The organism is Bradyrhizobium sp. Kon37 (assembly GCF_055807535.1).
The window spans coordinates 55,070-112,740 of the sequence record NZ_JBVVOY010000005.1; the positions used below are offsets into that span (position 1 = coordinate 55,070).

50 protein-coding genes (2 of these 50 running past the window's edge) are annotated in these 57,671 nt (G+C 64.2%); 24 read left to right on the top strand and 26 right to left on the bottom strand.

The genetic code is table 11. From position 1 onward, the window contains the following. The 6 genes from AC0L3J_RS13810 to AC0L3J_RS13835 form a co-directional block, all read right to left on the bottom strand. Positions 1-834, bottom strand: the 5' portion of a protein-coding gene (locus tag AC0L3J_RS13810) for an ABC transporter substrate-binding protein (protein ID WP_473347358.1). 402 nt of this gene lie to the left of the window's left edge; only the first 834 of its 1,236 coding nucleotides appear in the window; it begins with the start codon at positions 832-834; its stop codon lies beyond the left edge, outside the window. A 31-nt stretch (positions 835-865) separates the two neighbouring features. Beyond that, positions 866-1,882 carry a branched-chain amino acid ABC transporter permease gene (locus AC0L3J_RS13815; protein WP_456766354.1) on the bottom strand — a complete coding sequence of 339 codons (1,017 nt, stop codon included), beginning with the start codon at positions 1,880-1,882 and terminating at the stop codon, positions 866-868. A 2-nt stretch (positions 1,883-1,884) separates the two neighbouring features. Beyond that, positions 1,885-2,763 (bottom strand): branched-chain amino acid ABC transporter permease, encoded by an 879-nt coding sequence (locus tag AC0L3J_RS13820; protein WP_007599708.1) that lies wholly within the window; start codon positions 2,761-2,763, stop codon positions 1,885-1,887. 12 nt (positions 2,764-2,775) lie between these two features. After that, a complete protein-coding gene (locus tag AC0L3J_RS13825; protein WP_007599709.1) occupies positions 2,776-3,489 on the bottom strand; it encodes an ABC transporter ATP-binding protein in 714 nt (237 codons plus the stop codon). Beyond that, positions 3,486-4,283 carry an ABC transporter ATP-binding protein gene (locus AC0L3J_RS13830; RefSeq protein WP_007599710.1) on the bottom strand — a complete coding sequence of 266 codons (798 nt, stop codon included), beginning with the start codon at positions 4,281-4,283 and terminating at the stop codon, positions 3,486-3,488. Before AC0L3J_RS13830 ends, AC0L3J_RS13825 begins: the two co-directional genes overlap by 4 nt. A 66-nt stretch (positions 4,284-4,349) precedes the next feature. Next, positions 4,350-5,216: an IclR family transcriptional regulator gene (locus AC0L3J_RS13835; protein WP_007599713.1), complete on the bottom strand. Its 867-nt coding sequence runs from the start codon at positions 5,214-5,216 to the stop codon at positions 4,350-4,352. 128 nt (positions 5,217-5,344) lie between these two features. Here AC0L3J_RS13835 and AC0L3J_RS13840 point away from each other — a divergent pair, with 128 nt between their 5' ends. The 9 genes from AC0L3J_RS13840 (at position 5,345) to AC0L3J_RS13880 (ending at position 19,079) form a co-directional block, all read left to right on the top strand. Next, entirely contained in the window at positions 5,345-7,441 is a 2,097-nt protein-coding gene (locus AC0L3J_RS13840; RefSeq protein ID WP_473347359.1) for a 3-hydroxyacyl-CoA dehydrogenase NAD-binding domain-containing protein, read from the top strand. Between the two features lie 123 nt (positions 7,442-7,564). Then, the gene (pimA, locus tag AC0L3J_RS13845) at positions 7,565-9,259 is read left to right on the top strand and encodes a dicarboxylate--CoA ligase PimA (RefSeq protein WP_456766352.1); all 1,695 of its coding nucleotides are present in this window, start codon (positions 7,565-7,567) and stop codon (positions 9,257-9,259) included. Next, positions 9,256-10,443, top strand: a complete 1,188-nt coding sequence (locus tag AC0L3J_RS13850) for an acetyl-CoA C-acyltransferase (RefSeq protein ID WP_473347360.1) — start codon at positions 9,256-9,258, stop codon at positions 10,441-10,443. The genes pimA and AC0L3J_RS13850 overlap by 4 nt, the downstream gene beginning before the upstream one ends. A 143-nt stretch (positions 10,444-10,586) precedes the next feature. After that, positions 10,587-11,777: a pimeloyl-CoA dehydrogenase large subunit gene (gene pimC, locus AC0L3J_RS13855; RefSeq protein ID WP_473347361.1), complete on the top strand. Its 1,191-nt coding sequence runs from the start codon at positions 10,587-10,589 to the stop codon at positions 11,775-11,777. A 132-nt stretch (positions 11,778-11,909) separates the two neighbouring features. Further along, a complete protein-coding gene (pimD, locus tag AC0L3J_RS13860) occupies positions 11,910-13,052 on the top strand; it encodes a pimeloyl-CoA dehydrogenase small subunit (protein WP_473347362.1) in 1,143 nt (380 codons plus the stop codon). Positions 13,053-13,179: 127 nt separating this feature from the next. Continuing rightward, positions 13,180-13,953: an SDR family NAD(P)-dependent oxidoreductase gene (locus AC0L3J_RS13865; protein ID WP_473347363.1), complete on the top strand. Its 774-nt coding sequence runs from the start codon at positions 13,180-13,182 to the stop codon at positions 13,951-13,953. A gap of 270 nt (positions 13,954-14,223) precedes the next feature. Further along, positions 14,224-15,729 (top strand): glycerol kinase GlpK, encoded by a 1,506-nt coding sequence (gene glpK / locus AC0L3J_RS13870; RefSeq protein WP_473290322.1) that lies wholly within the window; start codon positions 14,224-14,226, stop codon positions 15,727-15,729. 117 nt (positions 15,730-15,846) lie between these two features. Beyond that, entirely contained in the window at positions 15,847-18,294 is a 2,448-nt protein-coding gene (locus tag AC0L3J_RS13875) for a penicillin acylase family protein (protein WP_473347364.1), read from the top strand. A gap of 191 nt (positions 18,295-18,485) precedes the next feature. Further along, positions 18,486-19,079: a GNAT family N-acetyltransferase gene (locus tag AC0L3J_RS13880; protein WP_473347365.1), complete on the top strand. Its 594-nt coding sequence runs from the start codon at positions 18,486-18,488 to the stop codon at positions 19,077-19,079. Positions 19,080-19,339: 260 nt separating this feature from the next. Here the strand turns inward: AC0L3J_RS13880 and AC0L3J_RS13885 are convergent, their stop codons facing one another. Both AC0L3J_RS13885 and AC0L3J_RS13890 read right to left on the bottom strand, forming a co-directional pair. Then, complete coding sequence (locus AC0L3J_RS13885) at positions 19,340-19,750, bottom strand: DUF6636 domain-containing protein (protein WP_473347366.1); 411 nt, start codon at positions 19,748-19,750, stop codon at positions 19,340-19,342. A 34-nt stretch (positions 19,751-19,784) separates the two neighbouring features. Then, complete coding sequence (locus tag AC0L3J_RS13890) at positions 19,785-20,732, bottom strand: threonine/serine dehydratase (protein WP_456766345.1); 948 nt, start codon at positions 20,730-20,732, stop codon at positions 19,785-19,787. 157 nt (positions 20,733-20,889) lie between these two features. Between AC0L3J_RS13890 and AC0L3J_RS13895 the strand changes: the two genes are divergently transcribed. Further along, positions 20,890-21,519 carry a glutathione S-transferase family protein gene (locus AC0L3J_RS13895; RefSeq protein WP_456766344.1) on the top strand — a complete coding sequence of 210 codons (630 nt, stop codon included), beginning with the start codon at positions 20,890-20,892 and terminating at the stop codon, positions 21,517-21,519. Between the two features lie 281 nt (positions 21,520-21,800). On the opposite strand, the gene AC0L3J_RS13900 is transcribed toward AC0L3J_RS13895, so the two are convergent. The 3 genes from AC0L3J_RS13900 to metF form a co-directional block, all read right to left on the bottom strand. Then, on the bottom strand, positions 21,801-22,808 hold the full coding sequence (locus AC0L3J_RS13900; protein ID WP_473347367.1) for a DUF3592 domain-containing protein: 1,008 nt from the start codon (positions 22,806-22,808) through the stop codon (positions 21,801-21,803). A gap of 407 nt (positions 22,809-23,215) precedes the next feature. Then, entirely contained in the window at positions 23,216-27,079 is a 3,864-nt protein-coding gene (metH, locus tag AC0L3J_RS13905; RefSeq protein WP_473347368.1) for a methionine synthase, read from the bottom strand. Positions 27,080-27,085: 6 nt separating this feature from the next. Beyond that, positions 27,086-28,006, bottom strand: coding sequence for a methylenetetrahydrofolate reductase [NAD(P)H] (metF, locus tag AC0L3J_RS13910; protein WP_473347369.1), 921 nt, complete (start codon positions 28,004-28,006; stop codon positions 27,086-27,088). 397 nt (positions 28,007-28,403) lie between these two features. Between metF and AC0L3J_RS13915 the strand changes: the two genes are divergently transcribed. Further along, positions 28,404-29,417 carry an LLM class flavin-dependent oxidoreductase gene (locus AC0L3J_RS13915; RefSeq protein ID WP_473347370.1) on the top strand — a complete coding sequence of 338 codons (1,014 nt, stop codon included), beginning with the start codon at positions 28,404-28,406 and terminating at the stop codon, positions 29,415-29,417. A gap of 69 nt (positions 29,418-29,486) precedes the next feature. Here the strand turns inward: AC0L3J_RS13915 and AC0L3J_RS13920 are convergent, their stop codons facing one another. Continuing rightward, positions 29,487-30,332: a prephenate dehydratase gene (locus AC0L3J_RS13920; RefSeq protein ID WP_247406242.1), complete on the bottom strand. Its 846-nt coding sequence runs from the start codon at positions 30,330-30,332 to the stop codon at positions 29,487-29,489. Positions 30,333-30,353: 21 nt separating this feature from the next. Next, the gene (locus AC0L3J_RS13925) at positions 30,354-31,094 is read right to left on the bottom strand and encodes a 3-deoxy-manno-octulosonate cytidylyltransferase (RefSeq protein ID WP_473347371.1); all 741 of its coding nucleotides are present in this window, start codon (positions 31,092-31,094) and stop codon (positions 30,354-30,356) included. A gap of 218 nt (positions 31,095-31,312) precedes the next feature. Here AC0L3J_RS13925 and AC0L3J_RS13930 point away from each other — a divergent pair, with 218 nt between their 5' ends. The 6 genes from AC0L3J_RS13930 to AC0L3J_RS13955 all read left to right on the top strand — a co-directional run bounded on the left by AC0L3J_RS13930 (position 31,313) and on the right by AC0L3J_RS13955 (position 39,802). Then, positions 31,313-31,867 (top strand): c-type cytochrome, encoded by a 555-nt coding sequence (locus tag AC0L3J_RS13930; protein ID WP_027570186.1) that lies wholly within the window; start codon positions 31,313-31,315, stop codon positions 31,865-31,867. 209 nt (positions 31,868-32,076) lie between these two features. Beyond that, the gene (locus AC0L3J_RS13935; protein WP_473347372.1) at positions 32,077-33,978 is read left to right on the top strand and encodes an extracellular solute-binding protein; all 1,902 of its coding nucleotides are present in this window, start codon (positions 32,077-32,079) and stop codon (positions 33,976-33,978) included. 14 nt (positions 33,979-33,992) lie between these two features. Beyond that, positions 33,993-35,873, top strand: coding sequence for an extracellular solute-binding protein (locus AC0L3J_RS13940; protein ID WP_473347373.1), 1,881 nt, complete (start codon positions 33,993-33,995; stop codon positions 35,871-35,873). Next, entirely contained in the window at positions 35,870-36,979 is a 1,110-nt protein-coding gene (locus AC0L3J_RS13945) for a microcin C ABC transporter permease YejB (RefSeq protein ID WP_007605353.1), read from the top strand. Before AC0L3J_RS13940 ends, AC0L3J_RS13945 begins: the two co-directional genes overlap by 4 nt. Continuing rightward, entirely contained in the window at positions 36,979-38,160 is a 1,182-nt protein-coding gene (locus AC0L3J_RS13950; protein ID WP_027570189.1) for an ABC transporter permease, read from the top strand. The genes AC0L3J_RS13945 and AC0L3J_RS13950 overlap by 1 nt, the downstream gene beginning before the upstream one ends. A gap of 4 nt (positions 38,161-38,164) precedes the next feature. Continuing rightward, positions 38,165-39,802, top strand: a complete 1,638-nt coding sequence (locus AC0L3J_RS13955; RefSeq protein WP_473347374.1) for an ABC transporter ATP-binding protein — start codon at positions 38,165-38,167, stop codon at positions 39,800-39,802. 4 nt (positions 39,803-39,806) lie between these two features. Here the strand turns inward: AC0L3J_RS13955 and AC0L3J_RS13960 are convergent, their stop codons facing one another. Continuing rightward, entirely contained in the window at positions 39,807-40,685 is an 879-nt protein-coding gene (locus AC0L3J_RS13960; RefSeq protein WP_473347375.1) for a C40 family peptidase, read from the bottom strand. Beyond that, positions 40,678-42,051 (bottom strand): leucyl aminopeptidase family protein, encoded by a 1,374-nt coding sequence (locus AC0L3J_RS13965; RefSeq protein WP_473347376.1) that lies wholly within the window; start codon positions 42,049-42,051, stop codon positions 40,678-40,680. Before AC0L3J_RS13965 ends, AC0L3J_RS13960 begins: the two co-directional genes overlap by 8 nt. Positions 42,052-42,253: 202 nt before the next feature. On the opposite strand from AC0L3J_RS13965, the gene AC0L3J_RS13970 reads away from it, so the two are divergent. The 3 genes from AC0L3J_RS13970 to AC0L3J_RS13980 all read left to right on the top strand — a co-directional run bounded on the left by AC0L3J_RS13970 (position 42,254) and on the right by AC0L3J_RS13980 (position 45,208). Beyond that, positions 42,254-42,457, top strand: coding sequence for a hypothetical protein (locus AC0L3J_RS13970; protein ID WP_018454690.1), 204 nt, complete (start codon positions 42,254-42,256; stop codon positions 42,455-42,457). 284 nt (positions 42,458-42,741) lie between these two features. Continuing rightward, entirely contained in the window at positions 42,742-44,256 is a 1,515-nt protein-coding gene (locus AC0L3J_RS13975; protein ID WP_473347377.1) for a metallophosphoesterase family protein, read from the top strand. A 202-nt stretch (positions 44,257-44,458) separates the two neighbouring features. Then, positions 44,459-45,208 carry a tetratricopeptide repeat protein gene (locus AC0L3J_RS13980; RefSeq protein WP_473347473.1) on the top strand — a complete coding sequence of 250 codons (750 nt, stop codon included), beginning with the start codon at positions 44,459-44,461 and terminating at the stop codon, positions 45,206-45,208. 60 nt (positions 45,209-45,268) lie between these two features. Here the strand turns inward: AC0L3J_RS13980 and AC0L3J_RS13985 are convergent, their stop codons facing one another. From AC0L3J_RS13985 to AC0L3J_RS14030, 10 genes are all read right to left on the bottom strand, one after another. Next, entirely contained in the window at positions 45,269-46,243 is a 975-nt protein-coding gene (locus AC0L3J_RS13985; protein ID WP_456766331.1) for a type II secretion system F family protein, read from the bottom strand. A 9-nt stretch (positions 46,244-46,252) separates the two neighbouring features. Next, on the bottom strand, positions 46,253-47,230 hold the full coding sequence (locus AC0L3J_RS13990; protein WP_473290377.1) for a type II secretion system F family protein: 978 nt from the start codon (positions 47,228-47,230) through the stop codon (positions 46,253-46,255). A 16-nt stretch (positions 47,231-47,246) separates the two neighbouring features. Beyond that, on the bottom strand, positions 47,247-48,710 hold the full coding sequence (locus AC0L3J_RS13995) for a CpaF family protein (protein WP_473347378.1): 1,464 nt from the start codon (positions 48,708-48,710) through the stop codon (positions 47,247-47,249). Between the two features lie 21 nt (positions 48,711-48,731). After that, on the bottom strand, positions 48,732-50,000 hold the full coding sequence (locus AC0L3J_RS14000; RefSeq protein WP_027570198.1) for a CpaE/TadZ family protein: 1,269 nt from the start codon (positions 49,998-50,000) through the stop codon (positions 48,732-48,734). Continuing rightward, the gene (locus tag AC0L3J_RS14005; protein WP_456766328.1) at positions 49,997-50,734 is read right to left on the bottom strand and encodes a CpaD family pilus assembly protein; all 738 of its coding nucleotides are present in this window, start codon (positions 50,732-50,734) and stop codon (positions 49,997-49,999) included. Before AC0L3J_RS14005 ends, AC0L3J_RS14000 begins: the two co-directional genes overlap by 4 nt. Positions 50,735-50,751: 17 nt before the next feature. Then, the gene (locus AC0L3J_RS14010) at positions 50,752-52,227 is read right to left on the bottom strand and encodes a type II and III secretion system protein family protein (RefSeq protein ID WP_473347379.1); all 1,476 of its coding nucleotides are present in this window, start codon (positions 52,225-52,227) and stop codon (positions 50,752-50,754) included. 11 nt (positions 52,228-52,238) lie between these two features. Further along, on the bottom strand, positions 52,239-53,036 hold the full coding sequence (gene cpaB, locus AC0L3J_RS14015; RefSeq protein ID WP_027570201.1) for a Flp pilus assembly protein CpaB: 798 nt from the start codon (positions 53,034-53,036) through the stop codon (positions 52,239-52,241). A gap of 127 nt (positions 53,037-53,163) precedes the next feature. Then, the gene (locus tag AC0L3J_RS14020; protein WP_027570202.1) at positions 53,164-53,688 is read right to left on the bottom strand and encodes an A24 family peptidase; all 525 of its coding nucleotides are present in this window, start codon (positions 53,686-53,688) and stop codon (positions 53,164-53,166) included. A 121-nt stretch (positions 53,689-53,809) separates the two neighbouring features. After that, positions 53,810-53,950 (bottom strand): hypothetical protein, encoded by a 141-nt coding sequence (locus AC0L3J_RS14025; RefSeq protein WP_197031224.1) that lies wholly within the window; start codon positions 53,948-53,950, stop codon positions 53,810-53,812. A 73-nt stretch (positions 53,951-54,023) separates the two neighbouring features. After that, complete coding sequence (locus AC0L3J_RS14030) at positions 54,024-54,188, bottom strand: Flp family type IVb pilin (protein ID WP_456766327.1); 165 nt, start codon at positions 54,186-54,188, stop codon at positions 54,024-54,026. Positions 54,189-54,447: 259 nt separating this feature from the next. Here AC0L3J_RS14030 and AC0L3J_RS14035 point away from each other — a divergent pair, with 259 nt between their 5' ends. From AC0L3J_RS14035 to AC0L3J_RS14050, 4 genes are all read left to right on the top strand, one after another. After that, positions 54,448-55,275, top strand: coding sequence for a sterol desaturase family protein (locus AC0L3J_RS14035; protein WP_473347380.1), 828 nt, complete (start codon positions 54,448-54,450; stop codon positions 55,273-55,275). 152 nt (positions 55,276-55,427) lie between these two features. Beyond that, on the top strand, positions 55,428-55,925 hold the full coding sequence (locus AC0L3J_RS14040) for a pilus assembly protein N-terminal domain-containing protein (RefSeq protein ID WP_027570204.1): 498 nt from the start codon (positions 55,428-55,430) through the stop codon (positions 55,923-55,925). A 258-nt stretch (positions 55,926-56,183) separates the two neighbouring features. Next, positions 56,184-56,756, top strand: a complete 573-nt coding sequence (locus tag AC0L3J_RS14045; protein ID WP_473347381.1) for a TadE/TadG family type IV pilus assembly protein — start codon at positions 56,184-56,186, stop codon at positions 56,754-56,756. A 5-nt stretch (positions 56,757-56,761) separates the two neighbouring features. Further along, complete coding sequence (locus tag AC0L3J_RS14050) at positions 56,762-57,412, top strand: TadE/TadG family type IV pilus assembly protein (protein ID WP_473347382.1); 651 nt, start codon at positions 56,762-56,764, stop codon at positions 57,410-57,412. Positions 57,413-57,489: 77 nt separating this feature from the next. Here AC0L3J_RS14050 and AC0L3J_RS14055 read toward each other — a convergent pair whose 3' ends face one another. Next, positions 57,490-57,671 carry the 3' portion of a cold-shock protein gene (locus tag AC0L3J_RS14055; protein ID WP_007599788.1) on the bottom strand. The gene runs 31 nt beyond the window's last position, so 182 of the gene's 213 nt are visible here — the last part of the coding sequence; its start codon lies beyond the right edge, outside the window; the stop codon is at positions 57,490-57,492.

The following is a 57,671-nucleotide window of genomic DNA, read 5'->3' on the forward strand; positions in this document are numbered from 1 at the left end:
GGCCGGCTTCATCACGCTGCCGACCGAGATCGACACGTTGGTGAGGATCTGCAGCGGCTTCCAGCTCAGCTCGGCGGTCTTCTTGATGGTCTGGGCCGCGAACTTCGGCGTCGCGTAGATCAGCAGGACGTCGGGATTGGCCGCCTTGATCTTGACGATGTGACCGTCGATCGAGGGCTCGGACACCTCGTAGCTTTCTTCCATGATGATCATGGACGCGCCCTTGGCGCCCAGGCCGTCCTTGGTGCCCTTGAGGTAGTCTTTGCCGAAATCGTCGTTCTGATAGAGGATCGCGATCTTGGCGTCCGGCTTCTCCTTCAACAGCCATTTGGCGTAGATCTGCGCTTCGCTCTGATAGGAGGGCTGCCAGCCCATGGTCCAGGGGAAGTTCTTCGGGTCGTTCCACTTGGTGGCGCCGGTGGCGACGAATAACTGCGGGATCTTCTTGGCGTTCAAATACTTCTGGATCGCGCTGTTCGAGGGCGTGCCGAGCGGGTTGAACACGACGATCACTTCGTCGCTCTCGACCAGCTTGCGGACCTGCTCGACGGCCTTCGGCGGCGAATAGCCGTCGTCATAGGTGACGAAGTTGATCTTGCGGCCGTTGATGCCGCCCTTGTCGTTGATCATCTTGAAATAGGCTTCTTCGGTCTTGCCGATGATGCCATAGGCCGACGCCGGACCGCTATACGGCATGATGTTGCCGATCTTGATCTCGGTATCGGACGCACCGGTGTCGTATTTTTTCTGGGCGAATGCGGCGCCGGAAGTGAGAGTGATGACCGCCGTTGCCGTCACCAGCGCAGCGGTTCGCAGTGTTCTTTCAAAAAACAATTCGGGTCTCCTTGGCTTAATCAACGGATTGTCAGTTCTTTCTGAGCCGGCCGACGAGTTGCTGGCCCATGATAGCGATCTGCCTCGCGCCGTGTGGCACGAGGTAGATGACGGCGAACAGGAGTACGCCGAATACGGCGCCGGAGAGGCCCTTGGAGATGCCCTCCGCCATGTTTGGCACGAAGATGATGAAGGCTGCGCCGACGAACGAGCCGGGCAGCCAGCCGACGCCACCGACGACCATGCCGAGGAACAGCGAGATCGCCAGCGTGATCGTGTAGCTGTCGGGCGCGACGAACTGCACGGCGATGGCGCCAAGCGAGCCGGCAACGCCGGTGATGCCGGCGGACACGCCGAAGGCCAGCGTCTTGTACAGTGCGACGTTGACGCCCATCGAGGAGGCCGCGATCTCGTTGTCGCGGATCGCCATGAAGGCGCGGCCCGAGCGGGAGCGCAGCAGGTTGACCGAGAAGATGTAGATCGCGAGCACGACGGCGAGCGAGAAGTAGTAGAGCCAGGTGTCCTGCGACATCGGCAGCCCGAACGGTGCGTCGGGCTTGGTGACGACGAGGCCCTGCACGCCGCCCGTCCAGTGCTCGAGGAAGTTCAGCTTCAAGAGCTGCGGCATCGCGGTGGCAAGCGCAAAGGTCGCCAGCGCGAGATAGACGCCCGACAGCCGCAGCGCCGGCTTGCCGAACAGGTAGCCGAATCCGAAGCAGACCGTGGCGGAAATCGGAATGGTCAGCGCATAGTTGACGTTGAAGTACTCCATCAGCACCGCCGACGTATAAGCGCCTACGGCGTAGAAGGCGCTCTGGCCGAGCGAAAACTGGCCGGAGCCGCCCGTCAGGATGTTCAAGGCCAGCACCGCGAGTCCGTAGATCAGGAGCATCGTCATCTGGAAGATGATGAAGTTCTTGACGAACACCGGCACGACCAACAGCACCGCCAGCACCAACAGGGAGGTGCCCGTGCCTAGCGTCATCGCCCGCTTCGGAACCGCCTCGACGGCCGGGGCTTCCGTGACGACGTCTTCTGCAGCGCTCATGATCAAACTCGCTTGACGATTTGCCGGCCGAACAGGCCAGCGGGTTTGACGACCAGGACGGAAATGATCAGCGCGAGCGCGATCGGAAGCTTCAACTCGTTGCCGACGCCGGGAATGTAGGTGCCGGCGAGGTTTTCGAAGACACCGACCAGGAAGCCGCCGACCACGGCACCGAACGGGCTGGTCAGTCCGCCGAGCACCGCTGCGGCGAAGCCGTAGATCAGCACGCCGCCCATCATGTTGGGCTCGAGGAACACGACCGGTGCGATCAGCATGCCGGCGATCGCACCGATCGCGGACGCCATGCCCCAGCCGAGCGCAATCATCCAGCTCGTGTTGATGCCGACCAGCCGTGCCGATTCAGGCACGGAGGCGGCCGCGCGCATGGCGAGACCGATCTTGGTGTACTGGAAGAAGAAGTAGAGGCCGAGCAGCAGCAGCACCGTCACGCCGATCATGCCGGCCTGGTGGGTCGAGATCAGCTGGCTGCCGAGGAACGGCGAGGAGCCGAAGGGAGTCGGATACTGCTTGATGGTGAAGTCCCAGATCAGGCCGGCGGAGGAGTTGATGATCGCGAACAGCGCGATGAAGCCGGCGACGTTGGTCAGCACCGGCGCCTTGGCGAGCGGCTTGAACAGGATGCGCTCGATCGCGATGCCGCCGACGAAGGATAATGCCAGCGTGATCACGAAGGCGGCCCAATAGGGAATGCCCCATTGCATCAGCTGCCAGGAGATGAAGGTCGAGAACATCGCCATCTCGCCCTGCGCGAAGTTGAGATGGTCGATCGCCTGGTAGATCATGACAACGGCGAGCGCCATGCAGGCGTAGATCGCGCCCGTGGCGATGCCGGCCAGCACTTGGTTGGTGAACAGCTCCATCGTGCCGGCTCCTCAGTAACCCAGGTAGGATTTGCGGATTTCTTCGTTGTTCGCGATGTCCTTGGCGTTGCCCGACATCACGATGCGCCCGGTCTCGATCACATAGGCCTGGTCGGCGAGCTCGAGCGCGAGCTGGGCGTTCTGCTCGACCACCAGGATCGACACCTTGTCCTCGCGATTGATCTTGCCGAGGATGCCGAACAGGTCGCGCACCACCAGCGGCGCCAGGCCGAACGAAGGCTCGTCCAGCAGCATCAGCCGCGGCCGCAGCATCAGGGCGCGGGCGACCGCGAGCATCTGCTGCTCGCCGCCCGAGAGCGTGCCGGCCTGCTGGGTATGCCGCTGCTTGAGAACCGGGAAATGCGCATACATGCGCTCGATGTCGGAGACGATGCCGGCGCTGTCCTTGCGGGTGATGGCGCCGAGCTGGAGGTTTTCCTCCACCGTCATGGTGGTGAAGGTGCCGCGGCCCTGCGGCACATGGGCGATGCCGAACCGCACGATGCTTTCGGTGGAGCGGTTGTTCAACGGCTTGCCGTCGAACTCGATGCCGCCGGTCGAGCGCACCATGTTGCAGATCGCGCGCAGCGTGGTGGTCTTGCCGGCGCCGTTGGCCCCGAGCAGCGTGGTCAGCGATCCCTCGCTGAGCGAGAAGGACAGGCCGTGGAGCGCCTGGACCTGGCCGTAATAGGCGCGCAGGTCCTTGACGTTGAGCAGCGTCGTCATTGGTCCTTGCTCCCGAGATAGGCCTTGATGACGTCGGGATCCGCCTGCACCTGGGCCGGCGTGCCTTCCGCGAGCTTCTTGCCGAAATTCAGCGCGACGACGTGGTCGGCGATCGACATCACGAGGCCCATGTGATGCTCGACCAGCAGCACGGTCATGTGGCGTTCGTCGCGGATGCGGCGGATGAGGTCGCCGAGCACGTAGACTTCCTCGTGATTGAGGCCGCCGGCGGGCTCGTCGAGCAGCAGGATCTTCGGATCGGCAGCGAGCGCGCGCGCCAGCTCGACGCGCTTCTGCGTGCCGAACGGCAGGCCCGACACGACGGTGTGGGCGACGTCCTCGAGATCGAGATAGGCGAGGATCTCATGCACCTTCTTGTTGACGTCGCTCTCGCTGCGGCGAACCCAGGCCAGCCGTAGCGAGTCGCTGATGATGTCGCTGGAGGTGCGGGCATGGGTGCCGACGCGGACATTGTCCATTACCGACAAATTCGGAAACAGCGCCACGTTCTGGAAGGTGCGGCCGATGCCGATCTCCGCGATCCGGTGCGGCGGGCGCGTCAGGATGCTCGCGCCCTCCATCAGGATGTCGCCGGACGACGGCTGGTACAGCCGCGAGAGGCAGTTGAAGAGCGTGGTCTTGCCGGCGCCGTTAGGGCCGATCAAGCCGAGGATCTGGCCCTTGTGCATGTCAAAGGACACGCCGTTGAGCGCGACGATGCCGCCGAACACGACGCTGACGTCGCGAACCGCGAGCAGGGGCGATGTCCCCTGCGCGAGCTGTGCCTGCGTCATCTCGTCTCGCCCACTCTGTTGGGTGAGCGAAGGAGCGATGTGAACCGCTCTCGATGACAACAAAGGCTATCTGATCCCCTCGGCCACACGCGCAACTTTCCCTCCTGATTTCAGCTTTTTGCTGACGTCTTTTTTGGAATGCGGCATCAGACCCCCAAGTGCCGCTTCGATGTTCCTTACCATCGCAAGCAGACGCGGTCCAATGTCGTTGATCAAACGCTCTTCCGTGAAGCGGAATGCCGGCGCGCCGCAATTGAATGCGTAAGGACCGGTTCCGTCGTTGAGCCTGAGCGCGACGCCGGCGGCGCCGATGTCGTCGTGCCAATCGCCGACCGAAATCGCAAATCCGTATTTCGCGACCGTCTCGCCGGAGCGTTCCAGCCCGTCGCGCATCTTGGGCCAGCGGCTGCCGTAATGTTCGCGCAAGACACGAGACAGTTCCGCCCGATCGTTCTCCTCGAGCGCCCAGAAATAGGCGCGGCCCATCGCGCTGGTTGCAATCGGCACGCGGGAGCCGACGTCAAGTTGAACGCCGACCGTCTCGCTGCCGCGGCTTTGCCCGAAATAGATCATGCTGTGACGGTCGCGGCCGCCGACGGCAACGGCTCCGCCGGTCGCGCGCATCATTTCCTCGCGGAACGGTTCGGACAAATGCCGAACGCCGAGATTGGATAACGCGGCGTAGCCGAGCGCCATCGCGGCCGGCGCAAGCTGATATTTCTCGAAGCGGGGAACCGGCGTCAGATAACCGAGCTTGGTCAAGGTATAGGTCAGCCGCGAAACCGTCGGCTTGGGCAGATTGGTGCGGGCTGCGATTTCCTGATTGCCAAGAAGTCCGTCGCTGGGCTGGAATGCGCGCAATACGTCTAGTCCGCGGGAAAGCGCGACGACGAAATTCCGATCGGTCGCTGTCTTCTTTCCTGTACGCTTCATCCCTGATCTGCTTCTTGCGCGGAGTCGTTGACAAGCCACGTGCTTCAAAATAACCCTGCCGTCAAGATGCGGAATTAAATTCCGCAGTGCGAAATTGAACAAAAGTTACCCCACCAAGGAGGGACACCGTGAGCGAAGTGGTCAAGCTTGAGCGTCATGACGAAGTCGGGATCGTCACGGTCGACAGCCCTCCGGTCAACGCGCTGAGCGCCGCGGTTCGCGGCGGAATTCTGGAATGCATCAAGGCCGCAATCGCCGATCCCGCCATCAAGGGCATCGTGCTGACCTGTGCCGGTCGCACCTTCATCGCAGGCGCCGACATCACTGAATTCGGCAAGCCGCCGAAGGCGCCCGCCCTTAACGACGTGCTTTCCGAGATCGAGAATTCACCAAAGCCGGTCGTGGCCGCGATCCACGGCACCGCGCTCGGCGGCGGCCTCGAGGTCGCGCTCGCCTGTCATTTCCGCGTCGCGGTGAAGGAAGCCAAGCTCGGCCTGCCCGAGGTGAAGCTCGGCCTGCTGCCGGGCGCTGGCGGCACCCAGCGCCTGCCGCGCGCGGTCGGACCGGAGCTCGCGGTCAAGATGATCGTCGGCGGTGATCCGATCGGTGCGGCGGAAGCGCTGAAGAACGGCCTGATCGAGGAGATCGTCGAGGGCCCGGCCGCCGGAGGAGAAGCCTTCGTACGAAAGTTGCTGGCTGAAAAGCGTCCGCTGCGCCGCCTGCGTGACGACGACTCCAAGATCGCGGCGGCCAAGGCCGATCGCTCGATCTTCACCAACGCGGTCGCCGCCATGACCAAGAAGGCGCGCGGCCTGGAAGCGCCGTTCGCGGCGGCCGACGCCGTCGGCTACGCCATCGACCTGCCGTTCGACGAGGGCCTCAAGAAGGAGCGCGAGGGCTTCCTGAAGCTCGTCGCCAGCGATCAGTCCAAGGCGCAGCGTTATGCCTTCTTCGCCGAGCGCGAGGCCAGCAAGATCGCCGGCGTTCCTGAGGGGACCAAGCCGCGGCCCGTGAACCGCGTCGCCATCCTCGGCGCCGGCACGATGGGCGGCGGCATCGCGATGTCCTTTGCCAATGCCGGCGTTCCCGTCACCCTGATCGAGACCGGGGAGGAGCAGCTCAAGCGCGGCATGGGCATCATGCAGAAGAACTGGGAAGCGACCGCGGCGCGTGGTGGCATCCCGGCGGACGCGCCCGCCAAGCGCATGGCGCTGATCAACGGCGTCGTCGGCATCGAGAACGTCGGCGACGCCGACCTCGTCATCGAAGCCGTGTTCGAGACCATGGCGGTGAAGAAGGAAGTGTTCGGCAAGCTCGACCAGTACGTCAAGCCTGGCGCCGTGCTCGCCTCCAACACCTCGTACCTGAACATCGACGAGATCGCGAAGTCGACCAAGCGTCCGCAGGACGTGCTCGGCATGCACTTCTTCTCGCCCGCCAACGTCATGAAATTGTGCGAGATCGTGCGCGCCGACAAGACCGCGCCGGATGCCCTTGTGACCGCGGTCTCGATCGCGCGCAAAATCGCAAAGGTGCCGGCCGTGGTCGGCGTCTGCGACGGCTTTGTCGGCAACCGCATGCTGGCCCAGCGCGGCAAGCAGTCGGAGAAGCTGCTGTTCGAAGGCGCGCTGCCGCAGCAGGTCGACGCCGTCGTGACGAAGTTCGGCATGCCGATGGGGCCGTTCGCAATGGGTGACCTCGCCGGCCTCGACATCGGCTGGCGCTCGCGCAAGGACCGCGGCATCAAGTCGGAGATCGCGGATGCGCTCTGCGAAGCCGGTCGCTTCGGCCAGAAGACCGGCAAGGGCTATTACAAATACGAAGCCGGCTCCCGTTCGGCGCTGCCGGATCCGGAAGTCGAGAAGCTGATCGACGAGACGCTGCTTCGTTTGGGCCGCAAGAAGCGCGTCGTCAGCGACGACGAAATCCTCGAACGCATGATGTATCCGATGATCAACGAGGGCGCAAAGATCCTGGAAGAAGGCATCGCCGCGCGCCCGTCCGATATCGACGTGGTCTGGCTCTATGGCTATGGCTGGCCGATCTACCGCGGCGGCCCGATGTTCTGGGCCGACACCGTCGGGCTCAAGCACATCGCCGATCGTCTCTCTTTCTACGCGAAGGAGACCAACGACCCCAGCCTCGAGCCCGCGCCGCTGCTGAAGAAGCTCGCGGCCGAAGGCAAGACGTTTGCGTCATTGGCCGCGACATCAAAGGCGGCTTGATGGAGCCTTGCGCTTCAATTCTCAGTCATTCCGGGGCGCCCCCAGGGCGAACCCGGAATCTCGAGTTTCCGGGTTCGATGCTTCGCATCGCCCCGGAATGACTGTCTGTGGTTTAAGGAAGCTATGACCCATCCCGGCGAACAGTTTTATCCCGAGGGCGTGCGCTGGGACGACACCATCGTCCAGGGCACGCTCCCCGACCTGCTGGCAAAAGCCGCGGCCGAGTACGGACCGCGCACCGCGCTGGAATTCCGGGATCGTCCGATCAGCTACACCGAGCTCGCCGCGATGGCCGAGCGCGCAGCCGCCGCCTTCCTGCGCGCCGGCTACGGCAAGAACAGTTCGGTCGCGCTGTTCCTCGGCAATACGCCGGACCATCCCGTCAATTTTTTCGGCGCGCTGAAGGCCGGCGCCCGCGTCGCGCATCTCTCACCACTCGACGGCGAGATCGCGCTGACGCACAAGGTCTCCGATTCCGGTTCGCGCCTGCTCGTCACCACCAACCTCGCGGCGCTGCTGCCGACCGCGCTGAAATTCCTGGAAAAGGGCCTGATCGACCGCCTGGTCGTCTGCGAGGAGGACAGTTGGGGCAAGGTCGGCACGCCGCAGGCACCGATCCCCGATGATCCCCGCATCGTCACCTTCAGGGCCTTCGTCGAGGGCGCGACTGCGCCGGCGCAGTGGCCATCCGTGACGACCGACGACGTCGCGCTGCTGCAATATACCGGCGGCACCACCGGCCTGCCCAAAGGCGCCATGCTGACGCACGGCAACCTCACCTCGGCGGTGTCGATCTTCGACATCTGGGGCAAGCCGTCCCGAGCTGCGCGTGGCGACGTGGTCGAGCGCGTGATCGGCGTGCTGCCGCTGTTCCATATCTATGCGCTGAGCCTCGTGCTGCTGTGCTCGCTCCGCCGCGGCTATCTGATCTCGCTGCATCAGCGCTTCGATGTCGAAGCCGTGATGCGCGACATCGAGGTCAAGCGCGCAACCTATTTCCCGGGCGTGCCGACGATGTGGATCGCGATTGCAGCGCTCCCGGATCTCGAGAAGCGCGACTTCTCCTCGCTCAGCACCATTGGCTCCGGCGGCGCGCCGCTGCCGGTGGAGATCGCGAGTTTCTTCGAGCGCAAGGTCGGCAAGAAGCTCAAGAGCGGCTGGGGCATGACCGAGACCTGCTCGCCGGGCACCGGCCACCCGCCGGTTGGTCCCGACAAGCCGGGCTCGATCGGCCTGATGCTGCCCGGCATCGAGCTCGACGTCGTCGCGCTGGACGATCCGACGCGCGTATTGCCGCCGGGCGAAGTCGGCGAGATCCGCATCAAGGGCCCGAACGTCATCAGGGGCTATTGGAACAAGCCCGAGGGATCCGCCGAGGCCTTCGTCGACGGCCGCTTCGTCACGGGCGACATCGGCTATGTCGATAGCGACGGTTATTTCTTCCTGGTCGACCGCAAGAAGGACATGATCATCTCCGGCGGCTTCAACGTTTATCCGCAAATGATCGAGCAGGCGATCTATACCATACCAGGCGTGCACGAGGTGATCGTGCTCGGCATTCCCGACTCGTATCGCGGCGAGGCCGCAAAAGCCTTCATCAAGCTCAGGCCCGGCGCAAAGCCGTTCTCGCTCGACGAACTGCGCGCGCAGCTCGCCGGCAAGCTCGGCAAGCACGAAATGCCGGCGGAGGTCGAATTCGTCGACGATCTGCCGCGCACGCCGGTCGGAAAGCTGTCGCGCCATGAGTTGCGCCAGCAGCAGAAACCATCACAATCCGCCCAACTTGCCACCCGACTTGCATCAGGAGATCGCTCTTGACCGACGCCGTCATCGTTTCCACCGCCCGTACCCCGATCGGCAAGGCCTATCGCGGCGCGCTCAACGCCACCGAGGGCGCAACCCTGCTCGGCCACGCCATCGGCGAAGCCGTCGCGCGCGCCAAGATCGATCCCAAGGAGGTCGAGGACGTCGTGATGGGGGCGGCGCTCCAGCAGGGCGCGACCGGCGGCAACATCGCGCGCAAGGCGCTGCTCCGTGCCGGTCTCCCCGTCACCGTCGCCGGCACCACCATCGACCGGCAATGCGCCTCGGGCCTGCAGGCGATCGCGCTCGCCGCACGTTCGGTGATTTTTGATGGTGTGGAGATCGCGGTCGGCGGCGGCGGCGAGTCCATCTCGCTGGTGCAGAACGAAAAGATGAACGGCTTCCATGCGCAGGACCCGGCGCTGCTCGAGATCAAGGGCGAGGTCTACATGCCCATGATCGACACCGCCGAAATCGTCGCCAAGCGCTACGGCATCTCGCGCGAGAAGCAGGACGAATATTCGCTGGAGAGCCAGCGCCGCACCGCCGCGGCCCAGCAGGGCGGCAAATTCAAGGACGAGCTCGCGCCGATCACCACCAAAATGGCGGTGACCGACAAGGCGACGGGTGCAGTCTCGTTCAAGGACGTCACGCTCTCGCAGGACGAGGGCCCGCGCCCCGAGACGACCGCTGAAGGCCTCGCCGGCCTCAAGGCCGTGCGGGGCGAGGGTTTCAGCGTCACCGCCGGCAATGCCAGCCAGCTTTCGGACGGCGCCAGCGCGAGCGTGATCATGAGCGACAAGGAAGCCGCGAAGCGCGGGCTGAACCCGCTCGGCATCTTCCGCGGCTTCGTCTCCGCCGGCTGCGAGCCGGACGAGATGGGCATCGGCCCGGTGTTCGCGGTGCCGCGCCTGCTCAAGCGTCAGGGCCTCACCGTCGACGACATCGGCTTGTGGGAGCTCAACGAAGCCTTCGCGGTGCAGGTGCTGTATTGCCGCGACAAGCTCGGCATCGATCCCGACAAGATCAACGTCGACGGCGGCGCGATCGCGGTGGGCCATCCCTACGGCATGTCGGGCGCGCGTCTCACTGGCCACGCTCTGATCGAAGGCCGCCGCCGCAAGGCGAAGTATGCGGTCGTCACCATGTGCGTCGGCGGCGGCATGGGCGCGGCGGGGCTTTTTGAGGTGTTGCAGTAATTGCGTCGTCCCGGCGAAAGCCGGGACCCATACTCCGCAGCAGGAGTTTGGTGCACGAACAACAATGGCCTTCGCAAACCAACGAAGGCCGGTGGTTATGGATCCTGGCTTTCGCCAGGACGACACATTCACAGGAGGATCCGATGGATCTCGCATTCACGAAAGAAGAGCAGGCGTTTCGCGAAGAAGTGCGGTCATTCTTCCGCGACAACGTGCCGCCGGATACGCGGCGCAAGCTGGTCGAGGGCCGCCACCTCTCGAAGGACGAGATGGTGACGTGGTGGCGCATCCTCAACAAGAAGGGCTGGGGCGTCAGCCACTGGCCCAAGCAATATGGCGGCACCGGCTGGACCTCCGTGCAGCACTACATCTTCAACGAAGAGCTGCAGTCCTATCCGGCGCCGCAGCCGCTCGCCTTCGGCGTCAGCATGGTCGGTCCCGTGATCTACACCTTCGGCAATGAGGAGCAGAAGAAGCAGTATCTGCCCCGCATCGCCAATGTCGACGATTGGTGGTGCCAGGGCTTCTCCGAGCCCGGCTCCGGCTCCGACCTCGCCTCGCTCAAGACCAAGGCCGAGCGCAAGGGCGACAAGTGGATCATCAACGGCCAGAAGACCTGGACGACGCTCGCCCAGCACGCCGACATGATCTTCTGCCTCTGCCGCACCGACCCGTCCGCCAAGAAGCAGATGGGCATCTCCTTCATCGTGTTCTCGATGAAGTCAAAGGGCGTCACCGTGCGTCCGATCCAGACCATCGACGGCGGCGTCGAGGTCAACGAGGTGTTCTTCGACGACGTCGAAGTGCCCATCGAGAACCTGATCGGCGAGGAGAACAAGGGCTGGGATTACGCGAAATTCCTGCTCGGCAATGAGCGCACCGGCATCGCCCGGGTCGGCGTCTCCAAGGAGCGGCTCCGCCGCATCCGCGATCTCGCCGGTAAGGTCGAATCCGGCGGCAAGCCGATCATCCAGGACGCGGCCTTCCGCGACAAGCTCGCGGCCTGCGAGATCGAGCTCAAGGCGCTCGAGCTGACGCAGCTCCGCGTCGTCGCCGACGAAGGCAAGCACGGCAAGGGCAAGCCCAATCCGGCGTCCTCCGTGCTGAAGATCAAGGGCTCCGAGATCCAGCAGACCACCACCGAGCTGCTGATGGAAGTGATCGGCCCGTTCGCCGCGCCCTACGACGTGCACGGCGACGACGGCTCGAACGAAGCCATGGACTGGACCGCCCAGATCGCGCCGAGCTACTTCAACAACCGCAAGGTCTCGATCTACGGCGGCTCCAACGAGATCCAGCGCAACATCATCGCCAAGGCGGTGCTGGGGCTGTGATCGTACACTATCAACACGCACTCACCGTCATGGCCGGGCTTGACCCGGCCATCCACGCCTAGCGCTACGAAAGAACGTGGATGCCCGGCACAAGACTGGGCATGACGACATCGATACCGGAGAGCAAAGAACATGGATTTTGATCTGAACGAGGAGCAACGGCTTCTCAAGGAAAGCATCGACGGCCTCTTGACCGATTCCTACGATTTCGAGAGCCGCAAGAAGTACATGAAGGAGAAGGGCGGCTGGAGCAAAGCGGTCTGGGGCAAGCTCGCAGAGCAGGGCCTGCTTGGTCTGCCGTTCGCGGAGGCCGATGGCGGCTTCGGCGGCGGCGGCGTCGAGACCATGATCGTGATGGAAGCGCTCGGCAAGGCGCTGGTGCTCGAGCCTTATCTCGCCACCGTCGTGATCGGCGGCGGCTTCCTGCGCCATGCGGGCCGCGACGCGCAGAAGGCCGCGCATGTGCCCGGCATCGTTGACGGCAGCAAGACGCTCGCCTTTGCCCAGCTCGAGAAGAACTCGCGCTACGATCTCTTCGACGTCACCACGACGGCGAAGAAGAAGGGCGACGGTTGGGTCATCGACGGCGAGAAGTTCGTCGTGCTCAACGGCGAGAACGCAGACACCCTCATCGTGACCGCCCGCACCAAAGGCGAGCGGCGCGACAAGAGCGGCATCGGCGCGTTCCTGGTGCCGGCCGACGCCAAGGGCGTCGCCAAGAAATCGTACCCGACCCAGGACGGCCTGCACGCTGCCGACATCACCTTCACCGGCGTCGAAATCGGTGCCGATGCCGTGCTCGGCAATCCCGACGATTCGCTTGCGCTGATCGAGCGTGTGGTCGACGAAGCCCGCATCGCGCTCTGCGCCGAAGCGGTCGGCCTGATGGACGAGTCTCTGAAGACAACGGTCGAGTACATCAAGACGCGCAAGCAGTTCGGCGTGCCGATCGGCTCGTTCCAGTCGCTGCAGCACCGCGCCTCCGACATGTTCGTCGCCACCGAGCAGGCGCGATCGATGTCGATGTTCGCGACCATGGCTGCTGATTTCGAGGACGCCAAGGAGCGCAGCAACGCCGCTGCCGCGGCCAAGGTGCAGATCGGCAAGTCGCTGAAGTTCGTCGGACAGCAGGCGATCCAGCTCCACGGCGGCATCGGCATGACCATGGAGGCGAAGATCGGCCACTACTTCAAGCGCCTGACCATGATCGAGAACAGCTTTGGTGACACCGACTACCACCAGCGCCGCGTGGCGGATGGTGGCGGGTTGATCTAAGCGCCGCCACCGTCATTGCGAGGAGCGCAGCGACGAAGCAATCCAGATTTTCTCGGCCGAAAGATCCTGGATTGCTTCGCTTCGCTCGCAATGACGCAGTCAACGGAATCAACGGAGCCCAACAACAATGAAAAACACCCCGTTCGATCTCACCGGCAAGGTTGCCGTGGTCACCGGCTCCAGCCGCGGCATCGGCCGCTCCTCCGCCGAGCTGCTCGCAAAGCTCGGCGCCAAAGTGGTTGTTTCCTCGCGCAAGGCCGATGCCTGCAAGGCAGTCGCCGACGGCATCAAGACGGCTGGCGGCGACGCCACCGTCATCCCCTGCAACATCGCGCGCAAGCAAGAGGTCGAGGCGCTGATCGCGGGTGCGACCAAGCATTACGGCAAGATCGACATCCTCGTCTGCAATGCCGCGGTCAACCCGTATTACGGCCCGCTGCTCGACATCACCGACGAGGCCTTCGACAAGATCATGGGCAGCAACGTCAAGAGCAACATCTGGCTCTCCGCGCTGGCGATCCCGCAGATGGCGGAGCGTGGCAACGGCTCCGTCGTCATCATCTCCTCGATCGGCGGCCTGCGCGGCTCGACCGTAATCGGCGCCTACGGCATCTCCAAGGCCGCCGACTTCGCGCTGTGTCGTTCGCTCGCCGGCGAATGGGGCCCGAAAGGCGTCCGCGTCAACTGCATCGCGCCCGGCCTCGTCAAGACCGACTTCGCCCGCGCGCTGTGGGAAGACGAAGCAAATCTAAAGCGCCGCACCGCCACCACGCCTCTTCGCCGCATCGGCGAACCCGACGAAATCGCAGGCGCAGTCGCCTACCTCGCCTCCGACGCGTCGAGCTTCATGACCGGACAGACCATCGTCATCGACGGCGGCGTGACCACGGCGGCGGCGTAGGTCTCTCAGCTCGTCGTCCCGGCCTAGTGCGCAATTGCGCACGGGGGCCGGGACCCATAACCACAGGGAGTGGTTTGGCGAAGACTGGTCATGCTGGATCGGCATCGTGCGCAATCGATGAATCACGCGGTATGGGTCCCGGCCTTCGCCGGGACGACAGCTGAGCCCGTCTTGACCTTCCCGCCCTAATCCGCTCCCTTTGGCGAAACACAATAGCCCCTCACCGGACAACGCCGGGACAACGCCAAAGAAACCCCAAGGTTTGCCGCCATGTCTTTCGTCCTCGCCATCGACCAGGGCACCACCTCCTCGCGCGCGATCGTGTTTCGCGGCGACATTTCCATTGCGGCCAAGGCGCAGGCCGAGTTTCCGCAGCATTTCCCCGCCTCGGGCTGGGTCGAGCACGAGCCGGAGGACATCTGGACCTCGACCGTGACGGTCTGCCGCGACGCGATCGCGCAGGCCGGCATCAGCGCAAAGGACATCGCCGCGATCGGCATCACCAACCAGCGCGAGACCACCGTGGTGTGGGACCGCGCCACCGGGCAGGCCGTGCACCGCGCCATCGTCTGGCAGGACCGCCGCACCGCCGACATCTGCGCCAAGCTGAAGGCCGACGGCCGCGAGCCCGTGATCTCGCAAAAGACCGGCCTGATCATCGATCCCTATTTCTCCGGCACCAAGGTTGCATGGATTCTCGACCACGTCCCCGGCGCGCGGGCGCGAGCCGCGCGCGGCGAATTGATGTTCGGCACCGTCGATTGCTATCTGCTGTGGCGCCTCACCGGCGGCAAGGTGCACGCCACCGACGCCACCAACGCCTCGCGCACGCTGCTGTTCAATATCCACACCGGCGAGTGGGACGACGAGCTCTTGGAGATCATCGGCGTGCCGCGCTCGATGCTGCCCGAGGTGAAGGATTCCTCCGCCCGTTTCGGCGAGAGCACGCCGGACCTGTTCGGCGGCGCGATTGCGATCTCCGGCATCGCCGGCGACCAGCAGGCCGCGACCATCGGCCAGGCCTGCTTCCGTCCGGGCATGATGAAGTCGACCTACGGCACCGGCTGCTTCGCCCTGCTCAACACTGGCACCACGCCCGTGGCCTCGAAGAACAAGCTGCTCACCACCATCGCCTACCAGCTCGGAGGCAAACGCACCTACGCGCTCGAAGGCTCGATCTTCGTCGCGGGCTCGGCGGTGCAATGGCTGCGCGACGGTCTCGGCATCATCAAGCACGCCGCCGAGACCGGACCTCTCGCCGATCAGTCCGACTCCATGCAGAGCGTCTATCTGGTACCGGCCTTCGTCGGCATGGGCGCGCCATACTGGAATCCGCGCGTCCGCGGCGCGCTGTTCGGCCTCACCCGCAACACGGGCCCGGCCGAGCTCGCCCACGCCGCGCTCGAAAGCGTCTGCTACCAGACGTTTGACCTTTGGGCCGCGATGCGCGCGGACTGGCCGAGCTCGGAAACGGCCAGCGTCGTGCTGCGCGTCGACGGCGGCATGACCGCATCCGACTGGACCATGCAGCGCCTCGCCGACCTGCTCGACGCGCCGGTCGATCGCCCCGTGATCCAGGAGACCACGGCGCTGGGTGCCGCCTATCTCGCGGGCCTCGAGGCCGGCGTCTATCCGGAGCCGACCAAATTCGCGGACAACTGGCGGCTGGAGCACCGCTTCAAGCCGAACATGAGCCAGGCGACAAGGGAGCGGAAGCTCGCGGGATGGGCGAGGGCGGTGAAAGGCGTGCTCGCGAGCGACGAGGGCGAGGGTTAGGCCGTCTCGTAGCCCGGATGGAGCGCAGCGAAATCCGGGGTTCTCTCCACGGGCACAATTCCCGGATTACGCTGCGCTCCATCCGGGCTACAAGAAACAACAAAGGGAGCACCAACAATGAACACGGATTTCAACCGGGTCATCCAGAAGCTTTTTGGCGCAGCGATCTCCGCCGCGCTGCTCACCTCGACCGCCATCGCGCGTGAGAAGCCGGACCCGCTCGGAAGCGCGCGTCAGGTCAAGACCGACGTCGCCGGTCTCAACGCTCCCGCGCAGATTCTGGTCGATGTCTGGGGCATCCCCCACATCTATGCGGGTAATGAGCACGACCTGTTTTTCCTGCAAGGCTTCAACGCCGCGCGCGACCGGCTCTGGCAGATCGATCTCTGGCGCAAGCGCGGGCTTGGTCTGCTGGCCAAGGATTTCGGCCCGGCCTATGCCGAACAGGACAAGGCGCTGCGGCTCTTTCTCTATCGCGGCGAAATGAATGCGGAATGGGCGGCTTACGGCCCCAAGGGGAAGACCTATGCGGATGCATTCGTCGCCGGGGTCAACGCCTATGTCGCCGACGTGCGCGCGGGCAAGCGCCCGCTGCCGATCGAGTTCAGGATCGCCGGCACCAGGCCGGATCCGTGGACGGCGGATGACATCGTCCGCATCCGCAGCCACGGCTTGACGCGCAATGTCGCCTCCGAGGTCAAGCGCTCCTTGGTCGCCTGCGCGGCCGGCCTCGATGCCGATCGGTTTCGCGTCAAGCTCGAGCCGGCGTGGACGACGAAGGTGCCGGATGGTCTCGATCCCTGCAGCGTGCCGAAGGCCGTGCTGGCGCCTTACGACCTGGCGACGCGCCCGGTCGTCTTTGCCGCGCCGAAAGATCGCCAGGCCGCACTTGCGCACGATCCGGACAAATACCTCACCGAGGCCGACCAGCAACGCGACACCATCGGCTCCAACAATTGGGTGATCGCGGCCTCGCGGACCGCGACGGGACGGCCGATCCTCGCCAACGATCCGCATCGCGAGCACAGCGTGCCGTCGTTGCGCTACATCGTCGGCCTCAATGCGCCCGGCCTCTCCGTGATCGGTGCGGGCGAGCCGGCGCTGCCCGGCATCTCGATCGGCCACAACGGCACCATCGCCTTCGGTCTCACCATCTTCAACGTCGACCAGGAAGACCTCTACGTCTACGAGCTCAATCCGCAGAATCCCAACCAGTACCGCTATGGCAGTGGCTGGGAGGACATGCGCATCGTCCACGAGAAGGAGCAGGTGAAAGGCGAAGGCGATCGCGATCTCGAGCTGAAATTCACCCGGCATGGTCCGGTCATCTATGTCGACGACGCCAGCAAGCGCGCCTTCGCCGTGCGCTCGATCTGGTTCGAGCCCGGCACCTCGGCCTATTTCGGCTCCTCCGACTACATGACCACGAGGGATTGGAACGGATTCCTCGGCGCCATGCGGCGCTGGGGCGCGCCGTCCGAGAATCAGGTCTATGCGGACACCAAGGGCAATATCGGCTGGGTTGCCGCCGGCAAGACGCCGCGGCGCGCCAACTATGATGGCCTGATGCCGGTGCCCGGCGACGGCCGCTACGAATGGCAGGGTTTTCTCTCGCTCGACGAACTGCCCAAGGCCTATCAGCCCAAGCAGGGCTTTCTCGCCACCGCCAACCAGATGAACCTGCCGGCGGATTATCCCGTCAGCGAACGCAAGGTCGGTTTCGAATGGGCGGACAGTGCGCGCTGGCAGCGCATCACCGAGGTGCTGCAGGCCAACAGCAAGGTGACGCTGGCCGACGCCATGGATTTGCAGAACGACGACACCACGATGTTGGGGCGGCGGCTCGTCAAGCTGCTGCAGCCGCTCACTTCGGACGATGCCAACGTGAAGAAGGGCCTCGAATTGCTCAAGCCGTGGGATGCGCGTGATGCCGCCGACAGCGCCGCTGCCGCATTGTTCGAGGTCTGGATCGCCAATCATCTTGGACCGGTACTGTTGAAGACCACGGCGCCCAAGGCCGCCGACCTGATCGCGCCCGAGGCGTCCAGCATTTCGGCGCTTGTCGCCTTCCTGGAATCTCCGGACGCGTCGTTTGGCTCCGATCCCGCCGCCGCGCGCGACCAGATCCTGCGCGACAGCCTCGGCGCCGCGGTGGCCGATGTGGCGGCCAGGCTCGGGGCCGATTCCTCAACCTGGCGCTGGGGCCGCCTGCACGTCGCGAAATTCGACCATGCTCTGATGCCGCTTGCCGACAAGGCGACGGCCGCTCAGCTCTCGGTCGGTCCGCTGGCCTACGGCGGCGCCGCCAATGTGCCGCGCGCGGCCACCTATCGCCGCACCGATTATCAGCTGTTCGCCGGCGCCTCGTTCCGCATGGTGCTCGACGTCGGCAATTGGGATGCGAGCCGCACCATCAACACACCGGGCCAGTCGGGCGATCCCTTCAGCGGCCATTATCGCGACCTCGCGCCGCTCTGGGCGACCGGCCAGTATGTGCCGCTGCTGTACAGCCGCGCTGCGGTCGAGGCGGCGACGGCGGAGGCGATCACGCTGGCGCCGCGGTGAATGAGGCGTATCCACAAACTCCGCCGTCGTCCTGGCGAAAGCCAGGACCCATAACCACCGAGCTAAGTTGTCTTGGACCGCTGGTCGCCCTAGCCTGCCGCAACAGCGACCAGCTGTGGTAATGGGTCCTGGCTTTCGCCAGGACGACCCGGAATGTGTGGCCAGCGTTCAGCTTCAAAGGGACGCATCCCATGATCCTCCCCGACGGCTATTCCGACATTCCCGCCGGCAAGATCGCTGCCGTCGTCACCCATCTCGAGATGACCGCGCGCCCTGCGCGCCGCAGCGATCCGCCTGGCACATGGACCCTGCGCAAGGTCGGTACCCCCGCGCTTCATTGGTATCGCGACCTCCATCGCCGCGTCGGCGAGGAGTGGTTGTGGTTTTCGCGGACGCGCATGAACGACGCCGAGCTCGCCGCAAACATCCACGCACCGGGCGTCGAGATCTATGCGCTTGTCGTGGACGGCAACGATGAAGGCCTGCTGGAGCTGGACTTTCGCGAGGCCGGCCAGTGCGAGTTCGTGTATTTCGGCGTCACGGCAAAACTGATCGGCAGTGGTGCTGCCCGCTTCATGATGAACCGTGCACTTGAGCTCGCATGGTCACGCGCCCTGTCCCGCGTCTGGGTGCACACCTGCACGTTCGATCATCCGTCCGCCGTCGCCTTCTACCAGCGCTCGGGCTTCCGTCCGTTCCGCCGCCGGATCGAGATCGCCGACGACCCGCGGCTCGATGGCACGGCGCCGCGAACCGCGGCGAAGCATGTGCCGATCATCGAATAGTGCGTAGTTGCCTCCCCACTGTCATTGCGAGGAGCCCTTGCGACGAAGCAATCCAGACTGTTTCCGTGGAAAGATACTGGATTGCTTCGCTGCGCTCGCAATGACGGAGTGTGGCGCTGTCGTCGCGTTTTCATTCGGGCTACGCGCTCCCAAGTTGACGCGACGCAAGCAATCAAGCCTCGGAAGCGTAGCCCGGATGGAGCGCAGCGCAATCCGGGACAGTGTCCCCGCATTTCGCTCCGCTCCATGCGGGCTACTCCTCAAAACACCTCCTGCTTCGCCCGTGCCAACGAAAACCCCCGCTGCATCGCATTCAAGCACATCAACCCCGTCTGCTCCGACCGACAGGTGAATCCCGCCCGCTGCCACACATCGCCATAGGCGAGCACCGGCAGTGACGGGTCCATGATGGTGTCGCCAGCGCAGATGCGGCCTGCGGCTCCCTTCGCGCTCATCTCGAAGGCGTTGCCCCATTCCAGCTCGCAATCGGCCGGACGGCGCGGCCGCGTCTCCAGGTTCATGATGTCGCAACGGAGCACGCCTTGGTCATCCCTTTGGCCATTCTCTGTGAAGAACTGGCAGGCGATGTTTTTCGACGGCGTCTGGAAGCCGATGGGACGGTCCTGCGCGTGGACGCCGTGGCCGGTCAGGGCAAGCAGGATCGGCGTCAAGACGAGTCCGCGATACCCTATCATGCGAAGCTCGCTAGCCGTTGAAATTGACTGCCGTGGTGTTGGCGCCGCAAACCAGCACCGCGACCCGCTCGCCGGGTGAGGGACGATAGCGACCGGAGAGCAAGGCGGCAAAGGCGGCCGCGCCACCAGGCTCGGCTACCAGGCGCAGGCTCGACCACAACGCCGACTGCGCCTGCCTGATCGCATCGTCGGTAACCAGGACGACGCGCTCGACATGGGCCCGCGCAATCGGAAACATCAATTGCCCGACACGTCGCGGGGCGAGGCTGTCGGCAGCAATGCCACCCGCGGGCGCATCGACCGGCGCGCCCGCCGCGAAGGCGGCGTGAAGCGTGGGCGATTGCTCCGGCTCGACCGCGACGATGCGCGTCCTGCCGGCACTCCAGGCTGCCATACCACCGATCAGGCCGCCGCCGCCGACTGCAACCAGCACCGTGTCGATGCCCGCTGCATCCTGCTCCAGCTCCATGCCGACGCTGCCCTGACCGAGCAAGGTCTCGACCTGGTCGTAAGCATGCACCGCCATGGCGCCGGTCTGCGCGACATGGGTTTCGCTCGCGGCGAGCGCGTCGGCATAGCGGCTGCCCGCGACCACGAGTTTCGCGCCATAGCCTCTGATCCGCTCGGCCTTGGCCGGCGAGGTGATGTCGGGCACGAAGATCGTGGCGGGAACGCCGAGCCGCTGCGCCGCGTAAGCCACCGCCGCACCATGATTGCCGCCCGATGCGGCGACGACCCCGGCCTCCGGCACCTGCCGCAACAGCAGGTTGGCGAAGGCGCCGCGCGCCTTGAACGATCCGGAATGCTGCAGCATCTCGAGCTTGAAAATGACGGGCGAAGCCGGCAGGCCAAAATCGGCGAGATCGGCCTCAACGAGCGGCGTGCGCCGTATGTGCGGACGGATGACGGCCTCGGTCGCCGCGATCCGCTCCCGATTGATGTCCATTGTTGCTGCCATGATGCCGTCCTTGATAGCGCATCCGGCAGGCGCTGTCGCGGCGCCGTTGCATCCGGCGCAATGCTCCACTTCCATGATTTTGCTTGCGCCACTGCGGCCTTGCCGTGGAAACTGATCGACCCTGCCTCGTCCAAAAGCCAGAGAAGAGCGCAAAACCATGTTCCTGATCGGCCAATACGACTCCCCCTTCGTCCGCCGCGTCGCGATTGCGCTGCGGCTTTACGGGTTCGCCTTCGAGCATCGGCCGTGGTCGACCTTCGGCGATGCCGACAAGATCGCGCCCTATAATCCGCTGCGCAGGGTGCCGACGCTGGTGCTCGACGACGGTGAGGCGCTGATCGAGAGTACGGTCATCCTCGATTATCTCGACGAATTGGTAGGGCCGGAGAAGGCGATGCTGCCGCGCTCCGGCGCCGAGCGCCGGCGTCATTTGCGCATCTGCGCGCTCGCCTCCGGTCTCGGCGACAAGGCCGTGAGCCTGCTCTACGAGCGCGTGTTGCGGAAGGAGCAGCTTGCGCTGTGGGTCGAGCGGTGCGAGGCGCAGATCGCGGACGTGCTGGCAGCGCTGGAGGCCGAGCGCGCCAAGGTGACCACGCCATACTGGCTGGGCGAGCGCATCGGCCACGCCGACATTGCGGTGGCCTGCGTCGTGCGCTTCACCCGCGAGGCGCACCCGCTTCTGTTCGAGCCCTCGCGCTATCCGGCGCTGTCGGCGCATGCCGACGCGTGCGAGGCGCTGGCGCCGTTCCAGGAGATCGTGCAGCCACTGTCACCGCCGAAGGGGTGAGCCGTTTTCAATCTCTCCCGCGGGCGGCAGGGCAATCGCATATGAGGAAGCATATGGCTGGGAGCTCGGCTGCGGCCATCCTTCGAGACGCCCGCCTGCGGCGGGCCCTCAGGATGAGGGATGCGTATGCGGCAGCATCTTCAACGCAGGTCGCTGCAGCTGAGCCTCATCCTGAGGAGGCCGCGAAGCGGCCGTCTCGAAGGACGAGGCGCTCGCTCGGGCGCCGCTGAGACGTCATATGCGGTTGCCCTTCCGCTCGCGGGGAGAGGCGAAGGGCGCCGCTACGCGAACCCGATCTTGATCAGGATAATCAGGAAAAGGCCGCCGACGACCGCGCAGACCGCGGCGCCGATCAGCGGACCCAGCGCGCCTTTCCGGCTTGCGGGCTCCAGCACGGCCTGGCCCGGCTGGTCCGGATCGTAATAGACCTTAACGCTCTTCCCGGGCCGGTATTTCGCCGCGCCCTCTTCGGCGACCTCGCGCAGCCCGGAGATCATGGTGCCGTTCCAATCGACTTCGGTGCCGATGAAGTCGCGCTTGCCGACCCTGTAGGCGTAGCGCAAGTCGACCTGATAGCGGTGGACGAGCTTTGACGTCGTCGGTCGATTGTCGTGCTCGGTCTTCTCCTCGACGATTTCCTCGATCACGTCGCAATGGGTGATCCTGCCGGCAGCGGTCGGCCAGCGCAGGCTGGCGCTCGCCAGCCGGCGCGTCCGGACATAATCGGCGGCGAGGAACACCCCGCCCACGAGCACGATGATCGGCACCGCGAACGCGAACAGCGGCACGCCCTTGTCGGCGTAGAGCACGTGGCCTGCGAACGAATGCGCGGTCAGCGTGGCGGCGATGATGCCGAACACCATTGTGAACGCCACCAGTGCTGCGACGTTCTGCGCGGCGGCGGGCTCCAGCAGCGCCTCGGTCGGTTGCTTCGGATCGACGTGGACGTCGACATGGGCGCCGACCGGATAGCGTCCGGTCAGTTTTGCGGCCAGGACCCTCGTGGTGATGACGGTGCCGCCGACAAAGACCTTGTCGCCTTCCAGCTCCTGGCCGCCGGCCTGATAGCGATAACGGATGATGGGCTTGGCGTCGTTCCGATCGTCCGAGGAATGCGTCGCCGGCTGGTCGACCTGGGAGACCGTGATGATGCCCTCCACCTTGTCCCAACTCCGCGCCGCCACCATCCGGCCTCGCATGCGGATCAGGTTGAACAGCGTCAATCCAAACAGCAGCACGGCGATGCCGGCGGCAATCTGGGTCCACATCAATTGTTGGGCGTTCAGCATCCGATTCCCCTGCGCTTCGGCGGCGACCGCCATTGGTCGCGGCGAACGCGCGTTGCGTTCACGGCATGGTGGGTCGTGGGGGCGCAACGCTCCGCGAGAATGCGAAACGTTTGGATATGTGAGTTGGAGAGGCGATGCCCTTGCCCACACTCCGTCATTGCGAGCGCAGCGAAGCAATCCAGAATCTCTCCGCGGAGACACACTGGATTGCTTCGCTGCGCTCGCAATGACGAGATCGGGGTGGAGAGCCTCTACCGTTCAACGGGCGAGGTTTGCGATGATGAAACAATACAGGTGTTTTGCCCGACGGAGCAAGTCTTTTTCGGGTAAGAAGAAATTCTGCAGGCTTTTCAACCCCATCGCTACTGTGCATGGGGTTGTTTTCGCATTTTTCGTTTGGAGGGCGCCTAGCCCGCGCCCGCGCGCTTCTTCTGCCAGACCAGGTGCACCGCGCAGGTGCAGCCCGGCGGATGCGAGGCAAGCTCCTTCGACGTTTCGTCGTTGGCCGGTGTTGCCGCGAATGCCGCCTTGTCGGCCGTGCCCTCTCGCGCCGGGATGTAGTTCAGGATCGGCGCGAGCCAGCGCTCGGTCTCGGCGACGCTCATGCCCTTCCGCGCAGCATAATCCTCGACCTGATCGCGCTCGATCTTGCCGACGCCGAAATAGTAGCTCTCCGGATTGGCGAGATAGAGCCCCGACACGGAGGAGCCCGGCCACATCGCAAAGCTCTCGGTCAGCTTCACGCCGGCGGTGTTCTCGGCGTCGAGCAGCTCGAACAGCGTGGCCTTCTCGGTGTGATCGGGCTGCGCGGGATAGCCGGGAGCGGGACGGATGCCCTGGTACTTTTCGAGGATCAACTCGTCGGTCGAGAGCGTCTCGTCCGGCGCATAGGCCCAGAACTCGCGGCGCACGCGGGCATGCATGCGCTCGGCGAAGGCTTCGGCGAGGCGGTCGGCCAGCGCCTTGCACAGGATCGAGGAGTAGTCGTCATTGGCCATCTTGAACCGATCGGCGACTACATCCTCGCCGATGCCGGCGGTGACGACGAAGCCGCCGACATAATCGGGCACGCCGGTGCCTACAGGCGCGACGAAGTCGGACAGCGCCGCATTGAAACGGCCCTCGCGCTTCTCGAGCTGCTGGCGCAGCGTGTGCAGCGTCGCGATCGTCCTGGTCCGGCTCTCGTCGGCGTAGAGCACGATGTCGTCGCCCTGCGCATTGGCCGGCCAGAAGCCGACGGTGGCGCGCGCGCGGAACCATTTCTCCTTGACGATCAGGTCGAGCATCTTGCGCGCGTCGTCGTAGAGCGAGCGCGCGACTTCGCCGACCTTGGCATCGTCGAGGATGGCGGGGAACCGCCCGGCGAGCTCCCAGGTCTGGAAGAACGGCGTCCAGTCGATATAGGGCACCAGCTCGGCGAGATCGTAGTCGTCGAAGCTTCGGGTGCCGAGGAAGGTCGGCTTCACCGGCTTGTTCGCAGCGAAGTCGACCGGCACGCGGTTGGCGCGGGCGGTCGCCAGCTTCAGCCGCTTCTTGTCGGCCTGGGCGCGCATATGCGCATCCGAGATCTTTGCGTATTCGGCGCGGACTTCGGCGGCATAGGCTTCGCGCCTCTCGGGCGACAGCAGAGCAGACGCAACACCAACCGCGCGGCTGGCGTCGTTGACATGCACCACGGGGCCGGCGCGATAGCTCGGGTCGATCTTCACCGCGGTATGCACGCGGCTCGTGGTGGCGCCGCCGATCAAGAGCGGCAGCTTGAGGCCTTCGCGCTGCAATTCTGCGGCAAAGAAGGCCATCTCGTCGAGCGAGGGCGTGATCAGGCCGGACAGCCCGACGATGTCGGCCTTCTCCGCCTTCACGGTTTCGACGATCTTCGCCGCCGGCACCATCACGCCGAGGTCGATGACCTCGTAATTGTTGCACTGGAGCACGATGCCGACGATGTTCTTGCCGATGTCGTGGACGTCCCCCTTGACGGTCGCGAGCACGATCTTGCCGGCGGACGAGGAGCCTTCCGTGCCGATGCCGTTGGCGAGATTGCGCGCCTTCTCCTCTTCCATGAACGGCATCAGCCAGGCGACAGCCTGCTTCATCACGCGGGCCGACTTCACCACCTGCGGCAGGAACATCTTGCCGTCGCCGAAGAGATCACCGACCACGTTCATGCCGGCCATCAGCGGCCCCTCGATCACGTCGAGCGGGCGCTTCGAAGCCTTGCGGGCCTCCTCGGTATCCTGCTCGATGAACTCGGTGATGCCGTGCACCAATGCGTGCGACAGCCGCTTCGCCACCGGCCATTCGCGCCAGGCGAGATCGGCTTCCTTGGTCTGGGTCTTGTTGCCGCGGAATCTTTCCGCGAGCGCCAGCAGACGCTCGGACGCACCGGGGTCGCGGTTGAGGATGACGTCCTCGCACACCTGGCGCAATTCGGGATCGATGTCGTCATAGACGATCATCTGCCCGGCATTGACGATGCCCATGTCCATGCCGGCCTTGATGGCATGATACAGGAACACCGAGTGCATGGCCTCGCGCACCGGCTCGTTGCCGCGGAACGAGAACGACAAATTGGACACACCACCAGAAATGTGCGCGCCCGGCAGATTCTTGCGGATCCAGCGCGTCGCCTCGATGAAGTCGACGCCGTAATTGTTGTGTTCCTCGATGCCGGTTGCGATCGCGAAAATATTCGGATCGAAGATGATGTCTTCCGGCGGGAAGCCGACGCGGTTCACGAGGATGTCGTAGGCGCGTTTGCAGATCTCGGTCTTGCGGGCGAACGTGTCGGCCTGGCCGACCTCGTCGAACGCCATCACCACGACGGCCGCGCCGTGGCGGCGGGCGATCTTGGCCTCGTGAATGAACTTGTCCTCGCCTTCCTTCATCGAGATCGAATTGACGACCGGCTTGCCCTGCACGCATTTCAGGCCAGCCTCGATCACGGAGAATTTCGAGCTGTCGACCATCACGGGCACGCGGGCGATGTCGGGCTCGGCGGCGACGAGGTTGAGGAAGGTCACCATCGCGGCTTCCGAGTCCAGAAGGCCCTCGTCCATGTTGACGTCGATGATCTGCGCGCCGTTCTCGACCTGGTCGCGCGCGACCTGCAGTGCGGCGGTGTAGTCGCCGGCGGTGACCAGCTTGCGGAAACGGGCGGAGCCGGTGACGTTGGTGCGCTCGCCGACGTTCACGAAGGGAATGGCGTCGGTCAGGATGAACGGCTCGAGGCCGGAGAGCCGCAAGCGAGGTTCGATCTCCGGCACGATGCGCGGCTTGTGCGGCGCGACCGCAGCCGCGATCGCCGCGATATGGTCCGGCGTGGTGCCGCAGCAGCCGCCGACGATGTTGACGAGGCCATCACGCGCGAACTCGCCGACCAGGCGGGCCATGTATTCCGGGGTCTCGTCATACTGGCCGAACTCGTTGGGCAGGCCGGCATTGGGATAGGCACACACAAGCGTGTCGGCGACGCGGCCGATATCGGCGATATGCGCGCGCAGATCTTCCGCGCCGAGCGCGCAGTTGAAACCGATGGTGACGGGCTTGGCGTGCTGCACCGAATGCCAGAACGCTTCCGGCAACTGGCCGGACAGCAGGCGGCCGGACTTGTCGGTGATGGTGCCCGACACCATCACCGGCATGTCGATGCCGCGTTCTTCCGTGATCTCGGCGATCGCATACAGCGCCGCCTTGGCGTTGAGCGTGTCGAAGATGGTCTCGACCAGCAGCAGATCGACGCCGCCGTCGAGCATGCCGTTGATCTGCTCGCCATAGGATTTGCGTAAGTCGTCGAACGCGACGGCGCGGTAGCCGGGATTGGACACGTCGGGCGAGATCGAGGCGGTGCGGTTGGTCGGTCCGATGGCGCCGGCGACGAAGCGCGGCTTGCCGTCCTCGGCCTCGACGCGGCGCGCGGCGTTGCCGGCGAGGCGGGCGCCTTCGCGCGCCATCTCGTAGACGATGTCGGCGAGGTCGTAATCGGCCTGCGCGATCGAGGTCGTGGAGAAGGTGTTGGTGGCGACGATGTCGGCGCCGGCCCGCAAATAGGCGGCGTGGATGTCCTCGATCGCCTGCGGCTGGGTCAGGATCAGGAGGTCGTTGTTGCCGCGCAAATCGCGATGGAAGTTCTTGAAGCGCTCGCCGCGGAAGGCGGCCTCGTCGAACTGCAGGTTCTGGATCATCGTGCCCATGGCGCCGTCGAGCACGAGAATGCGCTCGCGCGCGGCGTTGAGCAGGGCGGTTCGCTTGGGAGAGGTGGATACGGTCATGCTGTCTTAAGCCGCCTTCTGCGCGCTCTTGGCGCGGATGCCGAGCAAATGGCTGATCGCGAACACGAGATCGGCGCGGTTCATGGTGTAGAAATGGAAGGTGTCGACGCCGTGCTTGGCGAGCTTCTGCACCTGGCCGGCCGCGACGGTGGCCGCCACCAGCTTGCGGGTCTCGGCGTCTTCATCGAGGCCGTCGAACTTCGCGGCGATCCAGTCCGGCACGGAGGTGCCGTTGCGGGTGACGAAATTGCGAGCCTGCTTGAAATTATGCATGGGCATGATGCCCGGCACGATCGGGATGTTGATCCCGCGCGCGCACACGCGGTCGAGATAGCGGAAATAGAGGTCGTTATCGAAGAACACCTGCGTGATCGCGCGGGTCGCACCCGCATCGACTTTGGCCTGCAGCGTGTCGATGTCATCGTCGAAGTCGCGCGCCTCGGGATGTTTCTCGGGGTAGGCCGAGACCGACACCTCGATGTCGCCGTGCCGCTTCTTGATGCCGGCGACGAGGTCGGCGGAGCTCTGATAGCCGTCGGGATGGCTGGAATAGGCCGTGCCGATGCCGCCCGCGGGATCGCCGCGCAAGGCCACGATGTGGCGGACGCCGACCTCGTGATAGCGGTCGACGATCTCGTCGATCTCGCCGCGCGAGGCGCCGACGCAGGTCAGATGCGCGGCCGGCAGCAGCGCGGTTTCTTTCAGGATGCGCGAGATGGTCGCGTGGGTGCGCTCACGGGTCGAGCCGCCGGCGCCATAGGTGACCGAGACGAATTTCGGGTCGAGCGGGGCCAGCCGGTTGATGGTGTCCCAGAGATTTCGCTCCATATCTTCCGTCTTGGGCGGAAAGAACTCGAAGGAAATCGCAGGCCGCTTCAGGTACCCGTCTTGCCCGTCGGTGTGGGCAGGCATCGTCGCGTCAGTCATGGGCACCACTCACTCCAAGGGCGCGCCGGGTCGTTGGCGGGCCGGCGGTCAGGTCTAGATTGGGAGAGGTCAAGATAAGCCAAAGCGGCCGCACACGACAGCCCATCGTAGATGGGAAGTGGCCCACTTTTGTTAATACTGTAGCAGATGTGATGCCTTTTGAAGTCGAGGTGGGAAGAGGGTGTTCAGCTATAATGATAGCTATATCAGTTACATAATCAGAATCTTCGGCCATTTGGCGCAAATTTCTGAAGTGGGCAGTGTGAAGGACATGTTATCAGACCAGTGTTTGTCCCAACGCCACGGCGCGGTCCGGCGCGCCAGCCCGCGGCCTGCACGTCAGACCTGCGCGCCCTGCCCATTGCCGCTGCGCCGCTCTCCACTACGTTAGCGCGCCATGATCCCGCTCTCAGTCCTCGACCTCTCCGTCGTCACCACAGGCACAAAGCCCGCCGCGGCACTGCGCAACAGCATCGACCTGGCGCGCCATGTCGATGGGCTCGGCTATGTCCGCTACTGGCTCGCCGAGCATCACAACCTCGCCTCCGTCGCTAGTCCGGCGCCCGACGTGATGATCGGGCAGATCGCGGCGGTGACGAAGCACATCCGCGTCGGCTCCGGTGGCGTGATGTTGCCCAATCACGCGCCGCTGGTCGTGGCCGAGCGCTTCAAGATGCTGGAGGCGTTGTTTCCGGGTCGCATCGATCTCGGCCTCGGCCGCGCCCCCGGCACTGATGGTGCCACAGCCTATGCCCTGCGCAGCCGGCTCGATCGCCGCGAAGGCGACGATTTCCTCGAGCGGCTGCACGAATTGATCCTGTGGCAGACCCGGGAATTCCCCTCGGGCCATCCCTATCACAACGTCGTCGCGATGCCAGACGATACGCCGTTGCCGCCGATCTGGCTGCTCGGCTCCAGCGATTATTCGTCCGAGCTCGCCGCGCAAGTCGGCATGGGCTTCGCATTCGCCCATCATTTTGCGTCCCACGATGCGATCGATGCGATGGTGCATTATCGCAATCGTTTTCAGCCCTCGGCCTGGAGTGCGAGCCCGCGCGCGATCCTCGCGGTTGCCGTCATCACGGCCGGCACGGATGACGAAGCCGAAAAGCTCGCCGCATCTTTTGACCTCAACCGCCTGCGCCGCGACCGCGGTCAATATCTTCCGCTACCGAGCGTCGAAGAGGCGCTGGCCTATCCCTATACCGACTCGGAGCGCACTTCGATCCAGCGCAACCGCTCGCGCCTGTTCGTCGGCAGCCCTGCAACCGTGCGGAAGACGCTGCAGCCGCTGATCGATGCGAGCAAGCCGGACGAGTTGATGGTGATCACCGCCGTGTACGATCACGAGGCGCGCAAGAAATCGTATTCGCTGCTGGCGGAGGCGTTCGGGCTTAAGGCGGTCGGATAAGGCTCTCACGTCTCTGCGCTGAGCAGCGTCTCGATCCCGGCTCGCGCTTCGCGCGTCCGGGACACGAAACTATTCCATCGTCGCGCGGAACGGGTGGCCTGGATACACGCCGACGATGCGGAATTCGCGCGAGAAGAATTTCAGCTCCTCGATCGCGAAAGCGAGGCCCTTGTCATCAGGGTGGCCGTCGACGTCGGCGTAAAACTGGGTGGCGAAGAAATTGCCGTCGACCATGTAGCTCTCGAGCTTGGTCATGTTGACGCCGTTGGTGGCAAAGCCACCGAGCGCCTTGTAGAGCGCGGCTGGCAGATTGCGCACCCGGAACACAAAAGTCGTGACCAGCGGACCGGAGCCCTGGGCGGCCCATTTCGGTTCGCGCGCGAGCACCACGAAGCGCGTGGTGTTGTGGGCCTCGTCCTCGATGTCCTCGGCCAAAATGTCGAGGCCGTAAATCTTTGCGGCCAGGCGCGAGGCGATCGCGGCGACGGTCTTGTCGTTGCGCTCGGAAATGTCGCGGGCGCTGCCGGCGGTATCGGCGTGCACGATTGGCTTGATGCCAAGCTTGCGAATGATGCGCCGGCATTGGCCGAGCGCGTGCACGTGGCTCTCGACGCTCTTGATGTCCTCGAGCCTGGTCCCCTTCACCGCCATCAGCTGATGCCGGACCGGCAGAAACCATTCGCCGATGATGAAGAGGCCGGAGGCCGGCAGCAAATGATGGATGTCGGCGACGCGGCCCGCGACCGAATTCTCGATCGGAATCATGCCGAGATCGGCTTCGCCCGACGAGATCGCCGACAAGGCGTCCTCGAAGGTGGCGCAGGGCATCGGCTCTGCGTCGGGATAGGCCTCGACGATGGCGATGTGCGAATTGGCGCCAGGCTCGCCCTGGAATGCAATTTTCAGCTTGCTCATGCTCGGCCTTGTAACAGCGGCTCAGGATTTGGAAAGGATGCTGCGGGCGGTTTCCAGGTCCGCCGGCGTGTCGACCCCGCGGGGCACGGTATCGACGATGGTGAAGTCGATGCGCATTCCGGCCTCGAGCGCCCGGAGTTGCTCGAGCTTCTCCTGCAATTCCAGCGGCGAAGGCGGAAGCCGGACGTAGCGCTCCAGCGCGGCGCGGCGATAGGCGTAGAGGCCGATATGGTGGTAACGCGGCCCGTCGCCGGTCGGCGCGGTTGCGCGGGTGAAATAAAGTGCGCGCATGCGTCGGCCGCCGAGCGAGGTCCCGATCGCCTTCACGACGCTCGGCGCGAGGTCCTCCTCCTCGGTGTGGATCTGCGAAGCCAGCGTTGCGATGTCCACGACGGGGTCTTGCAGCGGCGGCAACACCTCGCGGATGTTGTCGATCGTGATGGTCGGGAAATCGCCCTGCAGATTGACCACGATCTCAGCTTTGCCGTCCGGATCGAGCTTCTGCATGGCCTCGTGGATGCGATCGGAGCCGGACGGGTGCTCCGGGCGGGTCATCACGGCCTCGCCGCCATGGGCGGTCACGACGGAGGCGATCTCCGCGGTGTCGGTTGCGACCGCGACCCGGCCTATCCCGGCGGCCTCGGCGCGGCGCATCACGTGCACGATCATCGGCTGCCCCGCGATATCGGCGAGCGGCTTGCCGGGCAGGCGGGCGGCGGCCATGCGGGCCGGAATCAGCACCAGGATGCGGGGATCGATCATGGTTCAAGGGCCTGGAAACGGGGCGTTTTCCGCGCCGGGAAATGGGGTGGGGACGAGCGTGAAGCCCGCTCGCTTATACGGGTTGCCAGACCCCGGGCAAACCGATATCTCAATGGCAAAACTCGGGGAAACAGTAAGGAACGTTGATTCTCCGAGGCTCGTCCTGGCGGCCGCATTGGGCCGCCCGATCCTTCTTGCGGTGTGGGGCCTGGCCGGAAATGGACTCTTTCGAACTGAACAAGATTCTCGGTGCCGTGCTCGGCACCTGTCTCCTTCTGCTGGTGACAAGCTTCACCGCGAGTGCGCTGTTCTCGCCCAAGATGCCGGAAAAGCCGGGCTTCGAGATCGCGGTGAAGGAAGACGCCGGTCACGGCAAGGAAGGCGGCGCTGCCCCCGCGGCCGCCGAACCGATCGAAAAGCTGCTCCAGACCGCCTCGGTCGAGAAGGGCGCCTCCGCCGCCAAGAAGTGCGGCGCCTGCCACACCTTCGAGAAGGGCGGCCCGAACCGTGTCGGTCCGAATCTCTACGGCGTCGTCGGCGACCATGTTGGCGAGGGCCGCGGCGGCTTCAACTTCTCGGCCGCGATGAAGGCCAAGGGCGGCACCTGGGACTTCGATGCGCTCAACAAGTTCATCGCCAATCCCAAGGCGGCTGTCCCGGGCACCGCGATGGGCTTTGCAGGCATCCCGAAGGATAGCGAGCGCGCCGACGTGATCGCTTACCTGAACAGCCTTTCCGACAGCCCGAAGCCGCTGCCCACCGCGGCCAAGTAAGGGCTATCGACTTCGATCTTAGTACGCGGCCAGGCTGAAAAGCCTGGCCGTTTGCTTATCCGGGCCTCGCGGCGTTGTTATCGGGGCGTTTGGCCGCAGCGATCGGCCAGCCGGCCTTCCAAGATGAGGAAAAAGCAACATATTCCGTCGAAACCTCGCCTATATTGGGAACTTAAAGGAGTAGCCTCCTTCAAGACAGGAATGTTGATTTGGCCCTCACCCGACGCGATCTCCTGCTCACTGGCACTGCTGCCGCAACGCTCCCCGCCCTTGGTTCCGTAGGGGGCCTTTCCGGCGTCGGCGCGGCACACGCGCAATCCGCCAGCGAGCCCACTTGGCGGCACGCGCTGTCGCTGTTCGGGCAGGTCAAATACCCCGCGGACTTCAAGCGCTTCGAGTACGTCAATCCGGAAGCGCCCAAGGGCGGCGTCGCGCGCCAGATCGCGGTCGGCACATTCGACAATTTCAACATCGTCGTCTCCGGTGTGAAGGGGCAAGTCGCCGGTGCTGTGGCATTCATCTACGAATCCCTCACGACGGCCGCGCTCGACGAAGTCTCGACCGAATACGGCGCACTGGCCGAGGCCGTCAGCCATCCGGATGATTTCTCCTTCGTGACCTACCGCTTGCGGCCGCAAGCCAAATGGCATGACGGCAAGCCTGTTACCGCGGACGACGTGATCTTCTCGCTCGATTCCTTCAAGAAGCACCACCCGATGTATTCGGCCTATTACAGCCATGTGGTGAAGGCCGAGAAGGTCGGCGAGCGCGAAGTAAAGTTCGTGTTCGACGCGCCGGGCAACCGCGAATTGCCGCAGATCGTCGGGCAGCTCACCGTCCTGCCGAAGCATTGGTGGGAGGGAATGGATGCGCAGGGCCGCAAGCGCGATGTCTCCGCCACCACGCTCGAAGTGCCGCTGGGTTCCGGCCCCTACCGGGTCAAGGAATTCGTTGCCGGACGGTCGATCGCGCTGGAGCGCGTCAAGGATTATTGGGGGCGCGACCTCGCGGCCAATGTGGGCCGAAATAATTTCGACGAGCTGCGCTACGAGTATTTCCGCGACGCCACCGTGGCGATCGAGGCTTTCAAGGCCGATCAGGTCGATTGGCGCACCGAGAACAGCGCGAAGAATTGGGCGACAGCCTACGACTTCCCGGCCGTCACCGACAAGCGCGTGGTCCTCGAGGAGTTCGCCAATCGCAGCTCGGGCGTCATGCAGGCCTTCGTGCCGAACCTGCGCCGCGCCAAGTTTAAGGATGCGCGCGTGCGACGCGCGCTCAACTATGCGTTTGATTTCGAGGAGATGAACAAGCAGATCTTTTACGGCCAGTACAAGCGCATCAGCAGTTATTTCGACGGCATCGATGAGCTGATGGCGACCGGGTTGCCGCAGGGCAAGGAGCTCGAGATCCTCGAGACGGTCCGCGCCGAGGTCCCGCCCGAAGTCTTCACGACGGCCTATACCAATCCAGTCGGCGGCAGTCCGGAAGCCGTGCGCGACAATTTGCGCGAGGCGCTGCGCCTGTTCAAGGAAGCCGGCTACGAGGTGCGCGACCGCAAGCTGATCGACGTCAAGACCGGCGCCCAGTTCTCCCTCGAATTGCTGAACTCGGATCCGAGCTTCGAGCGGATCACGCTGTTCTACAAGCCGTCGCTGGAACGGCTCGGCATTGCCGTCAGCGTCCGGACGGTGGATCCCACTCAGTACGAGAACAGGACGCGCGAGTGGGATTTCGACATCGTCACCAACTCCTGGGGCGAGTCGCAGTCGCCGGGCAACGAGCAGCGCGAATTCTGGTCATCGAAGACGGCCGACATCGCCGGTTCGCGTAATATTACCGGCATCAAGAATCCGGCGGTCGACAAGCTGATCGAGCGGGTGATCTACGCCAAGGGTCGCGACGATCTCGTCGCGGCAACCAAGGCACTCGACCGCGTGCTGTTGTGGAATCACTACGTCGTGCCGCAGTGGACGTATACGAAGGTGCGCACCGCGCGCTGGGATCGCTTCGGCCGGCCGGCGGAATTGCCCAAATACGGTCAGTCCGGCTTCCCGTTCATCTGGTGGTACGACGCGGACAAGGCGGCGCGGATCGCAAAGAAGTCGTGAAGGACATTCTCCGCATGACGCAGCTTTCACGCCGGCATCTGCTGGCCCTGGGTGCCGGTGGGGCGTTCAGCGCGGCCTGGCTCCGGGGCGCGACAGCGTCCGAGATGCCCGCCGAGGCCCACGGCATGTCGGCCTTCGGCGATCTCAAATATCCCGCCGACTTCCATCACTTCGACTACGTCAATGTCGACGCGCCGAAGGGCGGCACCTTCTCGCTGATCCCGTCGGTGCGCGCCTACAACCAGTCCTACCAGACCTTCAACTCGCTCAATGCCTTCATCCTCAAAGGCGATGGCGCGCAGGGCATGGACATGACCTTTGCGCCGTTGATGCTGCGCGCCAATGACGAGCCGGACGGGATGTACGGGCTTGCCGCCAAGTCTGTAAATATATCGGCAGACAAGCTGGTCTATCGCTTCACGATGCGGCCCGAGGCGAAATTCCACGACGGCACCAAGCTGACCGCGCACGACGCGGCATTTTCGCTGACCTCGCTGAAGACGAAGGGCCATCCCCTGATCATCGTGCAGATGCGCGATATGGTCAGCGCGGAAGCCGTTGACGATGCGACGCTTGTCGTGACCTTCGCCAAGGGACGTGCGCGCGACGTGCCACTCTATGTCGCGAGCCTGCCGATCTTCTCGAAAGCGTATTATGCTTCTCGCGCTTTCGACGAAACGTCGCTCGATATCCCGTTGGGCTCGGGGCCGTACAAGGTCGGCAAGTTCGAGGTCAACCGCTACATCGAATACGAGCGCGTCAAGGATTGGTGGGCTGCCGATCTGCCCCCCTGTCGCGGCAGCTACAATTTTGACGTCGTGCGCTACGAATTCTACCGCGACCGCGATGTCGCCTTCGAAGGTTTCACCGGTAAGAACTATCTCTACCGCGAGGAGTTCACCTCTCGGATCTGGGCGACCCGCTATGACTTCCCTGCGGTGAAGGACGGTCGCGTCAAGATGGAGGTCGTGCCCGACGACACGCCGTCCGGCGCGCAAGGATGGTTCATCAACACGCGCCGCGAAAAATTCAGGGATCCTCGCGTGCGTGAGGCACTGATCGACGCCTTCGACTTCGAGTGGACCAACAAGACCATCATGTACGGTGCTTATGCCCGCACGGTATCGCCATTTCAGAACTCCGACCTCATGGCGAGCGACGGGCCTCCGCCGCCGGAAGAACTGAAGCTGCTGGAGCCGTTTCGCGGCCAGGTTCCCGAGGAGGTGTTCGCCGCGCCGTTCACGCCGCCGGTCTCCGACGGCTCCGGGCAGGACCGCAGCCTGTTGCGCAAGGCGCAGCAATTGCTCAGCGAAGCCGGCCTGCCGATCAAGGACGGCAAGCGGGTGCTGCCAAACGGCGAGATCTTCAGGATCGAATTCCTGTTGGACGAGGCTTCGTTCCAGCCGCACCATGGGCCCTACATCAAGAATCTCGCGACGCTCGGCATCGAAGCGAGCGTGCGCCTCGTCGATGCCGTGCAACACAAGGCGCGCCAGGAAGATTTCGACTTCGACATCACGATTCAGCGCTTCAGCATGTCGGCGACACCGGGCGATGCCATGCGCGCATTCTTTTCCTCGCAGGTCGCCGCAACCAAGGGCTCGTATAATCTCGCGGGCGTCGCCAGTCCGGCCATCGATGCCATGATCGAGAAGATCATGGCGGCCGACAGCCGCGAGGACTTGACCATCGCCTGCCGCGCCTTCGATCGTCTGTTCCGCGCCGGCCGTTATTGGGTGCCGCAATGGTATAACAAGACGCACCGGCTTGCTTATTGGGACCAATTCGGCCATCCGCAGAAGCCGCCACGTTATGCCAACGGCGTCGGCGCCCCCGATATCTGGTGGTACGATGGCGGCAAGGCCGCCAGGCTCGAGCAGGCGAAACAGCCATGAGCGCCTATATCGCCCGCCGCATCCTGCTGATGATCCCGACCTTGCTCGGGATCCTCTTCGTCTCCTTCATCGTCGTGCAGTTCGCGCCGGGCGGGCCGGTCGAGCGCGTGATCGCGCAGCTCTCGGGCGCCGACACCGGCGGGACCTCGCGCATTTCGGGCGGCAGCGACTTTGCGCAGCGCGCCCCGGGCCAGTTGGGCGCCGGTGGCGATGCCATCAATTCGAAATATCGCGGCGCGCAAGGCCTTGATCCCGACTTCATCAAAAAGCTGGAAGTGCAGTTCGGCTTCGACAAGCCGGCCCCGGAGCGCTTCGCGCTGATGGTCTGGAACTTCGCCCGCTTCGATTTCGGCAAGAGCTATTTTCGCGATGTCAGCGTATTGCAGCTCGTCAAGGAGAAGTTGCCCGTCTCGATCTCGCTCGGCATCTGGCTGACGCTGCTGACTTACCTGATCTCAATTCCGCTCGGCATCCGCAAGGCGGTCAGGGACGGGACGCGCTTCGACACCTGGACGTCGAGCGTGCTCGTGCTCGGCTACGCCATACCCGGCTTCCTGTTCGCGATCCTCCTGATCATCCTGTTCGCAGGCGGTTCGTTCTTCAATTGGTTCCCGCTGCGCGGACTGACGTCGGACGGCTGGTCGCAGTTTCCGTGGTACTGGAAGATCATCGATTACTTCTGGCATTTGACGCTGCCGCTGATCGCCATGGGACTCGGGGCGTTCACCACCATGACGTTCCTGACCAAGAACTCGTTTCTGGACGAGATTCGCAAGCAATACGTGATGACCGCGCGGGCGAAAGGCTGCAGCGAGAACCGGGTGCTCTATGGTCACGTCTTCCGTAACGCGATGCTGATCGTCATTGCGGGCTTTCCCTCGACCTTCATTCACGCCTTCTTCTCGGGCTCGCTTCTGATCGAGACCATCTTCTCGTTGGACGGGCTGGGGCTACTCAGTTTCGAAAGCGTTCTCAACCGCGACTACCCCGTGGTGTTCGGCACGCTCTTCATCTTTTCGCTCGTCGGCCTCGTGATCAACCTGATCTCTGACCTGACCTATATGTGGATTGATCCGCGGATCGATTTCGAGGCGCGGGAGGTCTGATGACGCTGGCCGCCCCCACCACGCCGATCGAAACCACTGCGAAGTCGCCGCTCGGCAGTGCCGTGCCGATCACGCGCAAACCGTTCGTGCCATCGCCGCTCAACAGGCGCCGGTGGCAGAATTTCAAGGCGAACCGGCGCGGCTATTGGTCGTTCTGGATCTTCCTGATCCTGTTTGTGGTGTCGCTGTTCGCCGAGCTGATCGCCAATGATCGGCCGTTCCTGATCAAATATGATGGCCACCTCTATTGGCCGTCCGTCGTCACCTATTCGGAAACCACTTTCGGCGGCGACTTCGAAACGGCGGCCGACTATCGCGATCCCTATTTGCAGAAGCTGATCAGGGAGAAGGGCGGCAGCATCGTCTGGCCGCTGATCCGCTATTCCTACGATACCCACAATCTCGATCTGCCGACGCCGGCGCCGTCGCGGCCGACCTGGATGTTGACGGAAGCGCAGTGCAAGCCTGTCGTTGAGAAGAAAGGCCTCAAGAGCTGCCGCGATCTCGAATACAACTGGCTCGGCACCGACGATCAGGGCCGCGACGTGGTGGCGCGGCTGATCTACGGCTTCCGCATCTCGGTGCTGTTCGGCCTTTGCCTGACCATCGTCTCATCCGTCGTCGGCATCGCGGCCGGCGCGGTGCAGGGCTATTTCGGCGGCTGGATCGACCTGTTGTTCCAGCGCTTCATCGAGATATGGACCGCGATCCCTTCGCTCTATCTGCTGCTGATCCTGTCGTCGGTGCTCGTGCCCGGTTTCTTCGTGCTTCTCGGCATCCTGCTGTTGTTTTCCTGGGTGTCGCTGGTCGGACTCGTGCGCGCGGAATTTTTGCGCGGGCGCAATTTCGAGTATATCCAGGCGGCGCGCGCGCTCGGCGTGTCGAACAAGGTCATCATGTTCCGGCATCTGTTGCCGAATGCGATGGTGGCGACCATGACGTTCCTGCCATTCATCGTGTCGAGTTCGGTGATGACGCTGACGGCGCTCGACTTCCTCGGGTTCGGACTGCCGCCCGGCTCGCCGTCGCTCGGTGAGCTGCTGTCGCAGGGCAAGTCCAACGTGCAGGCGCCCTGGCTCGGTTTCTCCGGCTTCTTCTCGGTCGCAATCATGCTGTCGCTCTTGATCTTCATCGGCGAAGCCGTGCGCGACGCGTTCGATCCGCGCAAGACGTTCAGGTAAGCCAATGGACGCGATTAACCAGCCTTTGCTCAGCGTGCGCGAGCTCTCGGTGGCCTTCCACCAGGGCGGCGTCACCACGCTCGCGGTCGACAAGGTCTCGTTCCAGATCAGGCGCGGCGAGTGCGTGGCGCTGGTCGGTGAGTCCGGCTCCGGCAAGTCGGTCAGCGCGCTCTCGATCCTCAAGCTGTTGCCCTATCCGAACGCCTCGCATCCTTCGGGCAGCATCCACTTCAAGGGCCAGGAACTGATCGACCGGTCGGAGCAGGAGATGCGGGAGATTCGCGGCAGCGACATCTCCATCATCTTCCAGGAGCCGATGACCTCGCTCAACCCACTGCACACGATCGAGGCGCAGATCGGCGAGATTATCCAGCTGCACAATCCGACCAGCAATGCCGAGGCGCGCAGGCGGACGCTGGAATTGCTGACGCAGGTCGGCATTCCCGAGCCTGAAACGCGGCTGAAGAGCTATCCGCACCAGCTCTCCGGCGGCCAGCGCCAGCGCGTGATGATCGCGATGGCGCTCGCCAATGAGCCGGACCTGCTGATCGCGGACGAGCCGACCACGGCGCTCGACGTCACCGTGCAGGCCCAGATCCTGACGCTGCTCGCAGAGATCCGCAGCCGGCTCGGCATGAGCCTGCTCTTCATCACCCACGATCTCGGCATCGTGCGCCGCATTGCCGACCAGGTCTGTGTCATGAAGGGCGGCGTGATCGTCGAGCAGGGGCCGGTCGAGCAGGTCTTCAAGACTCCGAAGCATCCCTATACGCGCGATCTGCTTGCCGCGGAGCCGAAGCCGGACCCGGCGCCGCCGCAGCCGGATGCGCCGGTGGTGATGTCGGCCGATGATCTGAAGGTCTGGTTCCCGATCAAGCGCGGGTTGATGCGCAAGACGGTCGGTCATATCAAGGCGGTCGACGGTGTCAGCATCGCCGTGCGCAAGGGCGAGACACTTGGCGTCGTCGGCGAATCCGGCTCGGGCAAGACCACGCTGGGGCTTGCATTGCTCCGGCTGATCTCCTCGAACGGACGCATTGTGTTCCTGGGAAAGGATATCCAGGGCCTGCGTTTCAAGGAGATGCGGCCGTTCCGGCGCGACATGCAGATCGTGTTCCAGGATCCGTTCGGCTCGCTCAGCCCGCGCATGTCGGTCGCCGATATCGTCGCGGAAGGCCTCACCGTGCATCAACCGCAGCTCTCGCGCGGCGAGCGTGAGGAGCGCGTCGTCAAGGCGCTCGAGGACGTCGGATTGAAGCCGGATACCCGCAACCGTTATCCGCATGAATTCTCCGGCGGCCAGCGCCAGCGCATCAGCATCGCGCGGGCGGTGGTGCTGGAGCCGGATTTCGTCGTGCTGGACGAGCCGACCAGTGCGCTCGACATGCTGATTCAGGCGCAGATGGTCGATCTGCTGCGTGAATTGCAGCGCCGTCGCGATCTCACCTACATGTTCATCTCGCACGATCTGCGCGTCGTCGCCTCGCTCGCGAGCCATCTGATCGTGATGCGTGGCGGCAAGGTGGTCGAGGAAGGCCAGGCCGCCGAGCTCTTCAAGAATCCGAAGACGGACTATACGCGCGCGCTGTTTGCGGCGGCGTTCCGGCTGGAGACGGCGGGGAACGGGTCTGCGGCGACTTAGTCCGTTAGAGCCGCTTGATCGCGGTGACCGCGCTGCCGGCTTGCTTGATCCGTGCAATCGCCGGCTCGATCGGCTCAATCACCGTTGCCATGTGATGCGCATTGGCATGAACCATGGTGCTGCCATCGCGAACGATGGCGACATGACCCTTCCAGAAAATGAGATCGCCGCGCAGCAAGCTGCTCTGCTCATGCCGCTCCAGCGCTCGGCCGAGCCCGGCCTGCTGCATGTCGCTGTCGCGCGGGCAGCCGATGCCCGCTGATGTCAGCGAGACCTGGACGAGGCCGGAGCAATCGACGCCGAGGCTGCTCTTGCCACCCCAGAGATAGGGCGTGCCGACGAAACGCTCGGCGACGGCGACGAAATCCGGCTCGCGATGACCGAGCGGGACGAGATGAGCCTTGGGCAGATATTGTCCGTCGCGCGTCACGGCGAAGCTGCCGTCCTCGCGTGCAACCGCGATCTTCGATCCCATCACCAGGGTGTCTGCCGGCGGCAGCTTGATCGAGGGACCGGGGAAGGCAAAAGTTCGTAGCGCACCGACCATATCGGTCGGGGCGGCCGAGGGCTTCATCAGCGCTGCATCCGGCAGCCAGCCGACATAGCCGTCACTGGAGAGCTGACCCCAGGCCCAGCCTTCGCCATTGCGGTCGTAGACCGTGACGCGCTCGCCGCGCAACGCTTGTGTCATCAGCATCGCGTTCGACGACGGCTGTTCGCGCACAGGCGCGATCGCCTCGACTATCTCGAATTCTTCGCCCGTGACGAAACGATCCGCCTGCACCTTGCCTTCGAGGTATTTTGCGGCGAGGTCGCCGCGCGCGGGTGTCAGCCTTGGATCGTGGCTTGGATCGTGGCTTGGATCTCGCCCTGGATCACGCATAACGCTCGCTCAGCAATGTGTAGATCGCGCGCGCGGCCTGGCACTCGCCGCCCTCGGGGCGTGCGGGCTTCGCCGACGGCGTCCAGCCGTAAATGTCGACATGCAGCCAGCTCCTGGCATGCTCGACGAAGCGCTGCAGGAACAGCGCGCAGATGATCGAGCCGGCAAAGCCGCCTGATGGTGCGTTGGTGATGGTAGCGGTCTTGGAGTCCAGCCACGCATCGTAAGGCGGCCACAGCGGCATGCGCCACAGCGGATCGTTCTCCTTCACCGCGCATCGTGCGACGTCGGCGGCAAGCATCTCATCGCTGGTGTAAAACGGCGGCAAATCCGGCCCCAGCGCGACGCGTGCCGCTCCCGTCAGCGTGCCGAGATCGATCAGCAGGTCCGGCTTTTCCTCGTCCGCCAGCGCCAGCGCATCGGCGAGCACCAGCCGCCCCTCCGCGTCCGTATTGCCGATCTCGACCGTGATGCCCTTGCGCGAGGTGAAGATGTCGAGCGGGCGGAAGGCATTGCCCGCCACCGCGTTCTCCACCGCCGGAATCAGCACGCGCAGCCGCACCTTCAGCTTCGCATCCATCACCATGCGCGCCAGCGCCAGCACGTTGGCGGCGCCCCCCATGTCCTTCTTCATGATCAGCATGCCGCTCGACGGCTTCAGGTCGAGCCCGCCGGTGTCGAAGCAGACGCCTTTGCCGACCAGCGTCACCTTGGGATGCGCCGGGTCGCCCCAGCCGATGTCGACCAGCCGCGGTGCGCGGCTAGATGCCATGCCGACGGCGTGGATCAGCGGAAAATTTGTCTTCAACTCATCACCGATGGTGCAGGCAAAGCTTGCACCGAATTCGGCGGCGAGATCCTGCGCGGCTGCGGCTAGCTCCTCCGGCCCCATGTCGTTGGCCGGCGTGTTGATGAGGTCGCGCGCCAGCATCGCGGCGTCCGCCATGCGGTTGATCTCGGTTGCGTCGACGCCGTCGGGTGGCACGAGGCGGACCTCGGGGCGATCGGCTTTGCGGTATCGGGCGAAGCGGTAGCTGCCGAGCGCGAAGGCGAGTGCGGCGAGCCGTGCATCGTGCGGTGCATTGGCGAAGCGATAGACGCCCGGCGGCAGCAGGCCGGGCAGGGCGCCCGGTCGGAACAGGTCGCGCGATCTTGCACCTTCGTCCTCGAGCCCGAACAGCACTTGCGCGATCGCGCCATCGGGCGCGGGCAGCGCGAGATAGCCGCCCGGCTTTGCGGTAAAGGCGCTCGCAGTGGCGAACTGGCGTTGCGCCGCCGGCAGCCGCTCGGCGACCTCATCCCAACTCGACTTGGTGACGAAGGTGATCGGAATGGCGGTAGGCGATGTCTCGAAGACAGAAGGCATTGGCGGGTCCGGATCGTCAGATCGAGCGGGTCATACGAACGGACGAGATTTCGCAGAGTTTCGCCGCCGCTGCAATCAGCTTTGCTGCCGCCGTTCAGCGATCAGCTACTCGCAGCAAGGGGGCCATGCTAGGTTCCGGCAACGGCCGTCAGGTGCGGAGATCTCCGGCGGCCGACGACAAAGCCGGCCGGGAGGAAATGCAATGGAATTTGTGTGGAGCGTGGTCACATTCATCGGCCAGGCGGTCGAGGCGATTTTTGGCTATGTCGAGCATCATCATTGGATATTCGCGTTCCTCGCCGGTGGTTACGTCTTCTATCTCCACGACCGCTCCGTTCACGCGCGGTTCGATGCACTGGACAAGCGCATTGACGAAATCCGCAAGCGGCTCGCCATCGAATATTGATCTGGTGAGCGAAACCATCATCGGGCGGGCCCCGTATCTCATGCCGACGACCGCCGTTCACGCAAGCGGCCGCAGGGCTTTACTAGCGCTGCGGTTGTGGCATTATTGGCCAATATTTTAGATTGTGTCGTGCGGTTCTGCACGCAACGAGCGCAACAACGGGGCATGCGGTCGCTTCTTACCCGGCTCATCATGGCCCGGGCTGATACCGGACGGAACCTGATCGTCGAAGGCATTTCTCTTATCGTTTGCGCGGCGCGGCATTCGCAAATAAGCGACGCAAAATGGATAGATCGTTCGTCATCGTACAGATTTCCGACCTGCATCTGGACGGGTCTGGTCGGCTGCTTGCGACGATCGAGACGCTCAATGCCGCAATTCGCGAGAGGATGGCGGACTTCGCGGATGTTCCCGATCGCATCCTGCTGATCACCGGCGATATCGTGGACGACCCGACGCCCCCTGCGCTCGACGAAGCGCTCGCCGTCATTGCGTCCTTCCGGCAGACCGGGCTGTTCACCGACATTCAGGCAATTGCCGGCAATCACGACGTCAAGCGCCCGAGCCAGCGTGCAGGCCGCCACGACGTCTATGATTACCTGCATTTGCCGCGGACCTCGAAGAGCGTCTACTACCGTCAAGCCGGCCTCGATCTGGTGCTGCTGGATTCCAACCGCGCGAGCCTCACGACGCTCGCGAGCGGCAACGTCGACCAGAGCGCCTACAACGCCATGGTTTCGGATTCCGCGCGGCTGAGCGTTGAGCTCGCGGGCAGCCTCGGGTCGGGCGGCCGCGCCGATTATGCCGAGCCGGTTGAAAACCTGGTGCGCGTGCTGGCGCTGCACCATCATCCACTGCCGCAGGCGACCGGAGAAGGAAAGCGGTTTCTCGGCGTGCCCGACGAGCCGCTGATGTATCTCGCCGCGCCCGCGACCTTCCTCGAAGCGGCGACATCGCTCAACGTCGATCTGGTTCTGCACGGACACCGGCATGTCGAAGGGCTGACGCGCTATTCGATTCCCGATCCGCGCGCCACGTCGAGCGAGAGCGATGAAGCATTCTGGCGCACGATCTACGTCCTCTCCTGTCCATCATCGACCGGGCAGGCCGGTGACGATGCCGGCTTCAACGTCATTCATTTCGGCCCGATGTCCCACCCGATGTCCCATGGCGGCCGCACCGAGTATCGCTTTGCGATCGCCCGCTACTCACGTCCGCGCAAGGATGGTGTCTTCAGGCCGCTCGATTCCAACCTGCCGCACGGCGTCGTCAGGCTACCGGCTGGGCGGGATTTTTCCCGAGATCCGGCCGTCCAGTCGGGCATCGAGATTGACGCGTGCACGACGCTGAAACGGGATCAGGTCGCGGCATTCGCCCGCCGGCTCCTGCTGCGCCGCGCCTTCTATGCCGACGGCGAGGCGGATTGGGCTGATTTGCTCCACGTCTATCTGGTGACCTCTCACGCTTGGGCCGATCTCGACAGCAAGTTGTCGAGATCCGCACGCAAGCATGACGTCGAGGCCGTAGCCGTGGTGACATCGCTGCTGCGTCGGTTGGTCGAGCAATCTGCAAATGTGCTCGGCATCGACGATTTTCAGCTCGACCAGCTCCGCGCGAGGCGTCTGGTCAATCGTGACGATCTTCGGCGCGAATTGCCGAGGGTGGCGCGCCCGGACATCGATGTCGAGATCGCGACTCGGCAACGATTGCAATTGCTGCGGGACCTGAACGAGCAGGTGAGGGCGCTCGGCCTCGATCTGGGTCTCGGCGGCGAGGTGCCGCCGCAGGCGCCGCGGTGAGGGACGCGGGCCCGGGGAATTAACCGGCCGTTAGGGTTAACAGTCTATTGCTGGCGCGTTCGGCTCGATCAATCGGCTCGAGAGTCAAAGCGTCATGCGTCAACGGTTCGGTCTTGAACGGCTCAGTCTTGGACGGTTCAGTCTTGGACGGCTCAGTCTTGCCCGGCTTCTTGCGTCCACGTCGCTGGTCGCGGCGGTGGCCATGGGCCTCGGCGGCTGCACGGCGATGCCGAAACTCTCCGACGTCACGGGCTCGGTCGGGCCGCGGGCGGAAGCCGCTCCCACCGATCCCGCGCGCGCTGCCGAAGTTTATGGCGAGCGCTATCGCGCCAATCCCAAGGACGCCGATGCGGCGCTCGCCTACGGCCAGGCCTTGCGCGCCAACGGCCAGCACGCCCAGGCCGCCGCCGTGCTCGAGCAGGCGACCATCGCCAATCCCGGCAACAAGGCGCTGATGGCCCAATACGGCCGCGCGCTCTCGGACAACGGCAATTTCCAGCAAGCCTTCGACGTGCTGTCGAAGGCGCATTCGCCCGACAACCCGGATTGGCGCCTGCTCTCGGTGCAGGGCACCGCGCTCGATCAGATGGGCCGTCACCAGGAAGCGCGCTCCTATTATGCGAGCGCACTCAAGATCGCGCCTGGCGATCCCGGCGTGCTCTCCAATCTCGGCCTGTCCTACATGTTGTCGCGAGATCTGCCGAAGGCCGAAGACGCGCTGCGGCAAGCCTATGCCTCGCCGCGCGCAAACGCGCGGGTACGGCAAAATCTCGGTCTGGTCGTCGGTCTTCAGGGCCGCTTCGCCGAAGCCGAGAGCATCGTGAAGGCGGACCTGCCGCCGGACCAGGCTGCGGCCAATGTCGCCTATCTCAAGGACATGCTGACCCGCAGCGACGTCAAGCGGGGTGCGCCGAAGCGGACTCCGGTCGCCTCGCTCGGCCAGCCCGACTGATCAGACGCGATCGTCCAATCCTGAAGGCAGCCGCGGACCTTGCGCGGTCCGCGTCGAACGTCATTGCATCTCGGTGACCTTGATCCCCGTCGGTCCGAGGATGACGACGAACAGCACCGGCAGGAAGAATAGGATCATCGGTACCGTCAGCTTCGGCGGCAGTGCCGCGGCCTTTTTCTCGGCCTCGTTCATGCGCATGTCGCGGTTTTCCTGCGCCATCACCCGCAAGGAATGGCCGAGCGGGGTGCCGTAACGCTCCGCCTGCTGGAGCGCGAGACATACCGACTTGACGCCCTCGAGCCCGGTGCGCCGCGCGAGGTTCTCGTAGGCGACCTTGCGATCCTGCAAATAGGACAGCTCGGCCGTGGTCAGGGTGAACTCCTCCGACAGCGCGATCGACTGGCCCACGATTTCGACCGCGACCTTCCGGAACGCCATCTCGATCGACATGCCGGATTCGATGCAGATCAGGAGCAGGTCGAGCGCATCGGGAAAGGCGCGCTTGATCGAGAGTTGGCGCTTGGAGATCGCGTTCCTGAGGAACAGCATCGGCGCTTGAAGTCCGAGATAGGCCGCGCCGACGCAGATGCCGATCTTGATCGGCATCGACTGCTGCATATGCGCGATCAGGAACACGTAGATGATCGAGCCGACGAACAGCACGATCGGGGCAACCATGCGGGCAAACAGGAAGGTGATGTAGGGCGCCTGGCCCCGATAGCCCGCCATGATGAGCTTGTCCCGCGCAGCTTCCTGCGCGAGCCATTTGGTCAGGTTGAAGTCGTCGACGACCTTCGAGACGAGCTGCTTCGGCGTCTGGCGCAGCGAGACTTTTTCGCTCTTGTGGAGGCGCTCGCGCTCGCGCTGCCGGATGCGCTCACGCTCGTTCGCCACCGCCTTCATGCGCTTGGAAAGGCCCTCGCCGGCGAACAGTGGCATCACCAGCGTATAGACGGTGGCGCTGGCGGCGATGGCCGCCAGCAGCATCGTCATGAAGTGGACGTCGTGAAGTTTCGCAATGAGGAACTCTACCATAAGGCACCATCAGAAGTCGAAATTGATCATCTTCTTCATCACCATGATGCCAATCGACATCCAGACGACGCAGCCGACCAGCATGAGCTGGCCGGTGGGATGAGTCCAAAGCATCGAGATGTATCCCGGCGTTGTGAGGTAGACGAGGAACATCACGATCGGCGGCAGCGAGCCGATGATGCCGGCCGAGGCCTTGGCTTCCATCGACATCGCCTGGATCTTCTCTTTCATCTTCTTGCGGTCGCGCAGCACCTTGGAGAGATTGCCGAGTGCTTCGGAGAGATTGCCGCCCGATTTCTGCTGGATCGAGATGACGATGCCGAAGAAATTAGCCTCGGGCAGCGGCATCCGATCGTAGAGTCGCGTGCAGGCCTCGCCGAGCGGCATGCCGATCGCCTGCGTTTCGATGATGGACAGAAACTCCGAGCGTAGCGGCTCTGGCGCGTCGGCGGCGACAACTTTGATCGATTCGAACAGCGGCAGGCCCGCCTTGATGCCGCGAACGATCACGTCGACCGCGTCGGGCAGGGCCTTCAGGAATTTGGCTTCGCGGCGCCTCTTCAGGAAGCCCAGCGCCCAGCGTGGCAGACCGAAGCCGCCGGCGAAAGCGAGTCCGGCGGCACCGAGCAGGCCGCCGCCGATGAACAAGGCGACTGCGAACAGCACGCCCGCCACGACGGCGGACACGATCCAGAATTTCTGCGGTGCCCAGTCGAGGCCGGCCTGCGACAGGCGAACACTGAGCGGTACGCTCTTCTCCTGCAGGCGCCGCGCCTCGAGATCCTTGAGCGAGGTTTCGACCTGCTCGCGGCGCGAGCGCTGCGTCTTCTCGGCCGCGCGGGCCGTGGGCGCCTCTGCCCGCGAGATCGAGGCGCGGCGGCTCTCGGCCTTCCGTTCCCCGGACAGCATTGGATAAAGGAAGACCCAGGCGAGGCCGCCGACGGCCGCGGTGGCAAGGAAGGCGAGGGCAAGGACTTGCATGTTCATGGCTGCGCTGACCTGCTCACGTCGTGGGCGCCACTTCCGCGGCGTCGAGCGCCGCGGCAAGGCGCTTCTCTTCGCCGTAATAGCGGGCGCGTTCCCAGAACTTCGGGCGGCCGATTCCGGTCGACCGGTGCCGGCCGATGATCTTGCCGTTGGCGTCCTCGCCGACCATGTCGTAGAGGAAGACGTCCTGGGTGATGATGGTGTCGCCTTCCATCCCCATCACCTCGGTGATGTGGGTGATGCGGCGCGAACCGTCGCGCAGGCGCGCGGCCTGGACGATGACGTCGATCGAGGCGCAGATCATCTCGCGGATGGTGCGTGAAGGCAGGGAGAAGCCGCCCATCGTGATCATCGATTCGCAGCGCGATAGTGCCTCGCGGGGATTGTTGGCGTGCAGCGTGCCCATCGAGCCGTCATGGCCGGTGTTCATGGCCTGGAGCAGGTCGAATGCCTCGGGTCCGCGGACTTCGCCGACGATGATGCGCTCGGGACGCATACGCAGGCAGTTGCGCACCAGCTCGCGCATGGTGACCTGGCCCTCGCCCTCGATGTTGGGCGGGCGGGTTTCCAGTCGGACCACGTGGGGCTGCTGGAGCTGGAGTTCGGCGGCGTCTTCGCAGGTGATGACACGCTCGTCGTGCTCGATGTAGTTGGTCAGGCAGTTGAGCAACGTGGTTTTGCCCGAGCCGGTGCCGCCGGAGATCAGCACGTTGCAGCGGACGCGGCCGATGATCTGGAGGATTTCCGCGCCCTCCGGCGAGATTGCGCCGAACTTGACGAGCTGATCGAGCGTCAGCTTGTCCTTCTTGAACTTGCGGATGGTGAGCGTGGGGCCGTCGATCGACAGCGGGGGCACGATGGCGTTGACGCGGGAGCCATCGGCCAGGCGCGCGTCGCAGATCGGCGAGGATTCGTCGACGCGCCGGCCGACCTGGCTGACGATACGCTGGCAGATGTTGAGGAGCTGCTGGTTGTCGCGGAAGCGGATACCGGTGCGTTGGATCTTGCCGGCGACCTCGATGTAGACAGTGTCGGCGCCGTTGACCATGATGTCGGCGATGTCGTCGCGCGACAACAGCGGCTCCAGCGGACCGTAGCCGAGGACGTCATTGCAGATGTCGTCGAGCAGCTCTTCCTGCTCGGCGATCGACATCACGATGTTCTTGATCGCGATGATCTCGTTGACGATGTCCCGGATTTCCTCGCGCGCGGACTCCGAATCGAGCTTGGCGAGCTGGGCGAGGTCGATGGCCTCGATCAGCGCGCCGAAGATGGTCGCCTTGACCTCGTAATAATTGTCCGAGCGGCGGGCTTCCATGGTCGGCGCAGGCTTCGTCGGGGCAAGCGGCGGAGAGGAGACGGCCGGCGGCGGCGGCACGCGCGACACAGCGGGCGCCGAAGCCTGGGCAGGCTCTGACGACACGGCACCGGGCTTCGGGGCCCGAGGGTCGGTGTCTGTTCCGCTACGCTTACCGAACACTTAAGAACTCCATGCGGCGACCTATTTTCCCCGCAACTTCTCAATCAGGGGTGAAAGCAGGGACGACTTTTGCTTCTTCGTTTCGCTGCGGCCGGTCAGGCGCTGGGCGATCTGAAGGAACATCTCGATTGACTTATGGTTGGCCGAGATCTCCGCGATCATCTGGCCGTTATTGGCCGCTGAGCCGAAGATCTGCGGCTCGAACGGGATCGAGACGACCGGCTGGCTCTCGATCGCCTTGGCGAACTCCGCCGCGGCGATTTCGGGCCGTTTCGGCACGCCGACCTGGTTCAGGCAGTAGAGCGGCGGACGGTCGTTCGGGCGCGCGGCCTTCAGGAGATCGAACAGGTTCTTGGTGTTGCGCAAATTGGCGAGGTCGGGCGCCGCCACGATCAGGATGTCGTCCGCTCCGATCAGGGCGCGTTTTGTCCAGCCCGACCATTGGTGCGGAACGTCGAGCACGATGCAGGGCATGGTGGAGCGCAGCGTGTCGAACACGGCATCGAAGGCGTCGGCGCCGAAATCATAGACCCGGTCTAGCGTCGCCGGCGCCGCCAGCAGGCTGAGGTGGTCGGTGCATTTCGACAGCAGGCGGTCGATGAAGGCGGTATCGACGCGATCGGGCGAGAACACGGCGTCGGCAATACCCTGCGGCGGATCCTGGTTATAGTCGAGCCCGGCAGTGCCGAAGGCGAGGTCGAGGTCGGCGACGACCGCATCCATCGCGAGATCGCGGGCGATCGCCCAGGCGACGTTGTGGGAGATGGTTGACGCGCCGACGCCGCCCTTGGCGCCGACCACGGCGATGATACGGCCGACGGCCTTGGCCTCCGGCGCCGAGAACAGGTTGCAGATCGAGCGCACGACGTCGATCGCGCCGACCGGCGCGAGCACGTAGTCGCTGACGCCGCGGCGCACCAGCTCGCGGTAGAGCATGACGTCGTTGATGCGGCCGATCACGACCACGCGGGTGCCGGCGTCGCAGACGGTCGCGAGATGATCGAGCCCGCCCAGGAGGTCGTTGCGGCCGTCGCTTTCGAGCACGATCACGTTCGGCGTGGGTGCCGAGCGGTAGGCTTCGACCGCAGCCGCCATACCGCCCATCTGGATCTTCAGATGGGCCTTGCCGAGACGGCGATCTTCGCCGGCCGACTGCACGGCGGCCGCCGTTTCCACGGTCTCGCAGAAAGCCTGGACGGAAACGCGGGGCGCAGGCGCAATATGCTCCTCGGCCGGCGGGAGCGATGCCTCGGACTGCTCTTCTTGGGGCTGGCGGGCGTAGCTGATCATTTGCCGGTGTCGCTGAGTTTGGCCCTGTCGGCCTCAGGATAGGCGACCGCCGTCGGCATTCCCTTGCGATACTTCTCGAACGCGGCGGTGCGACGCGGCGTGTAGGACGGCGTTTCGGGCCGCGGCTGCTCGAGATCCGACGGATTGTCGACCATCGCCGCAAGGTTGCGCTGATAAGCGCAGCCGTAATTGTAGTAGTCCTTGTTCTCGAACCAGCTCTTGTTCTTCATCGAAGGGCCGATGTCTTCCGGCCACAGGCCGCAGGGACCCGCGACCGCGGCGATCTTGGAATAGGTGAGTCGGATCGGCGGCAGGAAGCGCTTGTCTTCCGGCTGGTAAGAGCGGGCGCTGACGCCGCGCGGCGGAACGCCCGCCGCCGACAGAATCGCCTGGATTTCACGCATGGTGTCCGCGACCGGACGCGCGTTGGGCGTGCCGGACGGCACGTCGATCCGGATCGCGCCGGTGCCTTCGTGCATCCAGGCCGACGCGACGCCCATCACGTCGGCGCGCTGGGCGGCGGTCAAGCCGCCACGGGCGTGGCCGACGAAGACGACGATGGAGCGATTCTGCTCCTCGATCGCGATCGGATGCCGCTGCTTGTAGTCGTCGGGAATGGAGGCCGTGACCGCTTCGTCATGCTGGCAGCCGCCAAGGGCGAGCGCCATGCCGACGAGCGCGCCGCCGAGGTGGATGGCGCGCCTGCGAATCTGGGGTGGTCTAGTGATCTTCATGAAGTCCCCGTTCCGCCTCAGTCGGTGATGAAGCCGTAGGTGCCGCGGTAGTTCTTGGCCGGTTCGGTCCGGCCGGGCACGCCGTAGATGCGGTTGATGTTGCCGAGCAGTTCGGCCTGCGGATCCGCAGGCGCGGAGAAGCCATCATCCGGCCGCGACAGATCCTTTTGCGCAACTGCGCGAACGATATAGGGCGTCACGATCACGACCAGCTCGGTCGCGTTGTTGACGAAGTCGCGGCTGCGGAACAGCGTGCCGAGGACCGGGAGCTGCATCAGGCCCGGCAGTCCGCTGACCGCCTGCTTGGTCTGCTGCTGGATCAGGCCGGCCATAGCCATCGCACCGCCGGAAGGAATTTCCAGCGAGGTTTCTGCGCGGCGGGTCTTGATCGAGGGCACCGTGAGCGAGTTGACCGAGGACGAGGTCACGGCCTGGGACAGCGTGATCGCGTTTTCGTTGGAGAGCTCAGAGACCTCCGTCATCACCCGCAGGCTGATCTTGCCCTCGGTGAGAACGACGGGGGTGAAGTTGAGCGAGATGCCGAACTTCTTGAAGCTGATCTGGGTGGTACAAACGTGCGTGGTGGGGTCGCACGCGTAGCCGGCCGGCACCGGGAATTCACCGCCGGCGATGAATGTTGCCGATTCACCGGAGATCGCGGTCAGATTCGGTTCGGCCAGCGTCCGGATCACGCCCGCGGTTTCCATCGCACGCAGGGTCGCCTGCACCGACGGGGCCCCGCCGAACTTGGTGGTCAGGTTGTTGCCGTCGACGAGGTTGTGGCCGAGAGCGGTGAACGGATTGGAGTTGCTGAAGCTGACGACCGAGGTGCCGTAGCTGAGGTTGGCGGTGAGGTCGATTCCGAGCTGCTTGATGATGCTGCGCTGCACTTCGGCGACAGTCACCTTGAGCATGACCTGGTCGCGGCCGCGGACCACGATCGAGTTCACGACCTTCTCGGGGCCGCCCGCGAGGCGCACGGCGAGGTCGTTGGCCTGCAGGGCTTCGGCGGGATTCGCGGCCGAGCCGGTCAGGATGATGCCGTCGCCCAGCCCGTCGATCTGGATGTCTGAGTTCGGCAGGATCTGCTTCAGCGCGGCCCGCACGCCGTTGAGGTCGCGCTTGACCGCGATGTCATAGGCCGCAATCTGCTGGCCGGCGGAATCGAAGAACACGATGTTGGTCTGGCCGATCGCGGCGCCGATGATGTAGGCGCGCTGCGCCGAGCGGACGACCGCATTGGCGATCTTGGGATCGGCGACAAGCACGTCCTTGATGTCACGCGGAAGGTCGATCACGATCGACTTGCCGATGCCGAGCGAGAGGAATCGCGCGTTCATCTGACCGTCGGCCGCAGCCTGCGCCACGGGGCGATAGTCGGCGGCGACCACAGGGGTCAGCACCGGGTTGAGCGCGAGCGCGACGGTGGCCGAAAACGACAGGGCGCGGACCACAGAGGTTCGCATCGTCGCCAAGTTCGCCCTGCATTTCATATCGACAGTCCTCATCGTGCCTTCGCCGTCGAGCTTGGGATACCGTACCGAATGATCGAAATGCCATCGCGCTTCTGCGCGGAATCATCGAGCGTGATCTCGCTCAGCTTGACGTCGACGATGCTGCGCAACGCCAGCGACAGCGTGCCGCTCTGGCGTGCGGAGGAGAGCGTCGCAGTCTGCGCAGGATTGAGCTCGAGGGTGACGGTCTTGCCGACCACCGCGTTCTGCCCGTCCTTCTCCTTCGGCGCCTGGTCGATGGCCAGGACGCGGATATTGGCCAGGATGATCTCGGATGTGATCACATCGGGGGCGCCGCTGCTCTGGTCCGGGTTCTTGAGACGGCGCGTCAGAAGCACGTCGACGCGGTCGTTGGGGAGGATGAAGCCGCCTGCGCCGGTTTCCGGCGAGATCTCGGTCGAAATCGCCCGCATGCCGGTGGGCAGGATTGCCGCCATGAAGCCGGAGCCTTCGGCCTTGACCAGCTTCTGGTCGCGGATCGGCTCACCCTGGATGAAGGGAGATCGTGCGATCGAGCCGGTGACCTGGGTTACCCCCTCGGGGCGCTCGTTGCGGCGGATGAAGGTGGTGCTGGCGGTCGCGGACGGCCAGGTCTGCCATTGCACGTCTTCCGGCTTGACGGTCTGGCCGAGGCCGATGTCGTTCTTGGCGACCAGCACGTCGACGGTGGGAAGCTGCGCGACCGGAGCCGGAGGCGGCGCAGAATTGTCCGAGCCGCTCGCCAGATACGCGGCGACACCGCCGGCGCAGATGGCGACCGTCAGGACGACAATGCGTGCCCTATTCATACGCTTCACTTTCCAACAAACGCCGCGACGCTGACGCCGCCGTAATCGGCAGTTGACCAGCTATTCGTCAAAGCATGGTTAATGAGGCGTATCTAAATCGCCTTAACGCCGGGTTGACCCGATGCGTTCAGCGCAATGCGAGGTGAGCGAGGTCGATCGCCTTCACCCATTCGGTCTCCGGGTAGACCATCAGCGCACTCATTGCGAGCGCGATGCCGTAGGGAATGCCGCTCTCCTTGGCGTGCAGCCGCGCGAGCCAGGCTTGGCCCGCCAGCCCATAAGGCAGCGGCCATTGCCGGAACTGGAGCAGGAGCAGCGTCAGCGCCCCGCCGAACAGCGAGGCGTAGAGCAGGAAGTTCATCAGCTGTGCGAACCCGAACCAGAGTGCGACGGAGGCCGCGACCTTGGCATCGCCACCGCCGACCCAGCCCATCGCAAAACAGGTGAAAGCCACGACCAGGACGAGCGCGCCTGAGCCGACATGGCTCAGCATCTCGTAAGGTGCCATGCCACCGGCGAGAGCAAGCGCGAAAAAGCCGGCGACCAGCGCCAGCGATACGCGGTTGGAGATCGTCATCGTGAAGAGATCGCTCGCGGCGGCAAACGCCATCAGGGCAGGGAAGAGCAGAAGGCGCGCAAGGTCGAGGATCATGGGCTGCGTCTTGAGGCCTGGGTTTGCCGCGGAGCTGGCGTCGCCGGATTCTAGCCGGCAGTGCTAAACAAACCGAAAACGGCGGCAGCGGTTCGATGGGCGGAACCAGCCGAAGGCGTGCTCACCAGAGGGAGGCGATGCGTGCGGCGAGCGCGACGGTCGCAAGCAGCAGGGCCAGACAGACCCAGTAAGCCGGCGAGCCGGTCTGCGCGGCCTCCGCCGCGTTTGCCGCGACCGCGGCATCGGTTCTGTACTTGCTCAACGCCACTGGAACTCGCGGTCTGAAAAACAAAGGCCCCGGAGGCCCGGGGCTTTTGCCGTCGTTCGTCGATCGCTTACTTCAGCGAGCTGCTGATCGAGTTGAACTTGGCGTTCAGCGTGCTGCCGAGATTGTTGACGACGGTGATGATGGCCAGCGCGATGCCGGCGGCGATCAGACCGTATTCGATGGCGGTGGCGCCGGATTCATCCTTCGCGAAACGCGCAATCAGGTTCTTCATGAACAAAACTCCATCTGGGGTGGGATCGCCTCGTTCGGCGTGTGCTTGACGCAACGACCATGAGATCCGAGCTCTTTCGGGAGAGTTAATTCGATCGGGCAAACCCGCTTGCCGCTGGCCAGAGTGAATTTCGCCTTAAGGCAGCCAGCTGCAATCGCTCCAGTTCCCGATGTGCAGCAAGCGCAGCTCCGGCTTCACCGTCCCTTAAATTTGGGGGAGTACGCGTAGGCGGGACCAGCAATTCGCAAGAGAGGCGACAATGTCGAGCCTGCCCATGGAAATCGCCCTGATGCTCGGCGAGACCATCGCGAAGGTGATCCCCACGACTTTCGCGCTCGCGGTGGTCTTCACCGTGCTCGAGCACGTCTGGGCCTGCAATCCCGGCGTGCCCTGGTGGCGCAAGCGGGAGATCGTCACGGACATCTGCTACTGGTTTGTCGTTCCGGTGTTCGCACGCGTCATGCGGATCAGCCTTCTGATCGTCGGTGCGAGCTTCGTCTTCAACATCCATGATGCCGACGGGCTCATCGCCTTCTACGACAATGGCCACGGCCCGCTGGCGCTATTGCCGCTCTGGGTCCAGGCCGTGCTGTTCCTGGTGCTGTCCGATTTCATGCTGTACTGGCTGCACCGGCTGTTCCACGGCGGCGGGTTCTGGAAGTACCACGCGATCCATCACTCCTCGGAGGAGATCAGCTGGATTTCCGCGGCCCGCTTCCATCCCGTCAATCTCGTGCTCGGTACGATCGCGGTCGACGTCGTGCTGCTGATGGCCGGCATTTCGCCGAACGCCATGGTCTGGCTCGCCCCGTTCACGACCTTCCATTCGGCCTTCGTGCACGCCAACCTCAACTGGACCTTCGGGCCGTTCAAATATGTGCTGGCGACGCCGGTGTTCCATCGCTGGCACCACACCTCCCTCGCAGAGGGCGGCGACACCAATTTCGCCGGCACGTTCCCGATCTGGGATGTGCTGTTCGGCACTTTCCGCATGCCCGCGGGGCAATTGCCGCAGGATTACGGCAAGGATGAAGCCACCATGCCGAAGGAGATCGGAGGGCAGCTTGCCTATCCGTTCCGCCGCTAGGTTCTCGAGGGCCGCGAAATGCCAGTCCGTTCAAACAATAGTCGGCGAATTTGCGGAACGTTCACGAATTGAGGGCAGGTTAGCCGGGTCGGGCACCGGCTCGGCTGTATCTGATTGCTTCTGCCGGTTTGTGACGTCCCGGGGGTAAGAGTATGCGTAAACAACTGCTGCGCCGTCATGCGCGCGTCTGTCTTCTGGTTGCGGCCGCGGTGCTGGCATCGCCGGCTGCTGGCCTTGCCGAGCCGACCGCAGATGCCATTGCCGTGAATGTCGACCAGGCCAAGCTGGTGCGGTTGCCTGGCAAGGTGGCGACCATCGTGGTCGGCAATCCCATGATCGCCGACGTCACGCTCCAGCCTGGTGGCATGATCGTCGTGACCGGCAAGGGCTATGGCGCCACCAATTTCATCGCGCTCGACCGAGGCGGCGAGATCCTGGTCGACCGCCAGATCCAGGTCGAAGGTCCGAGCGATCGGCTCGTCACCGTCTATCGCGGGATCGAGCGCGAGTCCTACAGCTGCATGCCGGTTTGCCAGCGTCGCGTGACGCTCGGCGACAGCGACACCTATTTCAACAACACGATGAGTCAGGCCGGTTCGTTGAGCAGCACGGCCAGCGGCAATGCTGGTGCGGGCGCCAAGACGAACTGAGTAAGACGAACTGAGTAAGACCAACCAGCGAGTTTGATTGGCGGGTTTGCCGAGGCAAGGATCGCCCCGGGCCGACGCGGGCGCGTGAGTTTCTCTCTCCGTATGCTCGTCTCAATGCTCTCGTCTCCTTGGCCTGGGTCGTTCACGGTTAACGCGCCCTTAATGGTCCGGGCCGCCGGGTGTGGATCGCCTGAAACACTTAAACAATCAGTTTCCGCTATTGAACATGGCAGATGATTGCTGCTGCTGGGGAATTTGATGCCTTCGCCTGCACCTACGAGGTTCACGCTCCTCGCCATGCTGCGCCGGTTTCGCGGCAGTCGCCGCGGCTCCGCAGCCGTCGAGTTCGCGCTGGTCGCACCGATGTTCTTCGCGCTGCTGTTCGCCGTCATCGAGACGGCGCTGATGTTCTTGGCGACCCAGGTGCTCGAGAGCGCCAGCCAGAATTCCGCGCGGGTGTTGCTGACGGGGCAGGCGCAATCCGGTTCAGTGGCGGCCTGCGCGGTGTCCGGCGTGAGCACGCCCTGCTCGCAAACGACGTTCAAGGCTTACGTCTGCAGCCAGATCCCAGCGCTCTTTGATTGCACCAAGCTCTACGTCGATGTTGTGAGTACAAACTCGTTCGGAGCACTAAGCCTCACCAGCTACGGCAATTCCTGCAGCTTCAACCCAGCCGGCGTGCAGTACAATGCCGGGGCCGCCGGCCAGGTCGTCGTGGTGCGCCTGTTCTATCAGTGGCCGCTCATCGTCACCGGCCTTGGCTTCAACATGGGCTGCAGCAACAAACGGCTGCTGGTCGCGACCGCGGCCTTCAAGAACGAACCTTTTTGAGACAGATGGATTCGAGCGAGCCGATGCAGCCGATTGCACATATCTGGAGGAATACCGGTCACTTCGTGCGTGACTTCGTCGCCGACAAGCGCGCGCTCGCGGCGACCGAATTCGCGGTCATCGTGCCGCTGATGCTGGTGATGTTCTTCGGTACCGTCGAATTTTCATCGGCCGTGGCGATTGATCGCAAAGTCACGATGATTGCACGGACACTGTCCGATTTGACGTCGCAGTCAACGTCGCTCGACGCTGGTGACTTGCAGGACACGTTCACGGCAAGCATTTCGATGATCATGCCTTACGACGCTACGCTCGTGAACGGCACGGTTCTTCAGATCTATATCGACTCGAGCAGCGTCGCCAAAATTAAATGGAGCCAGTCCGCCACCATTGCCAACGGTGCGACGCAGGCCACGCTGACGGCTCCGCCCTCGGCTCTGGCTGCTGGTACCACGGTCACCTCGATGGTTCCGTCGACGCTCTTGATCCCGAAGACCTACCTCATTTACAGCGAGGCGAGTTACCTCTACACGCCTTCCGTCAAATTTGTTCTGAAGTCGGGCATCATGCTGAGCGATGTCTCCTACACGCGTCCGCGCCAAGTCACCTGCGTTCCTTACAACGGCGTACCGTCGCTGCCGTGCCCCCTGAACTAGAAAAAAGGCCGGGCATTGCGCCCGGCCTTTTCTTTTGACTTGTTCGCTCGAGCCGATCGGGGCCGTAAGCGGTAGGCTCAACCGGCGGAACGAAGGTTGTCCGCTGCCGACTTGCCGGAACGGCGGTCGGCCACGATCTCGTAGGAGATCTTCTGACCTTCGCGCAGCGTGCCGAGGCCTGCACGCTCCACAGCGCTGATGTGGACGAACACGTCCTGGCCGCCATCGTCGGGCTGGATGAAGCCGAAGCCTTTGGTCG

Coding starts and splice junctions, on each gene's coding strand:
- AC0L3J_RS13875 (WP_473347364.1), top strand. CDS start 15,847: ATGAACACGGATTTCAACCGGGTCATCCAGAAGCTTTTTGGCGCAGCG.
- AC0L3J_RS13980 (WP_473347473.1), top strand. CDS start 44,459: ATGGGCCTCGGCGGCTGCACGGCGATGCCGAAACTCTCCGACGTCACG.
- AC0L3J_RS14000 (WP_027570198.1), bottom strand. CDS start 50,000: ATGATCAGCTACGCCCGCCAGCCCCAAGAAGAGCAGTCCGAGGCATCG.
- AC0L3J_RS13955 (WP_473347374.1), top strand. CDS start 38,165: ATGGACGCGATTAACCAGCCTTTGCTCAGCGTGCGCGAGCTCTCGGTG.
- AC0L3J_RS13960 (WP_473347375.1), bottom strand. CDS start 40,685: ATGCGTGATCCAGGGCGAGATCCAAGCCACGATCCAAGCCACGATCCA.
- AC0L3J_RS13975 (WP_473347377.1), top strand. CDS start 42,742: ATGGATAGATCGTTCGTCATCGTACAGATTTCCGACCTGCATCTGGAC.
- AC0L3J_RS13940 (WP_473347373.1), top strand. CDS start 33,993: ATGACGCAGCTTTCACGCCGGCATCTGCTGGCCCTGGGTGCCGGTGGG.
- AC0L3J_RS14020 (WP_027570202.1), bottom strand. CDS start 53,688: ATGATCCTCGACCTTGCGCGCCTTCTGCTCTTCCCTGCCCTGATGGCG.
- AC0L3J_RS13900 (WP_473347367.1), bottom strand. CDS start 22,808: ATGCTGAACGCCCAACAATTGATGTGGACCCAGATTGCCGCCGGCATC.
- AC0L3J_RS14035 (WP_473347380.1), top strand. CDS start 54,448: ATGTCGAGCCTGCCCATGGAAATCGCCCTGATGCTCGGCGAGACCATC.
- AC0L3J_RS14045 (WP_473347381.1), top strand. CDS start 56,184: ATGCCTTCGCCTGCACCTACGAGGTTCACGCTCCTCGCCATGCTGCGC.
- pimD (WP_473347362.1), top strand. CDS start 11,910: ATGGATTTTGATCTGAACGAGGAGCAACGGCTTCTCAAGGAAAGCATC.
- AC0L3J_RS13965 (WP_473347376.1), bottom strand. CDS start 42,051: ATGCCTTCTGTCTTCGAGACATCGCCTACCGCCATTCCGATCACCTTC.
- AC0L3J_RS13825 (WP_007599709.1), bottom strand. CDS start 3,489: ATGACGACGCTGCTCAACGTCAAGGACCTGCGCGCCTATTACGGCCAG.
- AC0L3J_RS14005 (WP_456766328.1), bottom strand. CDS start 50,734: ATGAAGATCACTAGACCACCCCAGATTCGCAGGCGCGCCATCCACCTC.
- glpK (WP_473290322.1), top strand. CDS start 14,224: ATGTCTTTCGTCCTCGCCATCGACCAGGGCACCACCTCCTCGCGCGCG.
- AC0L3J_RS13815 (WP_456766354.1), bottom strand. CDS start 1,882: ATGAGCGCTGCAGAAGACGTCGTCACGGAAGCCCCGGCCGTCGAGGCG.
- AC0L3J_RS13880 (WP_473347365.1), top strand. CDS start 18,486: ATGATCCTCCCCGACGGCTATTCCGACATTCCCGCCGGCAAGATCGCT.
- AC0L3J_RS13835 (WP_007599713.1), bottom strand. CDS start 5,216: ATGAAGCGTACAGGAAAGAAGACAGCGACCGATCGGAATTTCGTCGTC.
- cpaB (WP_027570201.1), bottom strand. CDS start 53,036: ATGAATAGGGCACGCATTGTCGTCCTGACGGTCGCCATCTGCGCCGGC.
- pimC (WP_473347361.1), top strand. CDS start 10,587: ATGGATCTCGCATTCACGAAAGAAGAGCAGGCGTTTCGCGAAGAAGTG.
- AC0L3J_RS13895 (WP_456766344.1), top strand. CDS start 20,890: ATGTTCCTGATCGGCCAATACGACTCCCCCTTCGTCCGCCGCGTCGCG.
- AC0L3J_RS13970 (WP_018454690.1), top strand. CDS start 42,254: ATGGAATTTGTGTGGAGCGTGGTCACATTCATCGGCCAGGCGGTCGAG.
- AC0L3J_RS14030 (WP_456766327.1), bottom strand. CDS start 54,188: ATGAAGAACCTGATTGCGCGTTTCGCGAAGGATGAATCCGGCGCCACC.
- AC0L3J_RS13950 (WP_027570189.1), top strand. CDS start 36,979: ATGACGCTGGCCGCCCCCACCACGCCGATCGAAACCACTGCGAAGTCG.
- metF (WP_473347369.1), bottom strand. CDS start 28,006: ATGACTGACGCGACGATGCCTGCCCACACCGACGGGCAAGACGGGTAC.
- AC0L3J_RS13830 (WP_007599710.1), bottom strand. CDS start 4,283: ATGACGCAGGCACAGCTCGCGCAGGGGACATCGCCCCTGCTCGCGGTT.
- AC0L3J_RS13930 (WP_027570186.1), top strand. CDS start 31,313: ATGGACTCTTTCGAACTGAACAAGATTCTCGGTGCCGTGCTCGGCACC.
- AC0L3J_RS13985 (WP_456766331.1), bottom strand. CDS start 46,243: ATGGTAGAGTTCCTCATTGCGAAACTTCACGACGTCCACTTCATGACG.
- AC0L3J_RS14010 (WP_473347379.1), bottom strand. CDS start 52,227: ATGAAATGCAGGGCGAACTTGGCGACGATGCGAACCTCTGTGGTCCGC.
- AC0L3J_RS13990 (WP_473290377.1), bottom strand. CDS start 47,230: ATGAACATGCAAGTCCTTGCCCTCGCCTTCCTTGCCACCGCGGCCGTC.
- metH (WP_473347368.1), bottom strand. CDS start 27,079: ATGACCGTATCCACCTCTCCCAAGCGAACCGCCCTGCTCAACGCCGCG.
- AC0L3J_RS13925 (WP_473347371.1), bottom strand. CDS start 31,094: ATGATCGATCCCCGCATCCTGGTGCTGATTCCGGCCCGCATGGCCGCC.
- AC0L3J_RS13945 (WP_007605353.1), top strand. CDS start 35,870: ATGAGCGCCTATATCGCCCGCCGCATCCTGCTGATGATCCCGACCTTG.
- AC0L3J_RS13920 (WP_247406242.1), bottom strand. CDS start 30,332: ATGAGCAAGCTGAAAATTGCATTCCAGGGCGAGCCTGGCGCCAATTCG.
- AC0L3J_RS13915 (WP_473347370.1), top strand. CDS start 28,404: ATGATCCCGCTCTCAGTCCTCGACCTCTCCGTCGTCACCACAGGCACA.
- AC0L3J_RS14050 (WP_473347382.1), top strand. CDS start 56,762: ATGGATTCGAGCGAGCCGATGCAGCCGATTGCACATATCTGGAGGAAT.
- AC0L3J_RS14040 (WP_027570204.1), top strand. CDS start 55,428: ATGCGTAAACAACTGCTGCGCCGTCATGCGCGCGTCTGTCTTCTGGTT.
- pimA (WP_456766352.1), top strand. CDS start 7,565: ATGACCCATCCCGGCGAACAGTTTTATCCCGAGGGCGTGCGCTGGGAC.
- AC0L3J_RS13890 (WP_456766345.1), bottom strand. CDS start 20,732: ATGGCAGCAACAATGGACATCAATCGGGAGCGGATCGCGGCGACCGAG.
- AC0L3J_RS13865 (WP_473347363.1), top strand. CDS start 13,180: ATGAAAAACACCCCGTTCGATCTCACCGGCAAGGTTGCCGTGGTCACC.
- AC0L3J_RS13820 (WP_007599708.1), bottom strand. CDS start 2,763: ATGGAGCTGTTCACCAACCAAGTGCTGGCCGGCATCGCCACGGGCGCG.